Consider the following 57,671-nt stretch of genomic DNA (forward strand, 5'->3'; position numbering starts at 1 on the left):
ACCTGGCAATTGAACCGCGCTGGAGCTACCGGTAACGTATCCCGCGTAACTGAAGCCGACCTTCAGGATTTGAGTAGCTTCATGAAGACCAACTTCAACTACGACCTGGGAACCTTGGACAATTTCAACAACGACATCACCAGCCGCAAAGGTATTGCCCGTTTGGACTACAACATCAGCCAAAAGCACAAAGCCTCTTTGCGCTACTCGCACCACAACTCTGAATCTGAGCAAGTAATCAGTAGCTCAAACAGTAGTAACACTGCGGGTAACGGTAACCGTCAAAACTCTGCCTTGGCTATCTCTGGCGAGAACACTGGTTACATCATCCAGGACAATACCCGTTCGATTGCTTTTGAATTGAACTCGGTGTTGAGCAACAAAACATCGAACAACTTTGTGGCTACCTTCAACAAACAAATTGAAGACCGCAAATACCGCACCGACGTTTTCCCAACTGTTGATATCCTGAAGGACGGAACCACTTACACTACCATTGGTTTTGACCCCTTCACGCCAAACAACAAGTTGAACTACAGCACGCTTAACCTGATCAACAACTACAACATTTCGGTTAAGAAGCACTACTTCACCATTGGTTTGGGTTATGAATACTTCCAGTCTAACAACGTATTCTTCCCAGCTTCTAACGGCGTTTATGTGTACAACTCGATTGCTGACTTCAAAGCAGCAGCACTGGATTTTAAAAACAACCCAAACAATACCGTTTCACCTGTAACTGTGAACCGTTACAACTTGCGCTATTCTCTGTTACCTGATGGAGCTGAGCCACTGCAAGTGTTGAAGGTATCTACTTTCACCGGTTATGTACAGGATGAGCTGCAAGTTTCCAAGCGCTTCAAACTGACTTACGGTGTACGTGCAGACCTCTTCAAATACGACAACGGAACTGCTGAAGACTTCTACAACCCGGTTGTAGGTGGTTTGACTTTCAAGGATGAAAACAACGAAAACCTGAAAATCAATACAGGTGCATTCCCTAAAGCTGCGGTATTGCTGTCTCCACGTTTAGGTTTCAACCTGGATGTTAAAGGTGATCAAAAAACCCAAGTTCGCGGGGGTACGGGTATCTTCGTTTCCCGCATTCCTCAGGTATTGGTGTCCAACCAGTTGGGTAACAACGGGGTAAACACTGCTGTGATCAACGTAACCAATACAACTGCTTATCCATTTACGACCGATCCTAGCCGTTTTGAGCCAGGTAGCACAGATATCACCAAGTTGCCACCTTATGTTATCAACGCATCTAAGGAGGATCTGAAATACCCAAGCCTGTGGAAAAGCAACCTGGCCATTGACCAGAAATTACCACTTGGCCTGGTCTTCACCGTTGAAGGTATCTACAACCAGGTGTTGCAAGGTTTGCGCTACATCGATGCCAACCTGAAAGGCCCAGATCGTGTACTGAAAGGTGCTGACACTCGTGGTCGTTTCCCTGCATCAGGAGTTGCCAGCTCTGGTTCAGGTGCCAACAACACCGTAAACATCGCCCGCTTCATCAACCCAACCATTTCTAACGCTTTCGTTTTGGCCAATACGACAGAAGGGTATGCTTACTCTTTCACTGCAAAATTGGAAAAACCAGCGGTTAATGGTTTTGGTGGGATGATTGGTTATACCTATGCTAAGGCTACTGACCTTCAGTCGGTTGGTAGTACGGTACAAGCCAACGCGCCAACTGTAGGTGGTCAAAACTTCCTGGAAGCGTCTTACTCTGACAACGACCTGCGTCACCGTTTTGTAGGTTTTGTGAACTACCGTATCAACTATGGTGGCAAGTTTGGTGGCGCTACTGAGATCACTTTGGGTGGTGTTGCTGCAAGTGGTTCCAAAGTTAACTATACTTATGGCAACGACTTGAATGGTGATGGTCAGATCAACGACCTGATCTATGTACCTAACAATGCTACAGAGCTTACCTTCTCCAACCTTACCGTGGGTAGTGGTGCCAATGCCAAAACCTTTACTGCTGCAGAGCAACAAACTGCTTTCAATGCATTCATCGCTTCAGATGAGTACCTGAATTCTCGTCGTGGTCAGTATGCAGAGCGCAACGGCGGCTACCTGCCCTGGTTGACTCGTTTTGACCTCACCGTGATGCAAGAAGTATACATCAAAATTGGTGAGAAGAAAAACACCTTGCAGTTCCGTGCGGACATCCTCAACTTCGGCAACATGCTGAATAATGCCTGGGGTGTAGGAAACCAACTCACCTCTGGTAGCTTTGGTACTGCCAACCCACTGACTGTAGCTGCGGTTGCGGCGGATGGTACTCCATCTTTCCGTATGGCGACTCGGGTTGTGAATGGCCAAACCATCCTGCTGGATACTCCTTTTGTAAAAACCATCAACGTGAACAACGTATGGCAGGCACAATTGGGCGTACGTTACTACTTCTAAGCAATACTTGACGATCAAGTCTTAGGATAAAAAAAGGGCTGCTTCCGATGGAGGCAGCCCTGATTTTTTTAGTTCAAACCTGATGCGGTTCTTTGCTTTCGATTGGTTCTAAGATCGGTGTGGCAAAAACACCTCCGCCATCATACACCTTGCACTCCCCCCACCATAAGTTTCAATGGTTTTGATCGGGCTGTGCAAAATCTTGGTGTGTTTTTCAATTTTTGCAATTTGATCTGGCTTTAAGGACTCGTAAGCCTGAGTCGACATCACCAGAAAGGTTTGGCCGCTCGTGTTGCGCACCTGCAGCATATTGCCTGCAAAAGACATCATTTGATCCAGACTCAGGTCAATGACTTCTTTGCCTGTAGCATCAAAATAGGACAACAAATCTGATTTATCTTCGGCATCCCGAATGCTATCCAGTACAATTACCACAAAGGTTTCGCCCAGAGCCATCATCACATTGGTGTGGTAAATATCCTGTCCCTGGCCATCCACCGCATGAAAAAGGACTGGCGTATAACCGGTGATTCGGGAAAACTCCTCCAATAATTCTGGGTCGGTACGCGGACTCAGACAAGCATAAACCAGGCGATTGGGACGGTCCAAAATCATACTCCCCGTACCTTCGAGGAATTTGTCCTGGGCCTCGTGGCCTTCCATCCGCACATGGTTGGTAATGGCGAATTGCGTGGATAGGTCATTCAAAACATCTTCACGACGTTCCAACCTGCGTTTGGCCGCATACATCGGATAGGTTATGATCAGGCCATCCTGGTGAAAAGTAACCCAGTTATTGGGGAACACTGCATCAGGAGTAAGGGGATCAGCGCTGTCTTCTACTACGATAACGTTGACTCCAGCCGCCCGTAATTTGGCGACAAAAGTGTCAAATTCGGCTTTGGCTTTTTCTTGGATTTCTGCCGGGCTGAGGCTTTGGTCATTGACTTGAAAAGCATTGTTGGATGCCGTTTCCTCATTGAATCCAAAATGGGCTGGACGTACCATCAGGATGGTATCGGTGGTTTGCTGGATGCTTTGCATAGATATATTAGGTATCTGGTCAGGCTAAAACGTCTGGCAACAAAAATAGAAAAAAATGGGCTCCGAAGTTTATAAACTTGACAGCGTCACCAAGAAGTAGCTCGTTTTTTCATCGCTTCTGAGGTCTCATGCCCCAGGTAATAATCAATGCCCCGGTGAGCAACATACAAAATAGGCGTAAGACAGAGTGCCATCAAAAATTTGTAGGAGTACTGAATGGTGGCTACTGCAAACAGCTGGTTCCAGGTCCAGGGTTCTACATTGCCTACCAATTCCGGTCCCCATTTAAACGCAATACAGAGCACCACCATGCTATCAAAAAACTGGGAAACAACCGTTGACCCAGTGGCCCGCAGCCAGATGTTTTTTTCCCCAGTCCATTTTTTGATCCGATGAAAAATGAGCACATCGGTCAACTGGCCAATGGTAAAAGCGGTAAGTGAACCAATGATGATCAACATTCCCTGCCCCAGAATAACACTAAAGGCATTTTGCATATTGGGCACTCCTCGTGTGGCATTTTGCTCCAACCACCATTCAGCGGGCACCAGGTTTATTGAAGCAAAAATCATGATAAAAGCATAAGAAATAAGTCCAATCGCTAGAAAGGACAACAACTGGACACCCCGTTTGCCGTAATATTCATTGATGATGTCGGTCATGATAAACACGACCGGCCATAGCAAGACTCCAGCCGAAAATTGCAGGGCACCTTTTTGGCCAAATAAATTAAAATTGAAGGGTTCGATTCCCAGGGTGTTTTCAAGGGCGAATATTTTCACACCGATGAATTCTGCCACCAGTGCATTGGCAACAAAAAAACCACCCAAAATGATAAACAGGCGAGAGGAACGATTGGTGATTACATCCACTGCATCAAGCTTTAAATGATCATTGCACAATAAAATGCCCAATTCGCCTCTAAAGTTTACTCACTTTGTTTTAATTCAACAAATTTCACTATTGGCCGTAATAAATCACCCCAGTGGTTGGGGTTTCTTTTACTTCAATTGATTTAAGTTGAGCCAATTTAGGTTTGAGACGATCCCAAATCCATACGGCAATCACTTCCGCGGTTGGGTTCTCCAAGCCCGGAATATCATTGAGCATTTTGTGGTCCAGGATTTTTTCCAGCGGCTTCCAGGCATTTTTTACGTCGGCGAAGTCAACCACCCAACCCAAATGTGGATCTAAAGGCCCCTCCAAAAGGATCTTTACATAATAGGTATGCCCATGCATGTGTGCACACTTATGTCCGGCGGGTACATTGGGCAAAAAATGGGCTGCATCAAAGCTGAATTCCTTGTACAATTCCATGTTTGGATTTTTTGAGGCGCAAAGATAGAAAATAGCTATCAGCAGTCAGCTATCAGCAGTCAGCAAAACGGATTGCTGGTTACTCATTGCTGATAGCTCATTGCTGACTGCTGATCGCCCTAAAACACATATTTAATCTGAGCACTCAGCTGGGTTCTTCGAGGCCCGTTGATCAATTCCAGACCACTTCCGATCTCCGTTTGATTGGACCAGAAGGTTTGGGCAAAACGGGCTTCTATCGTCAGCGCAGATACCGGTCGATACCGTAAGTTCAGGTACACCCGTGAGCCCCGATTGTAATAAGGTGGAATGGAAAAGGTGTTGAGCAGGTCGTTTTCGTAGTAATAAAAACGCACATTGTAACTATCGGTATCAAACAGGGCAAAACGAGTATTGAATGACAGTGGAAAGCCAATCGGCTGAACAATTACATCCTGCAATACCGCAAATCCAAATTCTTTCGCCCCGACACCATCATCCCAATACCCCCAATCGGCGCGGGTGCGCAACTCCATGGCTTTACTCACCTGGTTGCTGATGTAGGTACGCAATTGTATCAGTCTGGTGGGGGCTAGCACATTATAGGCAGTTTCGTTGCCGAAGGCGTTTTCCTCCTTGTTTTCCTGACGCAACTCTACAAAGGCCCGCATCCGGCGGCGTTTTTCATAAGTCAGGCGCAATCGCCATTCGGTGCCACGGGAGGGTGCATCTACCTGAAAGCGCAACCAGGGGTGCCGCCACACATCGTAATAGGCATTAACCGTCCAGCCAGTGCGAGGTCGGACTTCCAAACCCATGTACATCCCTTCTTCGTTGCGCCCTCCATCGGTTTCCCCAAAAGCGGCTGCGCCCAGCGCCTGGAAATTGCGTGGGTAACGGCGGTAAACCAAGGCCGCATCCATTTTCCGATCCAGGGTCATCAGCAAGCCATTTAAAGTGGAGATGGCTCCATTGTCGCTCCAGGCGGTTTCTCCAAAAGCATTCAAATTGCCCCAACGAGCCGAATAATCAACACTGGTGTTAAATAGGGATTGCCCTTGAAAGTAAAAACGGTTGTAGGGCTGTGGATTGAGGGTCAAAGCTCGATCAAAGCGATGGTACACGCTGTTGATTCCCAGCCGGTAAGATCCACTATGGTATTGTAGCGACAAGCCACTGATGTTCTGGCGCACACTGTTTTTGTCTTCAATTTCACGGGCAGTCCGATGAAATCCTGCGTCGATGAAGGAACTGAAGCTAGCCACTTCCTCATCCAGGGTATCAACACCATTGACATTACCATCACGCAAGCGACTGGAATAAAAAGCGGTTGCCTCCAATTTGTCGCTCAGGGCATAACTAATCCCCACTCCACGCAGGTAATTGGCTTCATTGGCTGAGGCATAAGGGCGCAGGTTGCGCGCGTTGCGTTTGACCAAAGTAGACGCCGCATTTTTTCCCGTGCTGAATCCCGAAAACAAAATCAAACCTTGTCCAAAACTGGCATTAAAATCCCCCAGGGCCAATGCTTTTAGTTTTTTGCGGTAGTTGTTCAGGAAAAAATGCGCTGAATAAAAATCAAAACCCTGGCGATTGTTTTCTTTAAAAAAAGCCTCACCTCGATCCTTTTCAGCGGTGATTCCAAAACTCAAACGATTGTAATAAGTATGCCGCCAGCGGACAAACAACTGGTTGGGGTCACCCCGGTAAGACTGGTCAGACTCTGGATTGGCATAACCTGCCTGTTTTTCCAATACTCGGGACCAACGCATTTGAGCCTCATTCCGGCCATCGCCGATCATTTCCAGGATGGAAGCCTGGAAATCATCCAAATCCCCCCCAGTAGTCAGGTAAGGAATAATGCGGCGAATGAGCGCTAAATCAAAACCAGGAATGACCTGCAATTCATACAAAGCCAGAAGCGGCCCCGCGGTTTTACGGTATTGTAAAAGGTTATTGATTTGTATGTCATTCAACAAACCCAGTTCACGCAAATCAGCTTCATCACAACGATTGATGTTAAGCGGGCGTTTTTGAAATGTAGCCAAAAGATCGAACTGCCCATTCAAATCAAAATCGCCTGATTCAGCTCCACTATTTTGCAAAAAATCTTCCAGCAAGTCTGTTGGCACAGGATCTACGATTATACTGTCTGGCCGCTGGGCGATCGACAATAGCGATACCATCAATAAAAAAGGTAAAATAAGTATACTGCGCATAGTGAGTAGCAATGATGAGCTATCCTGCGAAGATAAAGTAAGCAGTTTAAGTTCAGACTATAATCCGAATGAAAAGAGATTTTTAGTCCAATCAGGGGTAAAAAGCAAATTTTTTACGCTGAATCGACTTATTTTTAATAAAAAAACAAGCCATTAAGGACACTTGGACATAAAGGCATAAATCAAATTTAAACAATTGCAAATCAAATAATTAATACTCACAATCACCCCATAATAGTGCGCTAGCCATCACATTGAAAGCAAAAAATAAATAGTATGGGCCCGGCACAGCAAGTACTTTTACATTATCAAATGAAGCCAAGGTCAACTGACCAGAACCAAACAAGCAAATAAGCGCTACTCAACAAACCCCGCCTGCCCTTAGCCAAATTACCACTTTAAAAATAATCATTGATTGAACTTTCACTTGTGTGGGCAAGTGCTACCAATTCAAACAATGAAATTTCACTTCAATCCGGCAGAAAGAAGTGGCTCATCGTTAGCAATGACTTTGAGTGTCAAGGCCGGATTTTCAACTAAAGCAATTTTTCTTTTGATTGATTGACCCAATCAGGTCGAGCACAAAAACAAAAAAGGCCTCCGAGATTTGTGGGAATCTGGAAGCCTGCGAAAGAAAACGGTAATCCATTTTCAACTAAAGCTGAGCAAAGGTAAAACATCTTGCGCATTTTCTCAAATGATTTTTGAGAGGATGAGAATGGATTATCATCATACCCACTAAGATTCGCCACAGAAGTGGTGAGCATTAATGGGTTAGCACAATCTCCAATTGTGCCAAAATGTTGGTTTGTTCTTTCTCTAACCCTCAAATATCTGAACATGAGAATTTTTTACAGTGCAGTATGTCTATTTGTGTTTGTTTCTCTCGCAAACATTTCTTTTGCTCAAGACGATGTGTTACAAGAGTCATTGGTTTCGCGCTTCAAGCAGCGCTGGAGCAAGCAGGATTCAGTTCCTGAGTCTCCACTTGTCATCAGAGGTGCAGTAGATGCTTATTTCCTAGCAGGAAAGGCACCACTACCAACCAGCTTTACAGGTGGAACGAATAACTCTTTTTCACTGGGCATGGCTAACGTGATTTTATCCAAAGAGGGTAAAGTGGGGTTTGTAGCTGACCTTGCCTTCGGTCCACGTGCTGAAGGGGCTAACGGCGGTTTTGATGCAGATGGCAAAGTAACGACTTTGACTGCGATCAAACAGCTATACGTTACTTATGCTCCATTCGAAGCATTGAAGTTTACCCTGGGTAACTTCAGTACTTTCTATGGGTATGAATTGATTGATGCTCCTTTGAATGTCAATTACAGCACGTCTTACTTGTTTTCTTATGGTCCGTTCTTCCACACAGGTGTGAAAGCCAACGTAGCCTTATCTGACAAGTTTGGAGCAATGATTGGGGTATTTGGTGACACAGATACCAAAATTGATGTGGTAAAAGGCCAACATCTTGGTGCGCAGTTATCTTATGTAAATGGTAACTTTTCCACCTACTTGAACTATTTGGGTGGCCGCTTCGCCGAAGAAACAGAAGATTCTCCCGAAATTATGAGCAACCAATTTGACATCACTGCCTCTTTCCAGGCAACTGAAAAATTCGGACTCGGTTTCAACGCAGCAATGCGTACTTTGTCTTCTGATAGTGATGGCGATGCCAGCTGGTCTGGTGCAGCATTGTATGCTAAGTATGCTTTCAGCGATTCCTTCCTTTTTGGGGTACGTGCTGAAACCATCGATGATAAAGATGGCTTCCTTTTCGGAGAAGAAGACAATAACATCTTTGCGCTGACCCTTTCAGGTAATGTTACGATTGCAAAAAACTTGCGTTTGATTCCTGAATTGCGTTTCGATTCTGCTAAAGCCACTGGCACCTTTACCTCATACAGCGATGAGGCACTGAAAGCAAATTCAGTATTCCTCTTAGCCGCAGTGTATAGCTTCTAACTCAAAACACGAGATAGAGATAGAGTGCTCAAACCTGCCTTCTGCAGTATTTGGGCACTCTGCCTTTTCACCTTAAACACAAATTTTTTAAACTAAAAGCAATCATGGCAAAAGCAAAACTAGAGTACATTTGGTTGGATGGCTATCAACCTATGCAAAGCTTGCGCAGTAAAACAAAGATTGTTGATGATTTTAGCGGAAAACTGGAAGATTGCCCAATGTGGTCTTTCGACGGTAGCTCTACTGAGCAAGCTCCAGGTAACTCCTCCGACTGTCTGCTGAAACCAGTTGCCTTGTATCCCGATCCGGCTCGCAAAAATGGCTGGTTGGTCATGACCGAAGTACTGAGCGCCGATGGCACTGCTCACCCATCCAACGGTCGTGCAATGATCGAAGATGACGACAACGACTTCTGGTTTGGTTTCGAACAAGAATATTTCCTTTGGGATCCTGCCACTGGCAAACCGCTGGGCTTCCCAGAAAATGGTTACCCAGCACCACAGGGTCCATACTATTGCTCCGTTGGTTATGGCAAGGCTTATGGCCGCGAAATCATTGAAGAGCATTTGGATATCTGCCTTGAAGCTGGCCTGAACGTTGAGGGGATCAACGCAGAGGTGGCCACTGGCCAATGGGAGTTCCAGATTTTTGCCAAAGGTGCTAAATCTGCTGGTGATCAAATTTGGGTTGCTCGTTATTTGCTCGAGCGCGTTGGTGAACAACACGGCGTTTCCATCGAGTGGCATTGCAAGCCTGTAAAAGGTGACTGGAATGGCTCTGGTATGCACGCCAACTTCTCCAATACCCTCTTGCGTACCGCAGGAAGTAAAGAAACATACGAAAAAATTCTTGAGTCTTTCCGTCCAGTTATCGCCGAACACATCGCTGTTTATGGCCCAGATAACCACCTGCGTTTGACAGGTAAGCACGAAACTCAAGCCATTGATACCTTCAGCTATGGTGTTTCCGACCGTGGTGCTTCAATCCGCATCCCTGTTGTTACCGTTGAAAAAGGCTGGAAAGGTTATTTGGAAGATCGTCGTCCAAACTCTGCTGCAGATCCATACAAAGTGGCTGCACGGATCATCAAGACGGTCAAATCTGCTTCGCTCTAGTTCCTGCATAGACATATGCCAACTAGCCCGCTTTGGTTCGCCGGAGCGGGTTTCTTTTTTTTAGCGAAGCTATAGCTCAAACTGAGCTCCGAACTACCAATTCGGGTTTAAAAATCCGCGTTTGTAATTTGAAATCCTTATCCGGCGATTCGATGTTTTCGAGCAAAATCCGGGCCGTTTCCTGCCCCATTTCATAAGATTGTTGGCTGATGGTGGTGAGGGGAGGTTCGAGTAAAGGGCCGACAGCAAGATTGGTGAATCCAATGAGTGCCAAATCCCGGGGGATTTTCAGGTTCAACTCCCGGGCAGCTTTAAGTACCCCCAAGGCAACATAATCACTCACTGCAAAAATGGCATCAGGGGGCTGGGGTAAGCTCAACAAATCCAGCGCCGTTTGATGGCTATCCTCCATCCGAAAAGTAGTGTGTACCAAGTATTCCGGACGAAGTTCCATTTGAGCATCCCGCAGAGCGGCTTTGAATCCCTGCATGCGCAAACGGGTTAATTTGAGGGTGGAGGGCCCAGCAATATGGGCAATGCGCTGCCGACCACTCTTGATCAAAAACTCACCTGCCTTATACCCACCTTCGAAATTATCGTTAATGATTTTATGGCCATATACCTGATCATTGGCCCGATCGAACATGGCCAGCGGGATGTCCAGGTCTTTGAGCATATTGAGGTGTTTAAAATCCTGGGTGGAACTGCCTATCGAGATGGCAACCCCATCAACCCTTGCCCCAATCAATTGATCGATGATTTTTACTTCCCGCTCATAGATGTTTTGTGATTGGAAGATCATTACGTTATAGCCTTGCTGGTAAGCTACATTTTCCAGCCCATTGATGATTTCTGAAAAAAACTGATTGTCAATCTCAGGCACCACCAATCCAATGGTATGGGTTCGTTTTTTCAATAAACCAATGGCGTGGGAGCTGGGTCGGTAGTTCAATTGTTCCGCCAGCTCCAGCACCTTTTGTTTGGTTTCAGGTTTTACGTCATATCGATTGTGCAATGCCCGCGATACCGTGGCAACCGAGATGTTGAGCATCCGGGCAATGTCCTTTATACTCACTTGCGGCATGGCTTGGCTTTGATTATGGTTGAGGAGTTGAGAGGTTGAGAAGTTGAGTACGTTCTGCGTCTAAGTCGCTCGCGGAAGCCTCAACTTCTCAACTTTCTCAACCTTCTCAACTTTTGTTGATTCTACAATATTACTCAAATTCAGAAAAAGGAGAGGTGTTTTATCCATCTTATCGGAAAGTTCCGTAAACGTTTACATACATTTTTGAAGCTTTTTAATGCCAATTACCAAAACAAATACCATGAATTGAACTAATTTCGAGTATTCTTCAGGGAATGGGGAGATTTTCCAAATAAACTTCGGAATTCCTAAACCGACTTCATTATGGCTGCACAAAACCACCACATCGAAACGTTGTTCAAGCAAACCTTAGAGCAAGGCGATTCGGCCAGTTTTGAGGCCCTTTTTAAAAACCAATACGCACAATTGTGCAGTTTTGCAACCCGCTACCTGCACAGCCCGGAAGCAGCCGAGGAGGCAGTATCGGAAGTATTTTACAAAATTTGGAAAAATCGCGCCCAGATCAACATCAAAACCTCCGCAAAATATTACCTCTATGCCAGTGTACGCAACATGGCCATCGACATACAGCGGCAGTCAAAAAAACAACAACACAACTCAGATGATTGTCTTTACGACCAAGCTTACCCTGGGCCAGATGCTTATGACACCCTGATCGGACGAGAGACCCAGCAAAAAATTGACTCTGCAATTTTACGTTTGCCCCCACAATGTCGTACTGTGTTCCAATTGAGTCGCCACGAGGGCCTCAAGTACCAGGAAATCGCCAACCGCTTAGGCATTTCCATCAAAACGGTAGAAACCCAAATGACCCGAGCACTGAAACAACTGCGAGTAGAAATGTTGTAGCTTACATCTTTATTAATTTCCACCAAACACAAAGCAGCACATTGAATACAAAGCCTAGTCAACGCCTAACTTTGTGCCCTTTGTGCTGCCTTTGTGTTCTTTGTGCTAAAAAAATGTCGTCGCTTTAGCCTTCCAACTTTGGGTTGACACTTAAAATTCCAAGCACGTACAACCTTTTCCCGGATATTGCGTTAATTTGCATGTTCAAATGGTTAACCATGTTTTAAGCAACAGCTATGAAAGAAATGAAATCCCTCCTGGCACGCTCCGCCTTTGGCGTTTGTAGTTATGTTGGTCAAAAAATGGGCCTGTCTCCTGACCGGGTTCGTTTGTATTTCATTTACGCCTCCTTCGTTACCTTAGGGTCACCAATCATTGTATACCTGGTGATGGCTTTTTGGTTGAATGTCAAAAAGTACATCAAGGCCGGCCGGAATATGCTTTGGTCCTAGTCCTGTTTTCGCAGATCCTTTTTCAAAATTTTACCCGTAGCACTCATTGGCAGTGCGTCCAACAACTCTACCACCCGGGGATATTTATAGGCTGCGATCCGTTCGCTGGTCCATTGTATGATTTCCTCCGGGCTGGCACTGGCTCCGTCTTTCAATACCACACAAGCCTTGATTTCTTCGCCATATTCATCGTTGGGTATCCCGATCACTGCAACCAGGGAAATAGCCGGGTGTTGAATCATCACCTCCTCCACCTCGCGTGGATACACATTGAAGCCACCCCGAATGATCATGTCTTTGGTGCGGTCAACAATGTAGAAGTATCCATCTTCGTCCTGAATCGCCACATCACCCGAGTGTAACCAACCATCTTGCAGGGATTCGGCGGTTGCCTCAGGTTTGCGGTAATACCCTTTCATCACATTGTGACCCCGGTAAAGCAATTGCCCCTTTTCCCCTACTGCCACGGTTTGGCCTTTGTCGTCAACCAGTTTGACCTCTACGCCCCAAACTGGCGTGCCAATGCTCCCCGGTTTACGTGGTCGATCGGGGTGGTTAAAGGTCACCACCGGTGAACCTTCCGACATGCCATAACCTTCAATGATCGGCACATTGAAGCGGGCTTCAAAATCCTTGAGTACCTGCACGGGCAAGGAAGCACCGCCCGACACTGCAATGCGCAATTGAGCCGCGATGCTTTGGTAATCGAATTTCTCCTCCTTGTAATTCAGCAAGCCCCAATACATGGTTGGCACTCCCGCAAAAACGGTCACTTTATTTTTGGCCATGAGTCCAAATACTGCTTCAGCATCAAACCTTGGCAGCAACACACTAGTAGCCCCACGGTACAAACCCGCGTTCATCAACACGGTCATCGCAAAGATGTGAAAGAGCGGCAGCACAATCAACAAAGTATCGGTTGGCTGAATGCCCACCAAATCTGCCGAAAGGATGGCGTTTTGCAAGAGGTTGCTATGGGTCAACTCAGCTCCTTTGGGCCGGCCTGTTGTGCCCGATGTGTAAATGATAATTGCAGTGTCCTCAGCCCCAGTGGCATGAGCCTGTCCGGCAGGGGATTGCCCAGCCATCAAACTGCCCAAAGTGGCTACACCCGGTACGGCTGGGGCATCGGTTGGCTGTGGCATGATGAGGAAAAAATGATCGCAGGTAGGTACTTCGCCAAAGGCCTGATGCCCCATTTGGCCGATCGGCAAATCAGGTGTGCCTACAAAACAAAAATAAGCTTTGGCCTCACTGTCGCTTAGGTGGTAAACAATTTCGTCTTTTTTGAGCAGTACGCTCAGCGGTACCACCACGGCACCTGCTTTCAAAATCCCGAAGTAAATGATGGGAAAATAGGGCAGGTTAAAACTGCTGAGGGCCACTTTGTCCCCAGGCTGTATGCCTTGCGCCCGCAGGCCATTGGCCACTTGATTGGCCGCGCCATTGACCTGGGCAAAGCTGAGTTGAACATCGCCAAAAATAAAGGCTGTTTTTTGTGGATAGCGCCGCGCGCTGTCTTCAAGCAGGACAGATAGGTTGAGCATGCGATCTAGAGTTTTTAATGCAGGTTGATGGGTGAATATACGAGGAAATTGGGGAATGGGATGTGGGTGGGGGCAAAGATTTATTGCTATAAAACCACAAAGGCACCAAAATACCAAGCATTGACTTCATCAATCGCTCAGCATCTTAGTGCCTTCGTGGCTAAAAAAAACTTACTTCCCCTATCTCACTATAAAGCGTCGGGTAGCAATTTTTCCATCATTCAGTATGCTCAAGAAGTAAGTGCCCGCTGGCAATTGTCCCACTGCAAAGCTTTCAAAATTGACACTCTGCCCTGGGAAGCTCACCTGGCGTTCGGCCATTTTGCGGCCCAGCGCATCGCTGATCCAAAGGGAGCCTTTAATGGCTTCTTCGGCGCGGATGCGTACACTCACTTGATCATCAACCATGGTGGGGAATACTGTCATTTCACTTAGGCCGGGAGTCAAATCGCGAGTGCCTGTTACGGTACCTCTGGTAAGTGTAACCGAAGCAATCGCACTGGCAGTAGTCAAACTACCATCCGAAGTTCTAACCCGATGGTAAACGGTGATGGACCCACCCAAGGGGATTCCAGCCGTAGTCAACAAAGTATCTACAGCACCGTAAGTCAGGGTAATGGAAAGCGCATCCGCTACATTGCGACGGAAAACAACCAGCGCAAAAAGTGGATCAGCTGCCAGTTCCCAGGTATAGGCCAGTTTGTTTTTGTCTGTACCTGCTGACCATTTGGGCTCCAACAAAGTGGATGACTTGCCTTCCAAAGTCAAAGTTCCTCCATTGGGCGGAGAAGTGATGCTGCCTGCCTGAGGGAAACGATTGATTTCGGGCAAAATTTGCCCTCTAAGCTCACCACTGCGTGAAAAATCGCTGTGGACATTGGCATACAGTCCATTGTCGTACAAAGCCGTCACTTGATCAGCAGTCAAAATATATTGGTTGTCGGCGGCGAAATAACTGCCCCCCAGGTTATCGGCATCGAGGGTTGGTTTGAGTGGGATGATCACTCCACCATTCCTACCAGCAGTATTGGTATGGATATGTGATCCAACTCCGGCAGCATAAGCAGCTGTTAAACCTGCAAAACGGCCAGTTACGGTCAGGGTGGTACCCGATAATTCAAATTTTAAGGCACCAGCACCAGCAGAGGCCACGGCTTGAACTTCATTTGCACCCAAAAGTGTGGCAGTAAAGTATGAAGTAGCCAATGGTAAAATCTGGCCCCGAATTTCGCCCCCGCGGAAAGCAGCAGTATGGATGTTGGCATAGTTCAAACGTTTGCGCAAGGAATCAATAAATCCGGCAGTCATGGTAGCACTATTGTCGGCTGCTGCAAAAAAACCGGAACGGTTATCAGCAGCAGGTGTAGCCTTTAAAGCTCTGGCAATCGAGCCATTTGAACCTGCCAGCCCACGGTGAATGTGTGCTCCACCCGCTACATCCGCTGCGAAATCAGCACTTAAACCACCAAAAGCTCCGGTGAAAGTACCGTTGGTTCCGGCGATTTCAAGGATACCCATCCCTGTGGCAGTGGTATTCACTGCAGGTTGTTCGCTAGCGCCGGAGAGCGGAGCGACCAGGTACATGGTTGCTTCAGGCAGCAATTGGCTACGCAATTCTCCGGAACGCTGGGTAGCGGTGTGGATGTTCACATACAACTGGCGATTTTTCAGTTGGGTAACCTGATCAGCAGTCAGGGTAAAGGTATTGTCTTTTGCTTCGTAGCGTCCCCCGAGGCCATTGGCATCAATGGTCGGTTTTAGGTTAAATTGAATGCCCCCAGTTGCTCCAGCGTAGCCCAGGTGTACGTGTGAACCACCAGCAACATCCGTTGCCACTGCACTACTCAAGCCTCTGAAAGTACCGGAAATCACTAATTCAGTGCCCAGCAATTCAGCTTTAACTGCTCCAAGTCCTCTGGAGACAGCTTCAGGTACTTCAAAAATGCTGGACAAATACGCACTGAAATTGACCGGCTTTTCTGGCAACAATTGGCCACGGATCTCTCCTCCACCAAATGTCGCGGAGTGAACGTTGAAATAACAGCCGCGATTAAAGAGGCGTTGTACTTCCGCACTTGGGATTTTCAAGGCATTTAAGCTGGCATTTAGGGCACCTGAGCGCAAATCGGTGGGGGTGAGGGTAACTTCGGTCAGGATGCTGCCATTTTCACCTGCCAAACCACGATGGATGTGTGCACCTCCTCTAACGTTTGCAGCCAGGTCACTCTCCAGTCCAGCGTAGGAGCCGGAAACGATCACGTTACCAGTATCCACCACTTCTACAATGACCATACCTGTAGCCAATGTATTGATCGCTGGTGATTCATTGCTACCTGAAAGGTGGGCGCGGAATACGGCCCGAGTAGTAGCATTGACGATTTGACCCCGGATTTCACCAGAACGTGCTTTGGCACTATGCACATTGGCGTACCAGCGACGGCTATTCAAGGCAGTAATTTGGTCTGCAGTCAGTGTAATGGTGTTATTGGCAGCTTCAAATACCCCTCCTTTAAGGTCTGCATTGGCAGTCGCTTTCAGGGGAATTTGAATGCCTCCGTTTTGACCTGCATACCCCAGGTGGATGTGCGCCCCCCCCGATACATCTGCTGCAAAATCTCCTTCCAGTCGGTTGAACGATCCAGTGACAACCATTTGAGTACCGCTCAACTCGACGGCGATTGCGCCACTCGCCTGGGTCATTACGACCGGGTTTTCATAACTACCAAATAGGTTAGCTCCATAATAAACATCGGATTTTTTTAACAACTGTCCCCGAATTTCACCAGAAGGGTATCTCTTCGAATGGACATTGGCGTAGAGTTGGCGGTTGTTTAAAGCCGTAAGCTGGTTCGCGGTAAGTTTGAATTTATTTTTTTGGGGCTCAAAACTTCCAGAGAAGGGATTTGCACCAGGAGTCATAACCAGAATAACCTGGATGCCTCCATTTTGGCCAGCATAACCCAAATGAATATGCGCACCTCCCGATACATTGGTGGCCACACTGTCCGTCAATCCTGAAAAGCTGCCACTAACTGTAAGGGTATCTCCGATCAAAGTTGCCAACACCTTGCCGCTGGCCAAGGTAGCCACGGGGTTCCCTTCATTACGCCCAGTCAGGTTAGCTTCATACAAGAATGTATCCACTTTTACCACAGGAGTAGTGTAAGTAACCACTAAAGATGGTGTACCCGTTCCACTTTGACGGGAGTTGAGGCGAACAGCAGTACCATTAGTGCTTTCATCTCCTTTCAAAAGCCAGCCAAAATTGCTGGCTTTTTTCGATACCCAGTCTTGTACATCTTTGACCATTTCAACACCTGTCCAAGTAGATACTGATCCTGAAGTTACGTTTGCGCTTGCACTGGTTGTAGCTGAAAAATCTCCTCCTGGTGTAGTCCAGGTTGCAGAATTGAAGGTACTGTGGGTCCAGGTAGCATCATTGGTACTGGGGGCTGCCCCGCCCCCTTCTTCGCCTGTAGCTTTGGAACTACCCTCGCCCCAGGTAGTTGTAACTCGGTGCGCTTCTATATCGGCGGCTGCCTGTTTCGATCCTGTAAGTTGTAACTTCACATCGGTAATCGTTGCATTGGAGGGTATTTCAGACAGATCAAACTGAATCAGCGCACGGCGGATTCCATTAACGGTGGCCTCCGTTTTACCTACGAATAAGTAGCTTCCGGTACCATTACTTTTACTTCCCTCACTGTACAAGGTGTTGTCCTTGCTCGCTTTGAGGGTAAGCGTTGTTTGGGCATAGGTACTGCTAAAGAGCAAACCTGTCAAGGCCAAAAGGGATAAAATTCGGGAGTAAATGTTTTTCATAATCATGATTAGGTTAAATGCATAAAATGGGAATGGGCACTGCTATGGAACAGTGACATGTGGAAAAAGTGGTAAAGTAATTTTGTGATGCCTTAACAGGCTTACATCCCCTGTACAGTATTACGCAAAGAAGGGTTGCTTAAGATTGGAAAAATCTCCTATTTGGAAAATTCGGCGGAATGAAGTGATTTTATTGCTGCTTGTACCGTAGGATCATTTTGGTTCAATACGGTGAAAAATCCTTTATCGTCGAAAAGATGTTTGGCGATGCGCGCCTTGAGAAAGCGTGCAATTTCTTTTTGGGTCGTATTCCATTCCCTGGCACTGCCACGCAAACCATTCTGGGTAGCGTAGGCCTTGAATTCATTGAGGGTCTGTTCACTGAGGTCAAATTTTTTCTGAAAGGCTTTCAATCCCATTTTGGACAATTGCTCCCGTTTGGGTTTGTCCAAATATTTGACAACAAAAGCAGGGATCATTTGCCGGGCATCCAGGAAAAAGTCGTCGATCTGAATGGTATCCAAAGGAACAAACACATCCGGAATGATGCCACCACCGCCAAAAACAACCCGGCCTTTGGTGGTGAAATATTTGGTGGAATCCTTAATGTTGATCTTGTTTGCCGAAAGCAATTCACCGTTGCTAAAGCGCTCTTCTAAATCGCGATCGTATTCTTCGGAGCCATGGTCGTAAGCCTTTTGAATGGAACGCCCTGAGGGGGTAAAATACCTAGCAATGGTCAGGCGCAATGCCGATCCATCGCTCAGTTGATATTGCTCCTGCACCAAGCCCTTGCCAAAAGAACGACGGCCAACGATGATGCCACGGTCGTTGTCTTGTATCGCACCAGCAACAATCTCGCTGGCGGATGCACTTCCTTCGTCAATCAACACGGCAATTTTATCAATGGGGTAAAAAACGCGACCGTTCGAATTAAACTCAGCACGGTGGGAAGCTCGGCCTTGGGTGTAAACCAGCAAGTTGCCTTTGTTGGGAAACAGTTGGCTCAACATGTTGGTCGCCATTTGCATGTAGCCCCCGGGGTTGCCACGTAGGTCGAGTACCAGGTCTTTCATGTGGCCTTGCTCCGACAAAATCCGCATGGATTCCAAAAACTCTTTATCGGTCTGTGCTGTAAAGCGATTGACCCGGATGTACCCCACCCGCTCGCCAATCATGTAGGCCGCGTCTATACTTTTAACGGGTATTTGGTCCCGGGTAATCCAATACTGATGCAGCTTTTTACTCCCCGGGCGCAGCACTGAGAGTTGCACTTTGCTGCCTTTTTCCCCCCGCAAAAAACTGACGATCCTTTGGTTGGACAGTTTTTCACCAACAATCACCGAGTCTCCGACCTTGATGATTTTATCCCCGGGTAAAATGCCTGCCACTTCAGAAGGCCCTCCCGACATGGGACTAACAACAACTGCGGTATCCTTCACTATCAAAAATTCTACCCCTATCCCGTTAAATTTACCGTCCAACTGTTCGTTGACTTCTTCTAATTCCGAAGCGGGAATATAGGAGGAATGTGGATCGAGTTGGGACATAAGCTTTTCAATGGCTTCGTCCACCAGTTTGTCCCGGTCTACCTTGTCCACATATTTGGCTTCGATGTAGCGGAGGAGCTCTTCGATCTTACCTTCCCGAAGGCGATAATCATGAACGGCGCCACTTTTGCTGATTTTGACCGCTGGAGCGGCTTGGGGCAGGCGCATCCCAATCACAATACCCAACGCCATTGACACTGCGATGATCAGTGGCAACCAAATCTGCACTTTATTTCTGAAATCATTTGGGCGTGTCGACATAGCCAATTCAAAACAGGTTCGAGTGAAAAAATTAAAACAAACTAAAGTAAGGACAAATTACGCACATTTATGTTGAAAACAGAACGATTATTTTTTTGTTTAGAATCTACCGCGAGTTGTTTTTCCAATAATCCATTTTAAATCAAATTTTGAAAATTTCGTGCATTAAAATTGGCTTTTTTTTGAAAACATTCAAAAAATTAAGGACATTTGTTGAATTGTTTGAAATCATTTGCACCTGCATGAAAAAAGGAATTGAAATTGATCGATTGGACAAGAAAATTTTATCGATCCTCATGCGTGATGCCAAAATAGCTTATACGGAAATAGCGAAAAAACTGTTCGTATCGGGTGGCACCATTCACGTACGTATGAAAAAGCTCGAAGATGTAGGAATTGTAAAAGGGCATAGCCTCACTGTCGATCATGGCAAATTGGGCTACGACATTTCAGCATATTTGGGTATTTATCTGGATAAAAGTTCTTTGTACGAAGATGTAGCCAAAGAATTGGAAAAAATCCCGGAGGTAGTGGAAGCACACTACACTACTGGTTTGTACAATATTTTTGCCCGGGTTTTTTGCAAAGACACCACCCATCTCAAGGAGGTATTGCACGATAAGATTCAAAACATTCCCGGTATCCAACGCACCGAGACCTTCATCTCCCTTCAGGAAAGCATCAATCGCCCCCTGGAAATTCTGAGTGAAGATGGGGAGGAAGAGGAGGATTACACGGAATAAGTGAAAAGTGAAAAGTGAAAAAAATATACCAAACGGTGAAACCCAGATGGTGTACCAGCTTTTCACTTTTCACTTTTCACTTTTTAGCCTCCCAAATAGTTCTTCAACAACTTGCTACGGTTTGCAGAGCGAAGTTTATTGATGGCCTTGTCTTTGATTTGGCGAACCCGCTCACGAGTCAAACCAAATTTTTCACCGATGTCTTCTAGGGACATGGGGTGCTCCACACCAATACCAAAGTATAGTTTGATCACATCACATTGACGATCTGTGAGGGTGCTCAATGAGCGCTCAATTTCACGGCGCAAGGACTCGTTGTAATCCAAGCCGGCGTCAGTATTAGGTGTAGTGTTGTTTTCGAGCACGTCGAGCAGGGAGTTGTCTTCCCCTTCCACAAACGGAGCGTCCATGGAGACGTGGCGTGCAGCTACACCCAATGTGGTTTCTACTTCCTCTGTAGGGATTTCAAGCATTTCAGCCAATTCCTCAGGAGAAGGCTCACGCTCGTATTCTTGCTCCAATTCAGAAAAAGCTTTATTGATCTTGTTGAGAGAACCTACCTTATTTAAAGGCAAGCGCACGATCCGTGATTGTTCAGCCAATGCTTGCAAAATAGATTGACGAATCCACCACACCGCATAGGAGATGAATTTAAACCCTCGGGTTTCGTCAAAGCGTTGGGCAGCTTTGATGAGGCCCAGGTTGCCTTCGTTGATGAGGTCACTCAAGGATAAGCCTTGGTTTTGATATTGCTTGGCAACAGATACTACGAATCGAAGATTGGCTTTCGTCAACTTTTCCAACGCTGCTTGATCGCCTTGTTTGATCCTCTTGGCTAGCTCCACTTCTTCCTCTGGCGTCAACAAATCCACTTTCCCAATTTCCTGCAGGTACTTCTCCAGAGACTGGCTTTCCCGGTTCGTGATCGACTTCGTGATCTTAAGTTGTCTCATGCACAATCTTTATTTAGTATTAAGGAACAATTCTTTTCACAGGGTAGTTGAAAGCCTAGTAGTTCAACATGGCTTCAAGTTGATTAGACGATGAAAAATCATCGGGTAACAACTAGTTCAAGGAATTACGTGTTTGGGTAAGGATGCACAATGGGATTAAGGCATTGAAAATTGAATGGGTGTGAATGCGTTTTTTAGGCCACATTGGTTCCCTCTTTTTACAATCGCCCACAAAAATATTGGAATTCCTCGTTACTGTCAAGTAACTGGGCATAAGTTTATGCATAAATCTATTTCTATTGAAAAAAGTTTGAGCATTTGGAATTTCCATTTTTTTACTTTTTATTGTGCGATCAGTAGAAGACAGTAAATAATTGCTTTCTTTTGCCGTCGAAATCATTGATTTTTATTGCCTGTATGAAAAGAACCCAACTTAAACAAGAATACATTTTCCGAGCTTCACCGCAGATTTTGTATCAATTTCTGACTACTCCTTCTTGTCTCATCCGCTGGTTTTGTGACAACGTGGAAATCGATGGTGAAGTCTATACCTTCTATTGGGGGGATTCTACCGACGAAGCGACGGTGGTGGAGGACCTGGAAGATGAAGTTTTTAGTCTGCGTTGGGAGGGTCTGCACGAAGACAATGAAAAATTAGAATTTAGAATCACCGAAGCGCCCGTCACCGGAGAAACCATCCTTACCCTCACTGATTACTGCGATGACAACGAAGTGAAAGACCAAAAGCGGTACTGGGACAAACAAATGGGCGAACTGCAAGTTGCTTCTGGCGGTGGCTAATCAATTTTCATCGGATGAACCTCATTTTTGGTATTGCCCTAGACAATCCATCCTGGCCCCTACCTGATCATTCCCAAGGTGGCACGTTGTGGTTAGGGCCAAATGGCTTATTGCAATGGTTGGAATTTTTTTATGGACTGGCAGGGCACAAAAACAACAATGAACACCTGCGTATTGAGCAATATCGTCAGGCAATTCGCCAACACCTAGAAGAAGATTCAAGCGCTTTTTTTTCCCGTTCTTTTGCTGCCGATCAATTTGCGACTGCCGCCAATCTGCTCAGTCGTAGGGATGAATTGTTGTTGGCGGGTTGGGATTTTGCCACAACTGCCTCTACTCCATCACGACTGTATAGCATTGCACAGGTTGAAAAGGCCCTAGAGAGCAGCGAACAAAATCTTCCTGCTGGCTTTGCCGACCGTTTCATCGTGCTGGAACAAAAAATCAAAAAGCGATCTGCGCCAATCCAACGCATCAATTTTGTTGAACCAGCTGCCCTACTCCCAGTGCACTGGCAACGCCTTTTTAAGGCTTTGCAACATCATGGGGTAGAACTCAATTACCCTATTCCTCAGCATCAACCCCAGTCAGATACCGACTTGGGTCGCTTTCAGGCTTTTTTAGCAGGCAAAAGCACCACTCAAGAGCTGGCCAAAGATGGCACGTTGCTGTTGTTGCGGGGTAAAAGAGACACCGATTTAGGAGGTTATCTGGCGGCCCTAATGCGTCGCAACCCCAGGTTTCGTCCCTGTTTCCTGATCCCGGATAAATCCCGTACACTGGATGAAGCCTTCATTCACGAAGGTTTGCCCAGTTTGGGCATTCAACCCGCTTCGCTGGCTCGCCCGACCTTGCAAGCCCTCAAATTGATCCCCAATTTTTTGTGGACGCCGGTTGATCCCTTTAAAATAATGGAGTTCGTTTCCCTGCCCCTTAAACCCCTGGAAACGGAACTGGCGAACCGCATTGCCCAACAAATGGCGCAAACCCCGGGAATTCTGGGAGAATCCTGGCAAGCTATGCTGGGTCAATATTTCAGTGAGCTGGAAGAAAGAGCAGCCAAAGAAACGAGCCTAGACATTCGTGAAATTCGCCAACAATACCGTTTTTGGTTTGAACGCAGGCGTTACGATATCGCTGGAGTAGTCCCTAAAAGTGAGGTGGAAGAAATTTTCCTTTACCTGCACATTTGGGCTACCCGCACCCTGGAGCAAAAAAGCAATAACCCTTCTCTGCTCACCCTGGCGGAACAGGCAAAGCAGATCGTTGATTTGTTGCAAACCCTGCCCGAAAATGAGTTGACCCGTCTGGAATTGGAGCGCATCGTGCGCACCGTATACGAACCTGCACCCATGCAAATGAGTTTGCAGGAAGTAGGGCGCTTTCCCTATGTACACCAGCCCAATGCCTTGACGGCTCCGGTCCGGGATTTGATTTGGTGGAATTTCACCCAAAACGAACCCGATTATTTCTTCTCGCGTTGGTACGATCCAGAGCGGGAATGGCTGGCTGGACTCAACATTCAACTGAGCAGCCCTTCAGATCAAAATGCCTTGTTGGGCTTTCAACGCCGTCACCCCGTTTGGATGTGCAAGCATCGATTGATTTTGGTTATTCCCGAAATTGCGGAAGGTGAGGCTATGCTTCCTCATCCCCTGTTGAGTGACCTGGAAGCTTGCTTTGGCCATTTACACCCTATCACTTGTACAGAAGACAATCAACTGCTGGCCAGGTATTTTGACCTGCCTGAAAAAGTAAACATTCCTTTCCGGCGCTTGGGCAAACCAGCAGCATTTCTGAGATTGAACCATCCAGAAAAACTGGTAGAAAGGGCTGAAGAAACATTTACCAGTTTGGAAAGTCTCCTGTACTACCCTTATCAATGGTTGTTCCGGCACCATATCCGTCTGCGTAAATCTTCCATCCTCAGCATTGTAAAAGACAATACCCTGCAAGGAAATCTGGCGCATCGTTTTTTCCAAAACCTTTTACTCATCCCCGAGTTAAGTAACTGGAGCAAATCTCAAGTAGATCAATGGATCGATCGGGAAGCGGAGCGGCTCTTGCACCGGGAAGGCGCTGTTTTGCTCATGTATGGCAAAGAAGCAGAGCGTAAACGTTTTTTAAAACGCCTTAAATTTGCTGCCTGGAGCCTGGTAAATTTGTTGCAAAACAATGAGTGGAAGGTTGCGGCTACGGAATTACCACTCGAAGGAGAATTTGCCAGCATTCGTTTAAATGCCCGTGCCGACCTGGTTTTGGCGCGTAATTTGGAGCAAACTGTACTGGATTTAAAGTGGCGTGGTGGCTTACGGCGTGAATTGATGATCAAAAACGAAGAAGATTTGCAACTTGCCTTGTATGCCCATTTGTTACCACTGAGTACAGAACAGGTTCATACAGCTTATTTCATCATGGAGAATGGGCGGCTGATTGCCCGGGACCGCTCTGCTTTCAAAGACATCACCCCCGTCAGCCCCGATGCAAATCCAATTGAGGTGCGAAATCGTATTCTGCAAAAGATGGAGACTACTTTGCAATGGCGTTTGGCACAAATCCGACGTGGGGAAGTAGAAATTCGCTGCGCAGCCACCATTGCCCATTTGGAGCAGCATTATGCCGAGGACGATTTATTGGCCTTTTTGGAGTTAAAAAGGGAAGATGCGCCTTTTGATGACTACCGAACCCTGATCAATCTGGTTAAATAAGTTTTGTACTTCTTCAGACAAAAAATTCGTTTCTCCAGAATGGTGGTTTTGGCTATTCCCGTGTTTATACCTATAATTGATGCACCAAATTTAAGCCCCCATCATAATCTTAAAAACAAGTGAGCATGTGTTTGATGTACTTACAACGATCTACAATCAAAGTCCTGTTTTGCATTGCCTTGTTTTTTTCCGCTGCACAGCATGATCTCCAAGCGCAAAACTATAATGCAGCCAATGTAGCGACCGCATTGTATGAAGACTTAGTCAATAAGCCTGATCATCAATTCCATATCCTGGTCAGCCTAAAAAGCCAGGTAGACCTTTCCCGTTGGCAACAGGGAGAGTTGCGCAGTTCTAGCTCCCGTGATCAGCAGGTTGCGGCCCTCATCAATACCTTGCAAAGCAATGCAGCAGCTACGCAACCCCGCTTGGTAGACTGGATGCAGGCAGCAAAAGGAGTAGAAAAGAACTCGGTCAAAACCTACTGGATCGCCAACATCATCGAACTAAAAGCAAGTGCAGCCTTCATTGCAGAATTGAGCAAACACCCAGAAGTAGACTGGATTGAGCCTTTCCCGGAAATGGCCATCGAAAGTTATCGTTCTGCACCAGCTCCACCACCGCTGAGCCCGGGAGGCGTTGAACCGGGTTTGAACGCCATCAATGCCCGCGCATTGTGGCGTTTGGGTTATACCGGTTATGGGCGCAAAATACTGATTGTGGACTCTGGTCAAGAGTACAACCACCCGGCCCTGCGTACCCAGTTTGCCTACAATTATGGCGCTCAAAGCGCCACTTACCGCAGTTCTATCCTAGGTGATCTATGTGGAGAGCACGGTACAGCTGTTGCAGCGGTGGCGGTAGGTTTGGATCGTTTGACGCGTGATACTGTGGGGGCGGCCTTCAATGCCTTATGGATGGGTGGGCCTGCGGCTTTTCGAAATCCAACGACCAATGAAATTTGCCCGCTAGAGGGAATCTCCACCAGTACTATTGAAGTACTACAGTGGGCGCTCAACCCAGATGGTAATACCCTTACTTCCAGCGACATCCCTGATGTGGTCAACAATTCCTGGGGAAACAGCAATAATGCCGATGAATGCCGGAGTGCATTTCGCACCGTGGTGCAATCCTTGGATGCAGCCGGGATCGCAGTCGTTTTTGCTGCAGGCAATAAAGGGCCTGACCCTTCTACGGTCAATTTACCTGGAGGCTTAAACCTCGATCTGGTTGTGCCCATGTCGATTGGGTCTATTAACGGCAATACGACCAATTACCCTATTTCTGATTTTTCTTCCCGGGGGCCTACTGTATGTGGTCGCGATGGCAGTTTTTTGATCAAGCCTGAAGTCGTTGCCCCAGGAGAACGTGTACGAACCGCCACTTTAGAAGGCGGTTATTCTACTGTTGATGGGACTTCTTTTTCTGCGCCGTATGTTTCAGGAGGGATTTTGTTGCTCAAAGAAGCCTTTCCTACCTTAAGTGGAAAACAGCTTGGACTGGCTTTGTACAATTCGGCCAAAGACTTGGGCCCTGCTGGTGAAGACAATGATTACGGCCGTGGCCTTATCGATCTTGGGGCTGCCTACAACTGGTTGATCAGTCAAGGATTTCAGCCAACTCCACCTATCCGAGCAAGCAACGATGTAATCCATGTGCAGGCCAATCCACGCATATACGGTTGTGACCGGCAGGCATACATCGAAGTAAGCTTTGAAAACAGTGGAGCGGATACCTTGCGGAGTATGGACATCATCATTCGCCGAGATGGCCAGAGTAGTGCATTAATCCAGCACAAGTGGACTGGAAAAGTGGCTCCAGGAAAACTGGCTACCTACCTGGTTCCTCCTTTCAATGCTCCACTCGGCCGCTATATCGTTGAAGTAGACCTACGCAATCCCAATGGTTTTGCCGATGCCCGGGCGTTGAATAACCAGATCAAAACCTACATCAATGTAACCGGTTTGCCACAGTTGCCCAACGCTGAGGCTTCTACTGCCAATATCTGTGCAGGTAATGAAGTTTCACTGAGCAGTGATTATACTGGAGAAGGTTCCGTACGTTGGTTCAATCAAAGCAGTGGCGGTACGGCACTGGCCACTGGCAATACCTTTAAAACCGGGGCGCTCAACAAAGATACTGTACTCTTTGCTGAACTGACTTTCAATAAATCCACTGGCCGTTTGGATCAAACCGGCGGAGATGTTGTTTACAACGATTCCGTTGGAGGCCTGGTTTTTGACGCCTATTACGATTTTATCCTTAAATCGGTTACCATTTATCCAAACCGTACGGGTTTGCGTTTTTTCACTTTGCGCAATTCTACCGGAGGTGTACAAACCATCAGCTATCGGGTGAGTAAAGCAGGCGAACAAAAAGTTCCCCTTAATTTCAAAGTCACCCCGGGAACCGATCAGGTGCTGGAATTGACTCGCGGAGGTGAGCTGTCGATTGTCAAAGCAACAGCCTCCTACCCTATTGCCATTACCGATGTGATGGCCATCAAGTACGCGAATAATGTGGCTGATCCAGAGGATTATCCCTATTTTTTCAACTGGGAAATAGAATATGGTTACCCTTGTGGCCGGACGCCAGTGTTTATCGATGTAACGGCAAAACCTCAAGCGCAGTTTGCATTGCCCTCTAGTGCTCCGAAGACCAATACTGCCTTGAATTTTCAAAATCAATCTACGGGTGCGACCCAATTCTTGTGGAATTTCGGAAATGGCCTGTCTAGCACCGAAGCCAATCCCAGCACCTCTTACACCGCCGCAGGCTCTTATCAAGTCTCGCTCAGCGTCACCAACGCACTGGGATGTACCGATACCAGGGTGCAAACCATCCAGGTAGGTACAACTTCCACGACTGAACAGGATGCCTTGGCCTACCGATTCAACGTTTTCCCCAATCCTGCCCAGGATGAGGTCAACGTTTCCTTCAATCTTGATCAAAGTAGACTGGTTCGGGTAAGCGTGGTTAACAGCATTGGGCAAGTGTTGCGTTCCCAAAATCTGGGCCAACGCCAGTCGGGTCAGGAACGTATTACCCTCAATCAGTTGCCGGCTGGGATTTATTGGCTGATGTTTGATGTGGAGGGAACCAGAATTGCTAAACCGCTTTTAAAAAAATAAGGACTTAATGATGAGTGATGAATGATAAATGATGAATTTTGCCAAAGCGGCATTGGCACTGCATTATTCATCATTTATCACTCATCACTATATGGATTCCTGCGAAATAGTCGTTGTTGGTGCTGGTTATGCGGGCTTAACTGCGGCCCGACACCTGATTGCAGCAGGCAAAGAGGTCATTGTACTGGAGGCCCGAGACCGGGTCGGTGGTCGGGTTTATACCCAACAAATAAGCGAGGACTTCTATGTTGACCTGGGCGGCCAGTGGATTGGACCGACTCAGGACAAAATATACGCCCTTTGCCAGGAGTTGGGCATTGACACTTTTGGCACTTACAATCAGGGTAAAAACATCATATCGCTGCGCAAAAAGGTCAAAACCTACCGGGGTTTAATTCCTAAAATAGACCTCCCCTCCCTGCTCAATATTGATTTCACTTTAAAAAAGCTGGAAAAATTAGCCAAACAAGTGGATCTGGAAACACCATGGCTGGCTGATCAAGCCGAAAAGTGGGACAGTCAAACACTGGCTACTTTTTTGGATCGGGAAGTCAAATTCAGCAATGCCCGGGCAGTTATTGATGCGGGAATGGAAACGGTTTATGCCACTTCCAGCGCAGAAATTTCCCTGCTCAATGCCCTTTTTTACATTCACTCTGGTGGCAGTTTGAACGCCTTGCTCAGCATCGATCAGGGTGCACAACAAGACCGCATCCAAGGTGGAGCGCAATTGCCTGCTGAGCGATTAGCCGATCAATTCCGGGATCGAATCCGCTTCAATGCTCCCGTGCGACAAATTGCGCAGGATGAGTCGGGTGTGCTGATACAATATGATGGTGGCCAAATCAGGGCCAAAAAAATAATCGTGGCCATCCCCCCTACCCTGACGGCAAAAATCGATTACCGCCCCAGCCTCCCTCCTACCCGCGTGCAACTCACCCAACGGATGCCGATGGGCACTGTGATCAAGTGTTACGCCATATATGATCGCCCCTGGTGGCGAGAGCTTGGGTATAGTGGGCAAATCGTGGCCGACCCCAATTTGCCTTTTCAAACAACTTTTGACAACTCCCCCGCTGATGGCAGCAAAGGGGTTTTGATGGCTTTTTGTCTGGCCAATCGGGCTCGGCCATTATTGAATTTAAGCATGGAAGAAAGGGGAAAAATTATCCTGGCAGGGTTGGTGCATTGTTTTGGGCCCGCTGCCGCCAAGGTTGAGCAATACCTGGATCACAGTTGGGCGGCCGAGGAATGGAGCGGCGGCTGTTACGTGGGCCTGCGTAGCCCGGGTGCCTGGGTGGGTTATGGAAATGCGCTGGCGGAGCCTTGTGGGCATATTCATTGGGCGGGGACGGAGACGGCGACGGTGTGGAATGGGTATATTGAGGGGGCGATTCGGTCGGGGGAGGATGCGGCGCTTGCGATTCTTTCCCACGAATAAATTCGTGGGCTGGGGTTGTATGTGTAGCCTCCCACGGATAAATCCGTGGGTTGGCGGTATCTCTTGGGCTGGTGGAAGGCCAACCCCACATTTTCAAACCTTCACACCCACACCCTTTCTTGTGGGTTGGCAGGAGGACTCTAGATCATGCCTGAATTTTTTACCTTTGCTACCCTAACCAAAATCACCCATACTTTTGCACACTCCCATCATCCACGTCATCATCCCCGTTTTTAACGAAGAAAAATCCATTGGTTTGGTCCTCTCCGAAATCCCGAAGGATTGGGTACAGGAGGTCATTGTGTGCAACAATGGGAGTACGGACAATACCGCTCAGGTGGCGCAGGCAGCCGGAGCCACCGTGGTGCATCAGCCCAATAAAGGTTATGGCAATGCCTGTTTGAAGGGTATGGAATACATTCAACAGAAGCCGCTCGCGGAACACCCCGACATTCTCGTTTTTTTGGATGGTGATTATTCAGATTATCCGGAAGAGTTGCCTTTAGTCGTAGGCCCGATTCTGAACGAAGGAATTGACATGGTGATCGGCTCCCGCTTGTCATCCGGCAAAGCTGAAAAGGGTTCGCTCACCCCGCAACAAGTATTTGGCAACTGGCTGGCCACTTTCCTCATCCGGTATTTGTACAATTATCATTTTACCGATTTGGGGCCATTCAGGGCCATTCGTTGGAAAAGTTTGTTGGCCTTGAACATGGTCGATCGCAATTATGGCTGGACTGTGGAGATGCAAATCAAGGCAGCGAAGCAAAAATTGCGCTGTACGGAAGTTGCCGTGCGTTACCGCAAGCGAGTTGGAGTGTCTAAAGTATCAGGAACCATCAAAGGAACCGTCTTGGCCGGGTACAAGATACTTTATACCATTTTCAAACATCTTTGAGCCCCAACAGCAAAAAAACGAAATTAGATTCTGTGTTTTGGACAAATCCAATCATAAGGTTTTCAGGCATTGTGCGACAATTGATGCCCCACAAACGTTTGCATAAATTATAAAAAAAAATATTTCTAAAAAAGGCGTTACTTTGCCTCCCTAAATCGTTCTAAACTAGTGAAAAACGATATAAATTGCATCGTTTTTCAACACATGCTAAGAAACCTGTTAAAAGAGAAAAACGCACATAACCAATATGATGTCCGCACTTGCCTTCTTTTTTTTGGGGGTGTACACCTTGTCCCTGACCTACGTGACCGCTTACTGCTTGTCACAATTCAATCTTCTCTACTACTACAAGCGCTTTGACTGGCGCCGTAAAAAAGAGGAGTTTAAAGCAAGATTTGCGGCGACGGCTCAGGCCGAAGCTGTAGTCGCTGCTGCCGCTGTCGTTGGGGGAAAAAGCATCACTTCCGCACAAAACCTGGGCGTAGCAAACGCTGATTACAGCCTGATGAGTACTGAAGAGTACGAAAAAACCTACCCTTTTGTCACCATCCAATTGCCACTTTACAACGAACAATACGTAGTAGAGCGCTTGATTGACAACATGGTACAAATGGATTATCCACGTGATCGTTTCGAAATTCACGTATTGGATGACTCTACCGATGAAACCCAGGAGCTGGTTCGTGCCAGAGTAGCCTACCATCAGGCTCAGGGGGTCAACATCGAACAAATTCGCCGGAAAGAGCGCAAAGGTTACAAAGCTGGTGCTTTGAAGGATGGTATGGAATTCGCTAAAGGTGAATTCATGGCCATTTTTGACGCCGACTTCCTGCCTCGTCCCGACTTCCTGAAAAAGACTGTTCCACACTTCCAGGATCCTAAAGTAGGCGTGGTACAAACCCGCTGGGAGCACATCAACGAAGATTATTCGCTGATCACCCGCCTGCAGGCGCTGCAACTCAACGTACACTTTACGGTTGAGCAAGTAGGTCGTATGGAAGGCAAACACTTCTTGCAGTTCAACGGTACTGCCGGTTTGTGGCGCCGCAAAACCATCGAAGATGCTGGTGGCTGGGAAGCTGATACACTGACTGAAGACCTCGACCTGAGCATTCGTTCTCAGTTGAAGGGCTACAAAATCAAGTTCCTGGAAGATGTGTCTGTACCTTCCGAATTGCCAGCCGACATGAACGCCCTCAAGGCGCAACAGTTCCGCTGGATGAAAGGGGGTGCTGAAACTGCTCGTAAAATGTTGCCAATCGTTTGGAATTCCAACATGAGCCTGATGCAAAAATTGAATTCTACCTTGCACTTGTTGGCAAGTACGGTTTTCGTGTTTGTATTCGTGATGGCCATGTCCAGTGTTCCACTCTTGTACCTGGTGAACGTTTTGGCGAAACGCCACGGCTTTGACAAAGACTTCTTTACAGTATACCTGCTGGGTATGTTGAGCATCACTTTGATGTACTACATCGCCAACGTACAATCCAAGGCGCGGCATTTGCCAGTGGTGAAAGCGGTTTTCCGTTTCATTACGCACTTCCCGCTGTTCCTGGCTATGTCGATGGGTCTGTCCTTGCACAACACCATTGCCGTAATCGAAGGCTGGAGAGGTAAAAAATCTCCTTTCGTACGTACACCGAAGTTCAACATCAAAGACGGCAAAGACCAGTTCTCCAACAACAAGTACTTGAAGAAAAACCTGACCTGGGGCACATACTTGGAAGGCTTCATGGCCCTGTACTTCGGTACTGCGGTACTGTGGTCGGCTTACTGGGGTGAAACCATCTTCATCGTTTACCACGTGATGATGACGATCGGTTTTGGTTCGGTTTACCTGTATTCCTGGAAACACGCTCGGGCGTAATTGACGCAAGGGTTTAGAAATAAAAAAGGCCAGGTGGAGGAATCCATCTGGCCTTTTTTGGTTTGATAGTCTTGAGGCGAGTTTCTTATCAAGCAAACCGGTGATCTTAAACATGACCGACCAGCGGCAGAGCCGCAAAACGTCTGTAGCCCAAGGAACGAAGATGGATTTCAAGGTACGTAGTACCGCAACTATTGCCTTGTGTTCCGGTGCTCTGCACCTTAAAACCTTGCACGGCCTAGATTGCTATCGACGTTTGGGCGGCTCTGCCGCTGGTCGTCATGTGCCATAGCTTACAAATTACCGATTATGAGGATTTATTTTGCCCCCTCACATCGGCACCTTCGCCAGATCAAAAGCATGAAAATGTACCTCCCGCACAAAGTCCATGTTGCCAAACAATTTTTTCCCGCCCGGCAGTGCTTTCATTCGACCTAGTCGGCGATTTCCCCGCTCTATTTCGGCTGGGGTGGGTGCACGACGCTCCCCAATCGTGCCGTAAATTTTGGTCATCGGAGGAGTTTTGAATTGACCAAACAACATACTTTTCAGCCAGTACCACCTTCCACTATTCGCGGCCATGATGCAGACTTTGGGGTTGGTCGCAGCATTGCGCGGGATCGTTTGGGTGAAAATTTCAAAGTAAAACCCCGAAAAATCATCCCGATTGAGGAAGAAGGAGCCGATGGGTGTAACGTTGGGTTGCCCTTCAGCGTCTGCGGTGGCAATGGAAACGTGGAGGTTGGTGGCGAAACCGTGCCGGAAGTTTTGACGGATGGTAGGCCAATTTTCAAGGGTAATGGAGGATGGCATATGCAGGTGTTTTCGGATGAAACAAAGTATATGGCTATTGGTTTTGGGAAAGGCCATAACTAGCAGTTAAATAATTGGATGCTTGGATTGACTTTGTGCGTTAGAATGCTTTACATTTGTTGACAACTTATGTTTGGTATGGCTAGAGACAAATTCCATAGTAATGCACGGGAGGCTTTAGTAAAAGAGGGTTGGAACATCACCGATGATCCCTTACGGATACCAATCGATGGAAGTTATTTGGAGATTGATCTTGCCGCAGAAAAAGTTTTTGCAGCAGAACGAGAAGGGCAAAAAATTGCAGTGGAAGTGAAGAGCTTTTTAAATAAATCCTTCATGGCTGACTTTCACGAAGCGATGGGGCAATACCTGGATTATCGAAGTGCATTGGAAGATGTGGAGCCCGACAGAGAGGTCTACCTGGCAGTTCCTGAAAGTGCTTTTGGACACTACATGTTTCAGGGGAGATTTATTCAAAAGCGGTTGAAAGAGGAAAATGCGTGTTTGATCATTTTTAACTCACTTCAGAACACAATCATCAAATGGATAAAGTATTAAAATATCGTCAAATTCTTCAGGACGTGCTAACTGCATACGCGACGAATAATGGATCTAGAAAACCACAGTCACCTGATGATGTACAAGTTCGAGTATTGGTAGATACCCAAAATGATCATTACCAAGTATTAAATGCAGGATGGCGCAATGGAAAGCAGCTTTTTTCGGTTATTTTTCACTTCGACATAATTGACGGTAAAATTTGGCTGCAACGCAACATCTCGGATTACGACATCATTGAGGATATCGAAGCTAAAGGGGTACCAAAATCAGATATTGTGTTGGCGTTTCATTCGCCAGAGATGAGGCCGTATACGGATTATGCGGCGGCGTAAGGTGTTTTGGGCGATTCTTATTACTACTTCTCGCCGTAATTTTTTTGCTCATGCACTCGCCTTAGAAAGGTGTAACCTCGCTCTGGATTTGGCCAAACGAACGATGTGTTCATAAATGAGGTAATGGTCTAGCTCTTCTTGTTCAGCATCAGCAAGTCCTTCTTCCTGCTTTTTTTCCAAAAGCTCTTCTACCCGATCTTGTAAAGCTTCGGGAGCATGAAAAGCCAACACTTTAACTGGATCTAACATAGCCATAAATTCCGCGAGGCTATCGTAAGCACTGGTTGACTTGGTCATAACTAACTTTTGAGGTAAAAATAGGGCTTTTATCACTAGGATTCAAGGGCAAAAGTTGTTGTTATTCAAAATTGGCAATGGCATCACGCTGAAAGGATTAACAATCGAATGAAGTTCAAAGGGGGCGACAGATTAATAAAAAATTGTACGCCCTATCTCACTGATTTTTCAGTTGCTTACAGGTTTTCACTTCCCTAAAATTTCGGCGCTACGCGCCCTACTTGCCAAAGCGCCAGCTAAAGGGCAAGAGGGTAAAAGGGATGAAGGGTTAGTGCCGGGCCAAACGGAAACCAAAACCGTTGTTGCGGGCGTCCGGAAGGTAGCCATCCCGATACGACACCATCAGGCTCCTGTCATCGCCGTCGTTCCAGGCTCCACCGCGAACCACACGAGTAACGTCCTTTCCTTGTCTGTCCCAGGGACTCCCGTCCGTAGGAGCGCCCCCATAATTACTGTGCCAAGCATCCTGACACCACTCCGATACATTACCGCTCATATCGTAAATACCAAGTTCGTTGGCTTTCTTGCCACCGACCGGGTGCGTTTTTCTCCCCGAATTTTTAGCATACCAAGCCACCTCATCAATGTCATTGCTGCCTGCATAGAAATACCATTTGCTTTGCTGGCCACCACAGGCCGCATATTCCCATTCCGCCTCGCTAGGCAGGCGGTAGTTTTTGCCGGGGTATTTTTTGTTGAGTTTTTCCAAAAATTCCTGCACATCGTCCCAACTGACGCTTTCCACCGGGCAGTCCTCACAGCCTTGGAAATGGGAAGGGTTATTCCCCATAATTTCCTGCCAAAGTTTTTGGGTCACGGGGTATTTTCCGATTTCAAAATCAGTAAGCGTTACGCTGTGGATGTTTTTTTCATCGTCGTATTCATAATCATAACTAACCATTTGGAAGGTGCCTCCGCGCACGAGCACCATTTCGGGCTGGGTTTTTTCATTTTCATCTATGCTTTTACTAAGCGCGGTAACGAGGGCTCTAAATTTCTCCTTGCGCTCTGGATCGGTTGGTTCTATAGCTCGTTTTTTACCTCCTAATTCATTTTGTAGCAGGCCTCTATGTTTTTCTTCAATTTTTCGCGCTGTTTCGGCAGCATGTAATTTTTCCAACTGCTGCTCTGCTTCTTCCCTATGAAGTTGGTACTGCGGTTCTTCAAGATACACTTCGAGCGCATTCATTTTTCCCCGCTCGGTTTCTACTTTTTCGATGGCTGCCAGAGCTGTTTTCCAGGCAATCTCGTCCTGTTTTTTTAGGCGCTCGTTTTTTTGTTTTTGCTTTTCGGCCTCTGTTTTTTGCCGGGTTTCGCGCTCCAACTCTTCTTGTCGGGCTTTTTCAGCGGCAGCTATTTTTTGCTGCATTTCGTCTGCTGCTGCTTTGATGCCCAACGCAACCGCATAGTAGGCCTCGTCAAGAGAGTGCAAATCGTGCGAAAGGATGGGTTTGGCATTGGGAGGCAAAGCCTGAAATTTCCCCAGTTCAAAATATTCCTCCCAAGGGCATCTGCGAACGATAATCGGGATGAGCTTGGCCTTCTCCTCACGGTGGCGCTGGAGGGCAGCTTGTAGTTCCGTCTTTTCGATGTATTCGGAATTGAGAAAATCCACACTGATGAAAAGCAGGATGAGTTGGGCGCTTTCCAGTTTTAGTTTGATGGATTTGTCCCAGTCTTGTCCGGCGAGGATTTCCCCGTCGTCCCAAATTTGTAAAACCTCCTTTTTTTCAAAAATTCTGAGCTGCCCGCGAATGGCGTTGACGGTCGAGCGGTCTTCGTGGGCGTAAATGATGAAGGTCTTCAGCGGGGTAGGTTCCATCCGTGATGTAGCTATTGAGTCTAAGCAAATGTAGCGAAATTTTTTTTAATTCAAATTTTGTGGCGGGGAAGGAAATGGATAGGTATGAAAATTGTCCTAGAAGCAAGTACACAGGTGGAAGGAGTACTGTGGAGGCATTTGTGAAGCGAAGAAAATTATAATCGAACCAACCAAAGCGACAATAATAGCAGCGCTGATGACGCGGATTTACGCGGATTTGCTTTCGCCTGTAGCAACGAGCGTTAAGAATTAATAATGATAATTTTTTACCCTCGATTTAATTCAACCAAAGCGGCATGATGGCAAAACGGATGCCACGGATGACGCGGATTAGAACGGATCTTGACTCGCCTTCGGCTCGTCCTTTTCCGCCGCAGGCGGAAAAAATCCGTTTTTATCTGTGGTATCCGTGGCATCCGTTTTGCCATCATGTCGCTTTTAGCAAAAAGAGGCGAAGCCTCAACAGCGCGAAGCGCATTAATATCGTCTTGGTTAAATTAAAGCAGCAAAGCTGCAAAAATGCCGGATATTACTTTTTACTGCTCATAACTAGCGCCGAAGGCGCGATTGAACAGTATCCTTAAAAACTCACCAACTCAATATCAAAAATAATCACCGTATTGGCAGGCACACCACCCGCGCTACCATTGGCACCATATCCCAATTTAGATGGAAAGAGGAATGTTCCCTTACCACCTTTTTTCAATAGTGGCACCCCGATTTTCCAACCTTCGATCAAGTTAGTCAGCGGGAACTGCGCCACTGCGTCCGTTTTGGTTTGGTCAAATACCTTCTTGTCGGTGAAATACCCTTTGTACTTGACAGTAACTACCGAACTGGCGGTTGGATTGTCGCCAGTGCCCGGCTCAGAGATGATGTAGTACATGCCCGAGGAATGTTTTTCAGCGGTCAGACTATTATCCGCCAGGTACTTGCGGATGACTTCATCATCGTTTTCGGCCTGGGTACCAAAGCCCACCAACTCCACATCGAAGATCACGATTGAGTTAGCAGGGATACCTTGGGGAGGGTTTCCTCCGTAAGCCAAATCCGAAGGAATGATAAAGGTTGCTTTGCCCCCTTTTTTCATTTTGAGAATCCCCACCTGAAAACCAGGAATCAGTCCGCGTAAGGCGACAGTAATTGGTTTTCCTGCGTCAGATTTGTCAAATTCAGTGCCATCAATCAGGTAACCTCGATAGTTGAAGGTCACCAAATCCGCGGAGTCGGCGCGGATTGCTTTTCCCGTTCCCTCCAGGGTATTGATGTAATACACCCCGGAAGGGTCTTTTTGAGCATTGAGGCCTTTATCGCTCACGTATTTTTCAATAATGGCCTGCTGCTCTTCAAATCGTTCTTCTTCTTTGGAGGTCAGATTGAAACATGCGTTGAGCATGATCAAACTCAAGAGCAACATAAAGCTTGTGATTCTTTGTCTCATCGTGCATTGTTTTAGTTGAAAAACCCGTTCAAAGGCTTTTTGTACTCAACTGCTGAATATTTTCGACCGAAAAATAAGGCAATTATTCCTTTATTTTGGTCGCATAACTGTTAAACACCTAAATAAGCATTTATGAAAAAACTGTTTTTTGCCTTGTTCCTGGCTTCAATGGCTTTGGCTTGTACACCTAAAAAAAGCGATTCCACTGAAAAAATGCCCAATTCCAAGGATTTTGCGTATTTGCATTTTACCGGAACCATTGGTACCGCACCCATCCGAATGAATTTGTTGCAAGACCTCGATTACGATGAAAATCCCTGGTTCAATGGTTATTACCACTACGAGGATGCCCAAGAACCCATAGGCATTTATTCCTCGATGGATTCAACTGGGCAAGGGCTGCTCATTTTGACCGAATTTTCGGTCGCCGACGAACCCTTTGGAAGCTTCACTGGCAAACTCGAAAAAGGCGTTTATACGGGAGATTATACCGGTGCCGACGGCAAAAAATCACCCTTTAAACTCACTCTTGGTTTCCCGGAAGGCACCCAAGAGTTCGCCGCGATGCGCCTCGAAAAAACCGAAGCAGCCGATAAAGACCGCAAAGATTCGCCCAAAGGCCATTTCAGCTATGAGTTTTTTATCCCTAAAGAAAACTGGTTGAAAGACGCATTTTTGCAAGAATTGGTTGGCGATTCCCTGGCACAAGTCTACAAAACACCACAGAAAGCTTTTGAGGCCGAACAGCAACAGTTTTTTAAAGACTACCATGAAGAAATCGCCGGATTACTGGAAGCAGAGGAAGACAATATGTACATGAATTACGACAATGACAAAACGATGGAAGTCCTTTTTAATCAGGACAATCTGCTCAGCATTGCCGTAATGGACTACAGCTATGCAGGAGGCGCCCATGGCAACTACGGCTCGGCTTGTTCAAGTTTTGATATGGCTAAAAAGAAAAAAATCAGCCTGGAAGACCTGTTCAAACCTGGATATGAAGCGACGCTCACCAAAGCGCTCACCGAGGCTGCCAAGAAAAAATTCAAAACCAAGGATTTGAATGAAATTCTGTTTGTAGAGAAGGTAGAGCCCAACGGTAATTTCTTCCTAACCGGGAAGGGTATTTGTTTCAATTATGTACCGTATGAAATTGGGTCGTATGCGGCGGGAGAATTGAAGATTTTTGTGCCGTTTGGAGAATTAAAATCGGTAATGCGGTAGGGGCAACCCTTTGTGGTTGCCCCAATCGTGGGTATACACATTGGGGCAACCACAAAGGGTTGCCCCAATCGTGGGCATATTAAACATGGGGGCAACCATAAAGGGTTGCCCCTACGGTTAATACCCTGGATTCTGCACAATATTCCCGCCCGCCAAATCAATTTCCGTTTGTGGAATCGGGAACAGCTCGTGTTTACCTTTCACAAATTTTTTGCCAACAGCTTTCATTCTGGCTTCTGCTTGCCCGGTACGTACCAAGTCAAACCAGCGTTGTTGCTCCATGGCCAGTTCCACCCGGCGTTCTTGCCAGATTTTTTGGCGCAGGCCATCCTTATCCGTAATCGTGATATCTGGTAGAATGTTTCTGCGAGTGCCTCGGGCCCGAATGCGTACCGCATTGAGGTGCACCAGCGCTTGTTGAGGCTTGTTGTTTTCGTTCAGCGCCTCAGCTGCAATGAGCAAAACGTCGGCATAGCGCAAGATGCGGATGTTGCTTGGTCCATTGTCTTGCAGCAGGGCGTGGGCAGGCGTCCAGGCTTTTTGGTTGTAACGTTCGTTTTCGATTTGTGGATTGTCTTCTACCAGAGCCGATCCATCGGGTAAGGCTTCACCAACCAAAAGGGCGGTAGCATCGCGGCGAGGGTCGCCAAATTCAAAGGCTTTCATCAGGTCATCCGAGGGCAAATTGAAGCCCCAGCCCAAATTGGGTGTGCCGCGTACCCCTTGCACCATGTTCCAGGGCGTTGCGCCCGCATAGGATGCTTCCAGTGCCGTAGCTTGTACCTCAAAAACCGACTCGCTGGAGTTTTCACCCTCGGGCAGAAAAATCTTGGTGTAATCCGCCAGCAGTTTATATTCATTGGAATTGATGACTTCCAAGGCGTACTTTTCTGCGTTGGGATAGTCCTTGGTGGTCAAATATACTTTTGCCAACAAACCACGGGCCGCGCCTTTGGTCACCCGCCCCAAGTCTTCAGGAGCATAGGCCGATTTTTCCGGCAAACTGGCAATCGCCTCGGTGAGGTCGCTGACAATCAATTTGTAAATTTCAGCGCTTGCTGCACGCGTTTGGGTGTAGAACTCATTCTGGGTCAGCGGCCGGGTGATCAATGGCAAATCACCAAACCAGCGTACTAGATTGAAGTAAAAATGCGCACGGAGGAATTTGGCCTCCCCGATCAATCTTTTGCGCAAGGTTTCGTCCATCACCGGCACTTTGGGGATTCCGTCAATGGCCACATTCGCGCGGAAAATGCCCTGGTAATGGCCACGCCAGGAGCCACGGATGTCTTCAGGGAACCCAGGGTCCCAACTAAAATCATCAAATGCGGTGAGGCGCTGTGCGTCAGCAGGGAAACTCCCCTTGACTGCGTCGTCGGTAACAATATCCGTCATGGCTAGCCAAGGGAAGGAGGTCAGGTTCCAATCCCGCATGGAATTGTACACCGCGTTGACCGACCAGGTGGCGTGCTGAGCAGTTTGGAAGTAATTGTTGGCGTTGATCACGCCTTGTGGTTTTACCTCCAGAAAGTCTCCGTTTTGGCAGGCTGGTGCCAGTAGCAAAACCAGCAGCGCACTTGCCGTTATTCGAAATAAATACTGTTTGCGCATGAGTCTTGAGTTGAAGGGTTGAGGAGTTGAGAAGTTGAGAAGTTGAGGCTTCCGCGAGCGACTTAGACATTGACATCGTCAGAATCGCTCGCGGAAGCCTCAACTCCTAAACCCCTCAACTTCTCAACTTTTAAAAAGAAATATTGATTCCAGCCAACCAGGTACGCGACAATGGATACACTCCACCATCGATGCCTACTTGTAATACGTTCTCACTAGATATTTCGGGTGTAAAACCAGAGTATTTTGTTTGGGTAAAAATGTTGTTCCCACTGACGTACACCCGCAGGCTGTTCACCTTGATGCGTTCTAGCAAGGTTTTGGGCAAGTTGTAGCCCAAAACAGCACTGCGCAAGCGGAAGAAGGAACCATCTTCCAAAAAGCGCTCCGATACCTGATAATTATAACCACCATTGGTGATGCGTGGTTCAAAATTGGAAGTACCTGGCCCAGTCCAACGCTCCAGGAAGGAAGCCTCGTAGTTGGGGATCCCAAAGCCACGCGCAGCCCGCTTGCTGTTGTAAATTTTATTGCCACTTACCCCATTGAAATCTACGGAGAAATCAAATCCATACACGTCGAATCCAAAATTGAAACCGTAGATCAATTTAGGAATGGGGCTACCCAACCAGGTGCGGTCTTGTGAATCTACAATGCCATCGCCATTGGTGTCTTCAAAGCGCAGGTCGCCGGGAGCTACCGCTTCACGCGCCGGGTTTTGTGCAATTTCTTCAGCGCTTTGGTACACACCCACTACTTTGTAGCCATAAAAGGAACCAATGGATTGACCAACAATGGTGCGGGTCGCGAAGGCAAACAAGGCTTCATTACCAGTTCCCAGAGAAAGCACTTCGTTTTTCAGGGTAGAAGCTAAGGCGCCAAAGCGATAATTGAGTTTTCCCACCGAATTGCGGTAATTCAGGGTAAAATCAAAACCTGAGTTGCGCACATCCGCTGCGTTTACAAAGGGATTTGAGGCCGAACCAACGTAATCAGGGATGGGTACTGGCACCAAAATTTTATTGGTGTTGCGCTGGTAATATTCCACTTCGAGGGTCAGGCGGTTGTCCAAAAAGCCCAATTCTGCCCCAATGTCGGTACTATTGGTTTCTTCCCATTGCAAAAATGGGTTAGCCAAGGAGATGAGGGAAGCGCCAAAGTTCAGGCTTTCGGTACCACCAAATACCGCGCTAAGGTTATTGGTTACGGTTGGGATGGCGGCATCGGAAGGGAATTTATCATTGCCCAAACGCCCCCAGCTGGCGCGCAGCTTCAAGTTGTCGAGGATTTTTTGGCCTTTCATAAACGGCTCTTCAATTACCCGCCAGGCTACGGCGAAAGCGGGGAAATTGCCATAACGGCGCTCGGAACCAAATTTGGATGAGCCGTCACGACGGAAAGTAGCCGTAAAAAGGTAACGTTCTTTCAGGTTGTAATTGGCCCGGAACAAGACCGATTGGTAGCGCTCGGGGTTGTTGCCAATGTTGTAGTTGGTGGCAGTTTCTACATCACCTGCATCCAGGTAAAAGAACTCCTCGGTATCGCCAATCAACCGTTGACGGGAGCCACCGATGCGTTCCCCACTGCGGGCTTGCATGGTGTAACCCGCCAGGACGCTAAAGCGATGTACGCCAATTTCGCGCGAATAGTTCAGCGTGTTTTCCCACTGCCAGTCGTTGTACCGCGAAAACTCAGCATTGATGCGACTTTGAGGGTTGCGTTGTTTATCGTCTACTTCAAATTGTGGCTCGTAACCTTTGCCCCGGTTGTTGATGCTGTTGAACCCAAAGCTGCTGCGCGCAGTCAGGTTTTTGATCGGGTAAATTTCAAGGTAAGCATTACCGTTGAGCTGCTGGCCGTAGCCACGGTTGTAGCTGTTGTATTCCAACTGCGCGGCAGGATTACTCACATTGGAGTTGGTGGAAGTACTGCCGTATTTACCCGCTTCGTTGATGGCAACTACCGTCGGGTCGGCAGCGTAAGCGTTAAAAACGATGCCGCCGGGTTCGCGGTTGTTGGCACTGGAAACAAAGGCCAGGTTGTGTCCCAGTTTTACCCCTTTGATGAGGTTGTATTCGTTGTTGACCCGCAAGGAATAGCGGTTGAAATAGGAACTACGGATGATCCCGTTTTGTAGGAAGGCGTCGCCGCTAATGCTGTAAGTCATGGCTTCGGAGCCACCGCGGATGCTGAGGTTGTAATTTTGGATGGAGGCGTCGCGAAAGATGATGTCCTGCCAATCGGTGCCTGCGCCAAAAGATTCAGGATTGGGGTAAGGCACTGCTCCGCCGGCATTTCGGTAAAATTCATTCACCAAACTGGCGTATTCGGATCCGGTGGCCAGGTCCAATCTTTTTCCTACCTGTTGAATCCCGTTGTAAGCGCTGAAGTTGAATTGGGCTTTTTGGCCACGAATCCCTTTTTTGGTGGTAATGAGCACAACCCCATTGGAACCACGGGTACCATAAATGGCGGCAGCGGAAGCATCTTTGAGAACTTCCATACTTTCGATGTCGCTGGAATTGAGGAAGTCAATGTTGTCGAGGATGAGACCGTCGACGACGTAGATGGGGTTGGCATTGTTCAAGGTTCCTGTACCCCGAATACGGATGACCGGACCTTCGCCGGGCCGGCCGGAAGCTGAGCTGACGTTGACCCCGGCAATTTTGCCCTGCAGGGCCTGGGTCACGTTGGAAGCTGCTACTTTTTGTAATTCGCTTGATTTGATAGAGCCTACCGAACCAGTCAGGTCACTTTTGCGCTGAGTGCCATAGCCTACCACTACTACCTCGTTGATCATCAAGGTGGCTTCACCCATGATGACATCTATACTCGTGCGGCCTTTGACTGAGATTTCCTGGGTTTGGAACCCAGTGTAAGTAAAAACCAGGACGGCTTGGGCATCGGGAACTTCCAGACTGTAATTTCCCTCAAGATCGGTAACCCCGCCAAGGGTCGTATTTTTAACCTGAATATTGACGCCGATCAGCGCCTCTTTTTTTTCATCCGTTACCTTCCCGGTGATGGTAACCTGGGCTTGCAGTTGCGAAAAAAAACTAGTCGCGCCCAATAGGAGCAGAGTGTATAAAGATCGCATGTCGGTCTTATTTGGGGCTGAATTTAGTCGAAAAGTTGAAATGATGAAGAGTTGAAGAGAAGTTGAAAAGCTTGATAGACCAATTGGAATTAATTCCCCTAAAATGGTCTATCAACCCATTCAATTTTTTTACTTCTCTTCAACATTTCAACACTTCAACTTTTCAACTTATCTCAGCTATTGCTTAATAAACTTCGTCTTGGCCTTCATCAAGCCATGCTTATCGTAAGCAGCCAGAATGTACATGCCGCGTTCAAGTTCGGTAGTATTCAGGTTCACGTAGTTCTGACCACTGGAACGAATGGAGTAAACCTTTTGTCCCAATGCGTTGAATACGTCATAACCGTACAAATCCTGGCCATTCTCGATGATCAACTCGTTGCTTACCGGGTTAGGATAAACTTTGAGGTTGCTCAGGGCTAGATCACGCACACCAACGGTACCGGAACAAGCCTTATCGCCAATCGCGATATCGTCAAAATAGTAGCGTTTTTCAGCTGTAGGAACGGTACCGAAGTCCATGATCATTGCTAGAGTGGAGTACAGGGCTCCGTCTGGAATGTTCAGCGTAGTGAAATCCCAGGTCAGTTCCTGCCATTCGTTTGGCGTGGTGTATTTCACTTTGGTATCACCAGTGTTGGGTGCTCCATTGCTACTGCGCTCCAATTTGAAAACCACATCGGCTTCGTGATCCATCAAGACCTTCATGGTGATCTTCTTGTTCTTGCCCATCGAAATTTGTGCAGGAATCGCATCGTTGAAATAGCCAGCGAAGATTTCACCTCCAGGGCGCTCAATGAATTCAGCTACCTTGTTGCTGGTGTTGATACCACTCTTCTTTGGATTGTCTACAACGATGTTTACCTTTTGTCCATCGAGAGAACCATTGGCAAAATACTGCCAGCGACCCAGATCATCCAGACTGGTTTCAAAGTTGGAGATACAAGAAGTGTAAGGTGCTCTGCGTAGCTCGATGTCATCGATGTAGTACACGTCATCAGCTGTTGGCAATTGGCCTGCATTGAAGAAAATAACCAGTTTGGTATTTCCTTTGCCTGCGGCAGCGCTAAAGTCGATGGAGTATTGTATCCACTTGCGGGTGTCAGCAGCTTTTACTTCTGAGAACACCTCTACTTGCTGTCCGCCTTCCAATTTGAAGAGGATTGGAACTGCTTTAGGCGACCAGATTTTAACTTGCACCTGGTTCAATACAGAAAGATCAAGGGCTTGTGGGAATTCGTAAACGATGGCTGACCATTCATCCCGAGGATCGCTGTACTCCCCTACTTTGTCACTCGCAGAAGAGTTGATGCCACTTGGATCAGGGTTATTGACTACTTTTAAGAAGTCGCCGCCCGTGGTAGACACTTTGGTAAAATTGCGCTGACATTCAAAGTCGTCGATCTGCCCAGCAACGGCAACTACGCCTTCACAAAGGTTTACGGTAGAAACGGTTTGGGTCAGGTTGTCGTAATACCAGGTAGCCGTAGAAGTTAGGTCAGGATCAAATACAATCTCTACCCGCTCGAAGTCGGCAATGTTCTTGAAATTGCTGAAGTTGAAGTTCAATTCTACCCACTTGCCAGTTTCTGCAATGGGGCGATTGATTTCTTTTTGTCCTTCGGAGGTAGATACCAAACGTAAGGTCAGGCTTTTTGCACCAGCTGGTGCCCATACCTGTAAATTGACTTGAGGGAAAGCGCTCAGTGTGAATCCTTGTGGCAACAAGGCCTTTAGACCGCCCAACTTGGAACTTCCTTTGGTGTAAGAACCCACGGTTGCTGAGGTATTGCCCGTTTTATCAGGGTTGGCAATTTCACCGTTGTATTTGCCGAACACTGCAGCAGCACCCAAAGATTCCCAGCCCAGTTTGGCACCACCTTCAAAATCTTCCAAAGCGCTGCTCTTTTCAGGAGCCACGAGGCTGATGTCATCTACGTAGTAAATATCATTTGCTCCTGGCAGTTTACCCGCGTTGAAGAAGATGACAATTTTGGTGTGGTTGGCGTTTTCTTGGTCACTGAAATCAGCGGTGTATTCTACCCACTTATTCAGTTGAGAAACAGCCACAGGGATTTCTTTTGCACCTGAGGTTCCACCTTCCAACTTGAGCAGGAGGTTACCTGCAACAGGTGCCCATACCTTCAGTTTCAGTTGGTTGCGGTCTTTGAGTGGAATGCTACCACCCCAATCGATCACCAATGCATGGTATTCGCCACCAGTATCTTTGTAGCGACCTACTTTAGCACTCAGGTTAGCCCCAAATTTATCGGGGTTGTCCACTGCGGTAATGTCATCAAAACCAGGTTGGCCGTAAGCTGCATTGCGCTGACACTCGAAATCGTCCAGTACATCCGGGTTCTTGTCTACACCTGCACAATCACCCGCAGTTACTGCGATCAGGTTGTCAAACAGGTAAGTATCCGAACTGGCGTCCACTCCGGGGTCAAAGAAAAGGATGATCTTATTGAAGGTTTTGACACCCGCAGACTTGCTAAAGTTGAAGGTGTATTCAACCCATTGGTCTTTGACCGCTATGTTTTTTACTTCTTCTACCGCAACACCAGGGCCTTCCAATTTGAGTAAGAAAGAGCTAGCCACGGCTGCTTTGACCTGAATTTTAAACACGTTGTAAATGGACAAGTCCAGAGGCTGTGCCAATTCAGTCAGGAAAAGGCTATAACCAGCACCTGCTTTTTTGGTATAAGCACCAACTTTGGTACTGCCATTGATTTTCAGGGTATCTCCACCTGGAGGATTAGGTACCACTACGAAGGAGCCTTCGATGGGGTTCCAATTCAATTTGGCGCCACCTTCAAAGTCTTCATAAACAAAAGAAGTAGGAGCAGGGTCAAGGGAAATGTCGTCAATGTAGTAAACGTCATTTGCTCCAGGCAGTACTCCCGCATTGAAGAAGAAGACCAATTTGGTGTGATTGGCTGCAGCCTGGCTACTGAAATTGACGGTGTATTCTACCCACTTGTTGATTTCAGTTACCGCTACTGGCGTTTCTTTGGCGGGTGAAGTGCCACCTTCCAATTTAACCAGCAAGTTACCAGCTACGGGTGCCCATACTTTGATTTTGACAATGTTGCGGTCTTTCAATGGAATTGCGCCACCCCAGTCCAGAACCATTGCGTGGTATTCGCCACCAGTATCTTTGTAACGGCCTACTTTAGTGCTGGTGTTGATCCCGGTTTTATCAGGGTTGTCCACTGCACTGATATCGGCAAACCCAGGGCTGGCATAAGCGATGTTGCGCTGGCACTCAAAATCGTCCAGAATTTTGGCGCTGGGCGCGGTTCCTGCACAAGGTCCTGCTGGACCTGCAGTCAGGTTGTCAAACAGGTAAGTGTCTGAGCTTGCATCCACCCCTGGATCAAAAAACAGGATGATTTTTTTCAGGTTTGGTGTGGCTGCCGCCTTGCTAAAATCGAAGGTATACTCAATCCATTCGCCGCTTACGGCAATGTTTTTGTTTCCTTCGATGGCACCGCTGGCACCTTCCAGTTTCAAGATAAATGCCGATGCAACGGCTGCTTTAACCTGGATTTTGAATTGGTTGTTGGTGCTGAGGTCCAGCGCAGTGGGCAACTCAGCCAGGAAAAGGCTATACGCGGAGCCCGCTTTTTTAGTGTACGAACCAACCTTAGCGCTGCTGTTGAGGCCCAAAGTATTGCCTCCAGCGGGGTTGTCTACAGTTGAATAAGCCCCCTCGATGGCATTCCAGGGCAACTTGGCGCCGCCCTCGAAGTCTTCGAGTACTACTTGAGTCATACCCAGCAAGGGTAGCAAAAGCATGGTGAAAAAGAGCAGATGTTTTTTCATGTTGTTAGATTTTGGGTTCATGTGTTGAACCTATTGCGAAATGACCAGTGGATAAGTGCTTGTATACGTAGGTGAACTGATTTGCAAGAAGTAAGTTCCTTTGGCTAGTGCTGGCAAGGTAAATTGCTGACGCTGTAGTCCGGTATTGAGTCGTGTAGGTCCTAACAAACGGTGTACAACCCGGCCTGCGGTATCGCACAATTCAATCTTGACCGTTTCACTTGAAGGTTGAACAAAGGAAAGGTCGAGATTTCTTTTGACCGGATTAGGGTATACTTTGAGTTGCAGGTCGGTAGCGGGAATGGCCTCAACTTTGGTTACGTCGGCAGTAAATCCGATTTTTTTGATGGCAGTTTGAATCTCAGGATTGGCCATAAAATGCTTCCACAATAAACCACTGCGGTGGTTTTCAATCATGTTGATGATCGGCCCTTGGTCGATGGCCAAGTAACTATCGGCAGTCCAATTGAGTTGTGGATTGAAGGCATCATAAAAACCCATGGGGCCAAATAAATCGGCACCATATTCTCGGTAAAAGTGTTTGAGTGCCCCCAAAGATTCTACGGGAGTATAGGGAAAAGAACCAAGTGCGGCAGTTGGGGCGATGGTGCCGTTGTCCTGCGGGCCACTATTGGGTTCGTGGGCCAGGTAGCCTTGCACGGGGTCATCGCTGGCGGTTAAACCCCAGCAGTTTTCCCCATAACCTTTGAATTTTTTTGGATTGGCGATGCAGTAAGCCCGGTTGATCAGGGTGTGGTTGCGGTTTTGGGTAAAATAGTTGGTGTACTTATCCTTGATGTTGCGTGGGTCAAAACCCATGAACGAATAATGGGCAAAAAACAGGGGCCCGCCCAATGCAGGCCCCAGAGGTAATAGAACACTGTAATACTGATTCTTATTGACGTAGTTGCTGTTGCCAGCCCAGCCTTTTTCATACAAACCTTCGGGTACGCCATGAGTAGGCGATGCAATACCCAAGATATAAACAATCATGCCTTCGTTCCAGCCACGCACCGGAAAATTCATGGCGAATTGGTAGTTGGGCGACCAATGCCAGTAAATAAAGTTCTGAAAATACTGGCGGTACCAATCCCACTCAATGGCTTCCCACAATCCGGTGATTTTGCTGCGGAGAAGTTGCTCTTCACTCGTGTTTTCTTTGAAATATTCCCGTGCAGCCAACAAACCTTCAAAGAGGAAGGATGTTTCTACCAAATCGCCGCCATCATCGCGCGTGCTGAAGGGGATGGTTTTACCACTCACTCCATTCATCCAATGGGGAAATGCGCCCTTAAAACGATCCGCTTTTTCCAGGAAACTGAGCATCTTTAACAAACGGTCTCGCCCTTGCTCCCTGGTGATGAATCCTCTTTCGATCCCTACCATTAGGGCCATCACGCCAAAACCCGTTCCTCCGATGGTAACAATGTCTCCTGAAGTATTCCGTTCGCGACTGAGGCCTGATTGAGGATGGGCAAAATCCCAGAAATAACGGAAGGTATACTCCTGCACCATATCCAGCAATTGCTCATCACTCTTGGGGGCACTACTGGCACTGGCTACAGCGCTGGGTTTGCTTTCCTGGCCGCTCCCGCTGGCAGTGGTGATGCGATAACTCGCCTTTACATTGAGTCCAAGGGGACGTACAAAATCCAGATAAATGCTGTCGGACTTACCCACTTGCCCAATGAGATTGAAGGTTTGGCCTTCATCCAGGGAGCGGTAAATCCTGAAAGCAGTCCCCCCTGAATTCCCAGTATTTTTCCAACGCAGTTCTATATGGCTATCGTATCCTTTGGCCCGAAACTGTTCAGGAACCAACAAATTTGCAGTTGCGGAAGCCCGATAAGTCCGTACCTCATCAATCAAAAGGGTATGTTCCTGGGCATCAGCAGCATTTTGTCCAAAAATGATTGCCTTGATTTGTTTAAAATTGATCCCGGTCTGGTTGGGATCAGTAGTCATGACGCTGAGGGGGATTTTGATCTGGGTCCAAATTTTGGCATCCAGCGCTGGAGCATAATTGCCAATGTTGTATTTGCGCGATTTGGTGGAACCGGGAGCGCCTTCCAGAAAAATATTGGGCCAATCTGCCTTGTTGAGGCCATTGGGGGCATAAACCCAGAAAGCCAGAGTATCGGTATTGCTGATGTCTTGAAAGGGAAAGCCCGGGGCGATCACCAAAGCTGACCAATCCCCACCACTGCGGGAATTCCAGCGCAGGCGCAAGCTGTTGCGGCCTTGAAAAGCAGTGCCATCGGTGGGGAGCTTATCTCCACTGCTACCTGTCTGTTCTAAAAAACTGGTCCCAGACTTAAAAGCCAGACCTGTGTCGTAATAGCCAGGGTTGTTGCTGTCACTAAAAAAGTAAACTTCCTGGCCATAGGTTGGAGCACATGCCTGTAAAGAGAGGAATAGAAAGCTAAAAAAATGTAGGTAGCGTTGCTTCATACTTGCGATCAAATAGATGTAAGTGCAATCTTATCTCATTTATACAAGAATAGCTAGTTTTTAACCTCACCATTACTACGCCACTGCGAAAAATCATCGGACTAGTGATTTTTTTATTATTGAAAATCAATAACTTGTTTCAAAAATTATAATAACTGGAAAATGCAGGATTGTCAGTTGTTGAGCAGATGACAATTTGAGCTTTTAGTCCCGAAAACAATGCTACAAACTCATCAAAAATTCCACCAGGTTGTCATCCCCTTCCAATTCAAGTTTTCGTCGGAGTCGGTAACGTTTGTTTTCGATGCCCCGAATGGAAAGGTGCAAGAGGGGCGCAATTTCTTTTGAACTCAAATTCATGCGCAGGTAAGCCGCCAGACGCAAGTCACCGGGGGTAATGGAAGGAAACATGGATTTGAGCTTTTTAAAAAACTCGTCGTGTACTTGGTTGAAATTGTCTTCAAAAACCTGCCAATCTTGTTCGTTTCCCAAGTGCTCATCCACCAGGCGCAGCATTTTTTGGTAGTGCTTGGCGGCTGGGCGATCCCCACTTTCCGCTTTAAACCGAATCAGTTCTTCCTTGATTTGGAGCAGGGCTTCATTTTTGCGGATCAGGTGAAAAGTAGAGCTGGCCAATTCTTTGGACTTGTTGAGCACATCATTTTGCAACTGGATGTTGCGGTTTTGGATGCGTTGCTGGTGAAGTTCCCGCTCTTTTTCGAGGAGTAGCTTACGGCGCTGGATGTGCAGCCGCCTCTGATGCACCCGATTCAATAATCCATAAAGCCCGGCCAGGCCCAAAAAATACAAAAGGTACATCCAGGAGGTTTGGTACCAGTGTGGGGCGATGACAAAACTGCAACTCGCGGTTTGTTCGTTGAGGTCATGCTGAACTTCCAGTGTGTAACGGCCTGGTGACAAACTGCTGAACTCTCTTTCTGAAAACCGACTCCAGCCTGACCACTGCTTTTGTTCTTCCTTTAGCCGATAACGAAACAGCGTGGTCCGGGTATACTCATCTAGCGAAAATACAAAACGCAAAGTACGGGTACCCGCTGGAAAATAAACCACCCCACCCTTCCGGTATATTTGATGCCTGTTTTTGGGGTTTAAGGATTCGATTTTTTTGATGCGTAGGGTTGATTCAACATTTTTTTCCAAAGCATCCACCCGATTGAGCAGGGCATAACCATTGTCAATACAAAACAGATAGGTGCCTTTTTGCAATTCCACAATCGGATTGTAGTGGGTAGCCAGGATAGTGTTGATGACGCTTTTGAGCTGTTTGTTTTTTTTGATCCGCACTTGTTGGGGCATAATTTCAAATAATTCTGCAGTAGTGGATCGGAAAAATTTTGATTGAGTTTCACCTCTTAGTGGTGCGGGTAGGCATTTTTTAGTTTTGGGTTGATAGATAAACTGCTGCCCCCTGGACCAAATCCACACTTCTTTCCCCTTTAAAAAAACATCCAGATTGGAGTTGGCAGGCAAGCCGTCTGCGGTATTGATCGTATCAATCGCCGTGATTTTTTGATAGCTGGAATCGAGGGTCAAGTGATAAATGCTTTCGTAGGGATTGACAGCCCAACACTCATTGGGGCTTTGAAACACCAGTTTTTGGAGTGGTTCTTTTAAACCTTCCACTTGATGACTGAAATGCCACTTCCCAGCAACATCCTGACGAAAAACGGCGAGGCCTGTGTAGGTACCCTGAAGTAAATATTGTGGCCGTTGAGGTAGCTGAACAAACCACCACCCGCCCGTCACATTGGAAATACGCCGAAATTGTTGGCCTTCGATAACAAAAGTGCCCTCATTGTGCCCACAAAGCAACTGGTCATTAAACACCTTCAATTGCCAGACTTGCCCTTGTGAGCCGGGCAACAATTGATACCTTTCATTCTTGAGCAATGGCCAGCTTCGGAAAAAAACACCCTGATTGCTGCCTATAAAGAGCCGATTCTGGTGGATTGCTGCTGCATAAATGGACCCAATTTCACCTTCCCGGTCAGTGTAATACAACATCGGGTCATGGAGGGCGACCAAGTCCAAACCCTTGTCAAGGCCCAACCACAAGTTCTGTTTTTTGTCCTCAAACAGGCTCAGGATGGTATTGTTTTGTAAACCATTATTCTGGTTGATGTGGTACTGGATTTGCCCTCCTTTGACAATAAAAACACCATTCAAAATGGTGCCCAAAGCCAAACGGCCATCATGCAGTCGAATCGCTTTGTTCAATTGATAGCGTTTTAACTCCACATTTACTGGATGCTCCCAAGGGACGAATGTATTGCCCTTTTGGCGGAACATACCCTCATTACTCGTCCCTACCAACAGACCAGCCGGATCAGCGATAAGGGCCGTAATGGTCTGATTGGCAAAAAAATCACTGCCGCTTAACTCGCTTACTTTTTGTTTTGCCCCCAATTCATAAATCGGGGCCCGGATGGCTGGAATCAACAAACGACCATTGCACTCCTTGATGAACATGAAGGGAAAATAGGCGGGAACCCGGGTTACTTTTTTGCCATCGTATTGGTACATGACCCCAAAGGATTGAAAATAAACCACGTTTTTATACACCAAAATGTGCCAAAATTCTTCCTTACGAATGGCCTCGCGGCGCACTTTTTTGCTGAGGGAAGTATAGTATAGTTCACCTAGTTGGTTGCGTTGCCAAAAGCCAAATTCTCCATAACTGCCGCAGTAGATTTTTCCGCTCTGATCGCTTGCCACAGCTCGCGCAGTTTGACCGTTGGGTAAGGGATGAAGCTCCCAGTTGGCCCCATCGAACTCCAGTAAACCATCTTTATTACCCGCATAGATGATGCCGTGTTGGTCCTGGGTGATGGACCAGATTTGATTGGATGCTTGATAGGTTTTTGCTGGAAAGTTAAGAATTAGGGGGACATCGGCGGCGAAAGCATATGTGCTACAAAAAATCAAAAAAAGGCAGATGGTCGTTTTCATGTGAGATGGGTCGCGGAGTCCGGTGGTAAAATTACAGCGTTTTTAAACCAAAGTGATTGACGAATGGTATGAAATCACGATCTGCGTGCAAAAGGGAGAAGTCATACTCTAAACATGCTGTAGCAATAATAACATCAATGGTTTTTCTGACAGTTACACCTTTTTTTCTCAAAAACCGATAGTTTTCAGCACTTTTTATCGCAATGGGTTTACCGCCAAAATTAAAAAACGATAACGTTTCTAGTAGGGATTTGGCCATGTTGAAGTCTGCATCAACAGAGAATCCCTGCAAAACCTCAGTGAGAATTAAATCGCCAATTCCAAGTTGTACACGTCCCAGCAACTGATCAAGTAACTCAGTTTCGCGGGTGATACTACCGTTGAAGTAATCAATCCAAACTGAAGAATCAACTATAGTCATTGATTTAGGCGCATTTGTTCTAAATCACCTTCCCACTTCAATTTTCCCCTGAAGTTGCGGATTTTAAGTTGTTGTTGAATTTGGATAAATACCTTCAATGCTTCTTCAACAACGGCCTTTTTGGTTTCTAGGCCACTCAGACTCATGGCTTGAGTCATTAAGGCATCGTCAATAACAATATTTGTTCTCATGTATACACCTGATTTTAGACAAATATACACACAGTGGCTTTCTAAAGCAACGATGAGTCAAATAAAAATGCCCAGTTGATAAGCAAATCAACTGGGCAGAAAGAGTAATGTATGAAACGGCTAACTAGAAATTGTAACGAAGGCCCAGCTGCAAACGCCAAGGGGTACCTCCTACAAGATCTACACCCGTATTGGCGTTTAGGGAATATTTGTATTGCTGCAAGGTTTTGTCAAAACCGGAAATATTCAGCAAACGTGATTCACGGGCCAGGTTGGTGTTGCGGCCCTTGTTTTTGTCCAACAGGTTCATGAAGTTGAACAAGTCCGCACTGAATTCCAGTGACTGTTTGCCAAAAGTGTTGAATTTTTTGCTCAAACGCAGGTCGATTGTAGAGAAGAACGGATTGCTACCACCATTGCGTGGAGCAATTTTACCTACATTTTCCCGATAGTATTCTTTAGCTGCATCAGCAACCAGAGGGTTGTCCAACCACGCCTTAATGGAGGCAGCCAAAGCCGGATCAGTTTTAGGATCATTGGGATCAAACAAGAAGGCTAAGTCGTTTTGCTCATTAAAATCGCCATTCAAACTGGTACCAGCCCGGTAAGCGTGAAAAGCAAAGGGGTAACCACCCTGGCCGTTGAATGTTGCACCCAATTGGAACCCAGCAATCTCTGGAGTAGCCCCACTCACCAAAACTTTGTGGCGGAATTGTGAGTCGGAATAACCATAATTCAGTGCCCGTGGATCATCTTTAACCGGCAAGAAGGTTGAAGTATTGGCTACACAACAGTTGTACGAAGAGTTGTCTTTGGTATTGTTGTTGGTATAACTGGCCGCTACATAGCCACCCTTGTTGCCCAAGCGCAATTCAGCGTCCACAATCAACGCGGTTTGATCCAAAATGCCATCAGGATTCAGTTCCAAGACCCGACCCAGGTTTGGGTCTTTGCGGCTATCCTGCCATTTCAGAATACCATTGGTACCAATTTTATCAGCAGGTACAAATACCCCCCGGTTGGCTTCGTTGGCAAGACGGAAGTAGGGCTCGTCTACCAGGTTGGTTTCCTGGTAAACGTAGTTATCGGTAGTGTGTGAAGCAAGTAAGTTGATACCCACCCGCAACTTGTCGTTGAACAACAAACGGTTGTAGCTCAAATTGGCTTTCCAGGTAAAAGGAATTTCAAAATCAGGCCCGATCGCATTGATGGTAGATACATATGGCTGACCAGGTGTTACGCCTGGAGCAGTACTTGGATCTTCACGGTAACCTTTAAAATCGGGGAAAGGAACAGTCGTAGACACGTCAATAGAAGCCACTTTGTTGCCATCAAAAAGCATGTTGTTGGCAAGGTTGTAGTACATGGCCATGTTGGAAAAGCCACCAGCACCAAGCTTGATGATGTCTTTGTTTTTACCACCCACGTTCCAGGTCAATTGAACCCGAGGCTGGAAGTTGTCAAAATCAACAGGAGCAGTATTGGTGAAAACTTTCAGGCTTTCGGCCAAATCAGCATTAGGCGTTGGCGTAGTCAAAAATGCTGTTCCGTCCCAACGAACACCCACTACAGCATCCAGGTGTTTGGCCAATTCGAAATCCACTTGTGCAAAAGCAGACACGTCCAATACATTGTACCGTACCCATGGCTCACCTTCGCCAAGGTATACCTCACGTACGTAACGAGAAGGTTTTTGCAACTCGAAATCTTGTAACGAATTGAAGAAAAAGCGACCATTCAACTCGGAGGTGAATACATCTTCGAGGAAGGTCATGAAGTTATCGGTTCCGAGGGTAAGGTTGTATTTGCCCTTGGTGAGATAAGCGGTGTTGACCAGGTGAATCTGGTTGTAAATGGTCTTTTCAGGTGTAAAGCGCTGTCCACCAATTTGTACGGTACGGGTAGAAACTGCGTTGGGGTTGCTGGCCGTTGGAATGGGTGAACGAACGTTGACAATAGCGCGAGGAATGTTCAAAGCGGGTAATTCATCGCTGGGCACTTGGGCGGTGTACTCCGATTGGAACTGTACTTTCAGTTCGTTCAAAAAGCTTGGACTGAAATTGGAGCGCAAAGACAGCAACCCGGTATAAGAACGAGCCTCTTGTTGGTTCCACACTTCACGAAGGTTGATATTGGAGTTATCATTGGAGTTCAAAGGGTTGTTCCAGGTCGTAATGTTGTTGCGGAAAGTCAGTTTGTGCTTGTCGTTGAGGGTATAGTCAAAACGAGCAAAGATGACGTTGGAAGTGGTTTTGCGCTCAAAAACACCCACCTGTGGGCCAGAACCTACTCCATAAACGCGGCGGGCGATGTCGATGAACTTGTTCAAAGTATCTTTCCGAATCCCCAAACGAAGTTCATCATCAGCCGATTGGATGTCGGCATTGTTCACAGGTTCTTTTTGATCCTGACGGTCAAAAGCAACAAAAAAATGCAGTTTGTCCTTGATGATTGGCCCGCCCAAACTCAAGCCCCATTGATTGGTTGTAAAATCGATGTTCCGTTTTACACCACGAATGTCGTACTGACTAGAAAATTCATCGGCTCGATTGTAGAAAAACAAGGTTCCTTTCAACTCGTTGGTTCCGTTTTTTGTAACAGCATTAACAGCACCACCGCCTTGACGGCCTTGTGAAACGTCGTAATCGTTGGTGGATACCTGGAATTCGCGGATAGCTTCCTGCGAAATCTGCTGTGGGCCACCACCACTTGAACCTGCCCAAAGTGGACTACGGAAGTTGCCCCCGTCAATGGTGATGTTGGTTGAACCGGACCGGTGTCCACCCAAGTTGGCCGCACCATTTCCTTGCAGCGGCGAAAGTGCCACCAAGCCACTAAAGTTCCGGCCTTCCAAAGGCAAGGCTTTGATTTGGTTGGAAGAAACCGCAGTCCCCGCACCAAAGCTATTGACATCATCGATCAACTTATTCGCTGTGATTTCTACCGTATTTAGTTCCGTAGTTTGCTCGTGCATTTTCACATTGACTTGTACAATGTCACCCTGGTTGAGCGTGTAACCTTTGAGTTGTTGGTCGGCATAACCCGTATAAGAGATGCTGATGGTGTAAGGACCACCTAAGGGCAATTGCAACAGTTGAAATCGGCCATCTAATTGAGTAGTGGTGCCAGTGTAAAAGCCAGTAGATTCGTTGCGAACCTGAACGGTAGCCCCGATTAAAACCTCTCCTTTTGCATCGGAGATCAACCCTTTGAAGGAGGCGTTGGTGGCCTGACTCCACAAAAGGCATGGCAAAGCCAGGAACAGTGCAAGCACTGTCCAAAGACAAGTATAAAAACGATTCATGTTTGGGTATTGAGTGAATGTAATAATTCTGTAGGCGAAAGTAGAGGAGCTAGATTAAGTGAGATTAAGGTCTAGTTTAAAGAAATAACAACAAATGGACAGGGATATTAAATTTCTTGTTGGTGGCTGGGAATCCGTGCTTTTTGTTCCGTTCCTAAATATTTAACAGTTCTATAATGTTCGGATTGATACATCCGAACTTCTGTAGGTCTATTGCCCCCTACTTTTGAGCCAAGAAAAAACACCATTTATGAAGAATCTATTGCTAATGCTCTTGCTGCTTGGGATTAACCAAATTGGGTTGACCCAAGAAAGCAACAACAGTCCGACCTTGCCCCGAACGGGCATCAAAACGGCTTTGTTGGGAAGCCTCATTTACCCTGGCCTGAAGGTCGGCGTAGAAAGGCCTTACAAAATTATCCAGGTCGACAAAGAAAAAAAGTGGGGCATTAAGACCATCTTGAAAGAGAGGTACCTCACCGCTAATTTAGGCTATTACTACCATCCCAATTTTCACGACAACCTTTATTTACTCCTCGAAAGGCAAAAACGTCGCCAACATATGAACGGCTGGTTTACTGAAACCGCACCGGGTATTGGCTTTAGCCGCACCTTTTTAGGAGACGAAGCCTATGCGGTAAGTGACGAGGGGCAAGTAGATAAACTGAGCCTGGCTGGCCACAATTATGCCTTAGTTTCCCTCTCGGTGGGTTTGGGATACAATTTCGAAATAAAACTTGGCCAACCCCTCAAGATTTATACCAAAGCAAGCCTATTGGGAATGTTTCCAAGTAACAGTGACCTCTACCTACGACCCACTATAGAGTTGGGTGTGGCATTTTCCACCTCTTCCTTTTTGCCTGCTACACCTAAATTGCTTAACAAACACAAGACCAAACGCTCATGAAACGTATATTCTTTTTCATTTTCGGCCTTACCCTTTTGTTGGGTTGCCAAAAGGAAGAAATCACCATCAGCACCCGGGCTGCGGACCATTTTTTCCTAAAAACAAACGGCGCTTCCATGCCTGTACGGGTATACGGCAATACCGCCAGCAAAACCTACATGATTATGGTACATGGTGGCCCTGGCGGAGATGCTATTGAGTACCGGATAATCAATA

At 47.0% G+C, this 57,671-nt stretch carries 40 protein-coding genes (2 of these 40 running past the window's edge); 18 read left to right on the forward strand and 22 right to left on the reverse strand.

Going from position 1 to position 57,671, the window contains the following annotated elements:
• A protein-coding gene (locus tag ACO08K_RS31490; protein WP_421800478.1) for a carboxypeptidase regulatory-like domain-containing protein crosses the window boundary here: on the forward strand, positions 1 to 2,421 show its 3' portion. Its footprint begins 933 nt before the window's first position; the window shows 2,421 of its 3,354 coding nt (coding positions 934–3,354); its start codon lies off the left edge, out of view; it ends in the stop codon at positions 2,419 to 2,421.
• 108 nt (positions 2,422 to 2,529) lie between these two features.
• On the opposite strand, the gene ctlX is transcribed toward ACO08K_RS31490, so the two are convergent.
• From ctlX to ACO08K_RS31515, 5 genes are all read right to left on the reverse strand, one after another.
• A complete protein-coding gene (ctlX, locus tag ACO08K_RS31495) occupies positions 2,530 to 3,465 on the reverse strand; it encodes a citrulline utilization hydrolase CtlX (protein WP_421800479.1) in 936 nt (311 codons plus the stop codon).
• 86 nt (positions 3,466 to 3,551) lie between these two features.
• Positions 3,552 to 4,337: a queuosine precursor transporter gene (locus tag ACO08K_RS31500; protein ID WP_421800480.1), complete on the reverse strand. Its 786-nt coding sequence runs from the start codon at positions 4,335 to 4,337 to the stop codon at positions 3,552 to 3,554.
• An 88-nt stretch (positions 4,338 to 4,425) separates the two neighbouring features.
• Positions 4,426 to 4,782 carry a 6-carboxytetrahydropterin synthase QueD gene (gene queD / locus ACO08K_RS31505; RefSeq protein WP_421800481.1) on the reverse strand — a complete coding sequence of 119 codons (357 nt, stop codon included), beginning with the start codon at positions 4,780 to 4,782 and terminating at the stop codon, positions 4,426 to 4,428.
• Between the two features lie 119 nt (positions 4,783 to 4,901).
• Entirely contained in the window at positions 4,902 to 6,980 is a 2,079-nt protein-coding gene (locus ACO08K_RS31510) for a ComEA family DNA-binding protein (RefSeq protein ID WP_421800482.1), read from the reverse strand.
• Between the two features lie 536 nt (positions 6,981 to 7,516).
• Positions 7,517 to 7,822: a hypothetical protein gene (locus ACO08K_RS31515; protein WP_421800483.1), complete on the reverse strand. Its 306-nt coding sequence runs from the start codon at positions 7,820 to 7,822 to the stop codon at positions 7,517 to 7,519.
• Here ACO08K_RS31515 and ACO08K_RS31520 point away from each other — a divergent pair.
• Positions 7,821 to 8,942 carry an outer membrane beta-barrel protein gene (locus ACO08K_RS31520; RefSeq protein WP_421800484.1) on the forward strand — a complete coding sequence of 374 codons (1,122 nt, stop codon included), beginning with the start codon at positions 7,821 to 7,823 and terminating at the stop codon, positions 8,940 to 8,942. The genes ACO08K_RS31515 and ACO08K_RS31520 overlap by 2 nt on opposite strands.
• 104 nt (positions 8,943 to 9,046) lie before the next feature.
• Positions 9,047 to 10,057: a glutamine synthetase beta-grasp domain-containing protein gene (locus ACO08K_RS31525; RefSeq protein ID WP_421800485.1), complete on the forward strand. Its 1,011-nt coding sequence runs from the start codon at positions 9,047 to 9,049 to the stop codon at positions 10,055 to 10,057.
• A 76-nt stretch (positions 10,058 to 10,133) separates the two neighbouring features.
• On the opposite strand, the gene ACO08K_RS31530 is transcribed toward ACO08K_RS31525, so the two are convergent.
• Positions 10,134 to 11,141 carry a LacI family DNA-binding transcriptional regulator gene (locus ACO08K_RS31530; protein WP_421800486.1) on the reverse strand — a complete coding sequence of 336 codons (1,008 nt, stop codon included), beginning with the start codon at positions 11,139 to 11,141 and terminating at the stop codon, positions 10,134 to 10,136.
• Positions 11,142 to 11,465: 324 nt separating this feature from the next.
• Between ACO08K_RS31530 and ACO08K_RS31535 the strand changes: the two genes are divergently transcribed.
• Both ACO08K_RS31535 and ACO08K_RS31540 read left to right on the forward strand, forming a co-directional pair.
• Positions 11,466 to 12,011 carry an RNA polymerase sigma-70 factor gene (locus tag ACO08K_RS31535; RefSeq protein WP_421800487.1) on the forward strand — a complete coding sequence of 182 codons (546 nt, stop codon included), beginning with the start codon at positions 11,466 to 11,468 and terminating at the stop codon, positions 12,009 to 12,011.
• A 236-nt stretch (positions 12,012 to 12,247) separates the two neighbouring features.
• Positions 12,248 to 12,463 carry a PspC domain-containing protein gene (locus tag ACO08K_RS31540; RefSeq protein WP_421800488.1) on the forward strand — a complete coding sequence of 72 codons (216 nt, stop codon included), beginning with the start codon at positions 12,248 to 12,250 and terminating at the stop codon, positions 12,461 to 12,463.
• On the opposite strand, the gene ACO08K_RS31545 is transcribed toward ACO08K_RS31540, so the two are convergent.
• The 3 genes from ACO08K_RS31545 to ACO08K_RS31555 all read right to left on the reverse strand — a co-directional run bounded on the left by ACO08K_RS31545 (position 12,460) and on the right by ACO08K_RS31555 (position 19,598).
• Positions 12,460 to 14,010 (reverse strand): long-chain-fatty-acid--CoA ligase, encoded by a 1,551-nt coding sequence (locus ACO08K_RS31545; protein WP_421800489.1) that lies wholly within the window; start codon positions 14,008 to 14,010, stop codon positions 12,460 to 12,462. The two genes, ACO08K_RS31540 and ACO08K_RS31545, sit on opposite strands and share 4 nt — an antisense overlap.
• 180 nt (positions 14,011 to 14,190) lie before the next feature.
• Positions 14,191 to 17,832: a CHRD domain-containing protein gene (locus tag ACO08K_RS31550; protein ID WP_421800490.1), complete on the reverse strand. Its 3,642-nt coding sequence runs from the start codon at positions 17,830 to 17,832 to the stop codon at positions 14,191 to 14,193.
• A 158-nt stretch (positions 17,833 to 17,990) separates the two neighbouring features.
• The gene (locus ACO08K_RS31555) at positions 17,991 to 19,598 is read right to left on the reverse strand and encodes a S41 family peptidase (protein WP_421800491.1); all 1,608 of its coding nucleotides are present in this window, start codon (positions 19,596 to 19,598) and stop codon (positions 17,991 to 17,993) included.
• Positions 19,599 to 19,885: 287 nt separating this feature from the next.
• Between ACO08K_RS31555 and ACO08K_RS31560 the strand changes: the two genes are divergently transcribed.
• Positions 19,886 to 20,386, forward strand: coding sequence for an Lrp/AsnC ligand binding domain-containing protein (locus tag ACO08K_RS31560; protein WP_421800492.1), 501 nt, complete (start codon positions 19,886 to 19,888; stop codon positions 20,384 to 20,386).
• A gap of 83 nt (positions 20,387 to 20,469) precedes the next feature.
• Here ACO08K_RS31560 and ACO08K_RS31565 read toward each other — a convergent pair whose 3' ends face one another.
• Positions 20,470 to 21,339: a sigma-70 family RNA polymerase sigma factor gene (locus ACO08K_RS31565; RefSeq protein WP_421800493.1), complete on the reverse strand. Its 870-nt coding sequence runs from the start codon at positions 21,337 to 21,339 to the stop codon at positions 20,470 to 20,472.
• A 417-nt stretch (positions 21,340 to 21,756) separates the two neighbouring features.
• On the opposite strand from ACO08K_RS31565, the gene ACO08K_RS31570 reads away from it, so the two are divergent.
• The 6 genes from ACO08K_RS31570 to ACO08K_RS31595 all read left to right on the forward strand — a co-directional run bounded on the left by ACO08K_RS31570 (position 21,757) and on the right by ACO08K_RS31595 (position 32,185).
• Positions 21,757 to 22,140, forward strand: a complete 384-nt coding sequence (locus ACO08K_RS31570) for an START-like domain-containing protein (protein ID WP_320029051.1) — start codon at positions 21,757 to 21,759, stop codon at positions 22,138 to 22,140.
• Positions 22,141 to 22,154: 14 nt separating this feature from the next.
• The gene (locus tag ACO08K_RS31575) at positions 22,155 to 24,848 is read left to right on the forward strand and encodes a PD-(D/E)XK nuclease family protein (RefSeq protein WP_421800494.1); all 2,694 of its coding nucleotides are present in this window, start codon (positions 22,155 to 22,157) and stop codon (positions 24,846 to 24,848) included.
• Positions 24,849 to 24,973: 125 nt separating this feature from the next.
• Positions 24,974 to 27,979: a S8 family serine peptidase gene (locus tag ACO08K_RS31580; RefSeq protein ID WP_421800495.1), complete on the forward strand. Its 3,006-nt coding sequence runs from the start codon at positions 24,974 to 24,976 to the stop codon at positions 27,977 to 27,979.
• Between the two features lie 91 nt (positions 27,980 to 28,070).
• The gene (locus ACO08K_RS31585; RefSeq protein WP_421800496.1) at positions 28,071 to 29,420 is read left to right on the forward strand and encodes a flavin monoamine oxidase family protein; all 1,350 of its coding nucleotides are present in this window, start codon (positions 28,071 to 28,073) and stop codon (positions 29,418 to 29,420) included.
• A 196-nt stretch (positions 29,421 to 29,616) separates the two neighbouring features.
• Positions 29,617 to 30,318: a glycosyltransferase family 2 protein gene (locus ACO08K_RS31590; RefSeq protein WP_421800497.1), complete on the forward strand. Its 702-nt coding sequence runs from the start codon at positions 29,617 to 29,619 to the stop codon at positions 30,316 to 30,318.
• A 247-nt stretch (positions 30,319 to 30,565) separates the two neighbouring features.
• On the forward strand, positions 30,566 to 32,185 hold the full coding sequence (locus tag ACO08K_RS31595; RefSeq protein WP_421800498.1) for a cellulose synthase family protein: 1,620 nt from the start codon (positions 30,566 to 30,568) through the stop codon (positions 32,183 to 32,185).
• A gap of 330 nt (positions 32,186 to 32,515) precedes the next feature.
• Here the strand turns inward: ACO08K_RS31595 and ACO08K_RS31600 are convergent, their stop codons facing one another.
• The gene (locus tag ACO08K_RS31600) at positions 32,516 to 32,998 is read right to left on the reverse strand and encodes a pyridoxamine 5'-phosphate oxidase family protein (RefSeq protein ID WP_421800499.1); all 483 of its coding nucleotides are present in this window, start codon (positions 32,996 to 32,998) and stop codon (positions 32,516 to 32,518) included.
• A gap of 138 nt (positions 32,999 to 33,136) precedes the next feature.
• On the opposite strand from ACO08K_RS31600, the gene ACO08K_RS31605 reads away from it, so the two are divergent.
• Both ACO08K_RS31605 and ACO08K_RS31610 read left to right on the forward strand, forming a co-directional pair.
• Entirely contained in the window at positions 33,137 to 33,556 is a 420-nt protein-coding gene (locus tag ACO08K_RS31605) for an element excision factor XisH family protein (RefSeq protein ID WP_421800500.1), read from the forward strand.
• Complete coding sequence (locus ACO08K_RS31610; RefSeq protein ID WP_421800501.1) at positions 33,541 to 33,891, forward strand: XisI protein; 351 nt, start codon at positions 33,541 to 33,543, stop codon at positions 33,889 to 33,891. Before ACO08K_RS31605 ends, ACO08K_RS31610 begins: the two co-directional genes overlap by 16 nt.
• A gap of 48 nt (positions 33,892 to 33,939) precedes the next feature.
• Here the strand turns inward: ACO08K_RS31610 and ACO08K_RS31615 are convergent, their stop codons facing one another.
• A complete protein-coding gene (locus ACO08K_RS31615; protein WP_421800502.1) occupies positions 33,940 to 34,188 on the reverse strand; it encodes a hypothetical protein in 249 nt (82 codons plus the stop codon).
• 268 nt (positions 34,189 to 34,456) lie between these two features.
• Complete coding sequence (locus ACO08K_RS31620) at positions 34,457 to 36,010, reverse strand: SUMF1/EgtB/PvdO family nonheme iron enzyme (RefSeq protein WP_421800503.1); 1,554 nt, start codon at positions 36,008 to 36,010, stop codon at positions 34,457 to 34,459.
• Positions 36,011 to 36,306: 296 nt separating this feature from the next.
• On the opposite strand from ACO08K_RS31620, the gene ACO08K_RS31625 reads away from it, so the two are divergent.
• A complete protein-coding gene (locus ACO08K_RS31625; protein ID WP_421800504.1) occupies positions 36,307 to 36,594 on the forward strand; it encodes a hypothetical protein in 288 nt (95 codons plus the stop codon).
• Here ACO08K_RS31625 and ACO08K_RS31630 read toward each other — a convergent pair.
• Positions 36,591 to 37,451, reverse strand: a complete 861-nt coding sequence (locus ACO08K_RS31630; RefSeq protein WP_421800505.1) for an FKBP-type peptidyl-prolyl cis-trans isomerase — start codon at positions 37,449 to 37,451, stop codon at positions 36,591 to 36,593. The two genes, ACO08K_RS31625 and ACO08K_RS31630, sit on opposite strands and share 4 nt — an antisense overlap.
• A 132-nt stretch (positions 37,452 to 37,583) precedes the next feature.
• Here ACO08K_RS31630 and ACO08K_RS31635 point away from each other — a divergent pair, with 132 nt between their 5' ends.
• A complete protein-coding gene (locus tag ACO08K_RS31635) occupies positions 37,584 to 38,675 on the forward strand; it encodes a DUF3298 domain-containing protein (RefSeq protein ID WP_421800506.1) in 1,092 nt (363 codons plus the stop codon).
• A 117-nt stretch (positions 38,676 to 38,792) separates the two neighbouring features.
• On the opposite strand, the gene ACO08K_RS31640 is transcribed toward ACO08K_RS31635, so the two are convergent.
• The 8 genes from ACO08K_RS31640 to ACO08K_RS31675 all read right to left on the reverse strand — a co-directional run bounded on the left by ACO08K_RS31640 (position 38,793) and on the right by ACO08K_RS31675 (position 56,548).
• Positions 38,793 to 40,286, reverse strand: coding sequence for a RagB/SusD family nutrient uptake outer membrane protein (locus ACO08K_RS31640; RefSeq protein ID WP_421800507.1), 1,494 nt, complete (start codon positions 40,284 to 40,286; stop codon positions 38,793 to 38,795).
• Positions 40,287 to 40,416: 130 nt separating this feature from the next.
• Positions 40,417 to 43,383, reverse strand: a complete 2,967-nt coding sequence (locus ACO08K_RS31645; RefSeq protein WP_421800508.1) for a SusC/RagA family TonB-linked outer membrane protein — start codon at positions 43,381 to 43,383, stop codon at positions 40,417 to 40,419.
• Between the two features lie 177 nt (positions 43,384 to 43,560).
• Positions 43,561 to 47,211: a T9SS type A sorting domain-containing protein gene (locus ACO08K_RS31650; RefSeq protein ID WP_421800509.1), complete on the reverse strand. Its 3,651-nt coding sequence runs from the start codon at positions 47,209 to 47,211 to the stop codon at positions 43,561 to 43,563.
• Positions 47,212 to 47,241: 30 nt separating this feature from the next.
• On the reverse strand, positions 47,242 to 49,662 hold the full coding sequence (locus ACO08K_RS31655) for a glucoamylase family protein (RefSeq protein ID WP_421800510.1): 2,421 nt from the start codon (positions 49,660 to 49,662) through the stop codon (positions 47,242 to 47,244).
• A 222-nt stretch (positions 49,663 to 49,884) separates the two neighbouring features.
• On the reverse strand, positions 49,885 to 52,632 hold the full coding sequence (locus tag ACO08K_RS31660) for a two-component regulator propeller domain-containing protein (RefSeq protein WP_421800511.1): 2,748 nt from the start codon (positions 52,630 to 52,632) through the stop codon (positions 49,885 to 49,887).
• Between the two features lie 31 nt (positions 52,633 to 52,663).
• Entirely contained in the window at positions 52,664 to 53,053 is a 390-nt protein-coding gene (gene vapC, locus ACO08K_RS31665; RefSeq protein ID WP_421800512.1) for a type II toxin-antitoxin system VapC family toxin, read from the reverse strand.
• Entirely contained in the window at positions 53,050 to 53,244 is a 195-nt protein-coding gene (locus ACO08K_RS31670; RefSeq protein WP_421800513.1) for a type II toxin-antitoxin system VapB family antitoxin, read from the reverse strand. Before ACO08K_RS31670 ends, vapC begins: the two co-directional genes overlap by 4 nt.
• Positions 53,245 to 53,368: 124 nt before the next feature.
• The gene (locus tag ACO08K_RS31675) at positions 53,369 to 56,548 is read right to left on the reverse strand and encodes a carboxypeptidase regulatory-like domain-containing protein (RefSeq protein ID WP_421800514.1); all 3,180 of its coding nucleotides are present in this window, start codon (positions 56,546 to 56,548) and stop codon (positions 53,369 to 53,371) included.
• Positions 56,549 to 56,798: 250 nt separating this feature from the next.
• On the opposite strand from ACO08K_RS31675, the gene ACO08K_RS31680 reads away from it, so the two are divergent.
• Positions 56,799 to 57,455 carry a hypothetical protein gene (locus ACO08K_RS31680; protein WP_421800515.1) on the forward strand — a complete coding sequence of 219 codons (657 nt, stop codon included), beginning with the start codon at positions 56,799 to 56,801 and terminating at the stop codon, positions 57,453 to 57,455.
• A protein-coding gene (locus tag ACO08K_RS31685; RefSeq protein ID WP_421800516.1) for an alpha/beta fold hydrolase crosses the window boundary here: on the forward strand, positions 57,452 to 57,671 show its 5' portion. The gene runs 842 nt beyond the window's last position; only the first 220 of its 1,062 coding nucleotides appear in the window; it begins with the start codon at positions 57,452 to 57,454; its stop codon lies off the right edge, out of view. Before ACO08K_RS31680 ends, ACO08K_RS31685 begins: the two co-directional genes overlap by 4 nt.

This window comes from Haliscomenobacter sp. (genome assembly GCF_965225875.1).
In the GTDB taxonomy this organism is placed as follows: domain Bacteria; phylum Bacteroidota; class Bacteroidia; order Chitinophagales; family Saprospiraceae; genus Haliscomenobacter.

Coding starts and splice junctions, on each gene's coding strand:
- ctlX (WP_421800479.1), bottom strand. CDS start 3,465: ATGCAAAGCATCCAGCAAACCACCGATACCATCCTGATGGTACGTCCA.
- queD (WP_421800481.1), bottom strand. CDS start 4,782: ATGGAATTGTACAAGGAATTCAGCTTTGATGCAGCCCATTTTTTGCCC.
- ACO08K_RS31510 (WP_421800482.1), bottom strand. CDS start 6,980: ATGCGCAGTATACTTATTTTACCTTTTTTATTGATGGTATCGCTATTG.
- ACO08K_RS31520 (WP_421800484.1), top strand. CDS start 7,821: ATGAGAATTTTTTACAGTGCAGTATGTCTATTTGTGTTTGTTTCTCTC.
- ACO08K_RS31515 (WP_421800483.1), bottom strand. CDS start 7,822: ATGTTCAGATATTTGAGGGTTAGAGAAAGAACAAACCAACATTTTGGC.
- ACO08K_RS31525 (WP_421800485.1), top strand. CDS start 9,047: ATGGCAAAAGCAAAACTAGAGTACATTTGGTTGGATGGCTATCAACCT.
- ACO08K_RS31530 (WP_421800486.1), bottom strand. CDS start 11,141: ATGCCGCAAGTGAGTATAAAGGACATTGCCCGGATGCTCAACATCTCG.
- ACO08K_RS31535 (WP_421800487.1), top strand. CDS start 11,466: ATGGCTGCACAAAACCACCACATCGAAACGTTGTTCAAGCAAACCTTA.
- ACO08K_RS31540 (WP_421800488.1), top strand. CDS start 12,248: ATGAAAGAAATGAAATCCCTCCTGGCACGCTCCGCCTTTGGCGTTTGT.
- ACO08K_RS31545 (WP_421800489.1), bottom strand. CDS start 14,010: ATGCTCAACCTATCTGTCCTGCTTGAAGACAGCGCGCGGCGCTATCCA.
- ACO08K_RS31550 (WP_421800490.1), bottom strand. CDS start 17,832: ATGAAAAACATTTACTCCCGAATTTTATCCCTTTTGGCCTTGACAGGT.
- ACO08K_RS31560 (WP_421800492.1), top strand. CDS start 19,886: ATGAAAAAAGGAATTGAAATTGATCGATTGGACAAGAAAATTTTATCG.
- ACO08K_RS31565 (WP_421800493.1), bottom strand. CDS start 21,339: ATGAGACAACTTAAGATCACGAAGTCGATCACGAACCGGGAAAGCCAG.
- ACO08K_RS31570 (WP_320029051.1), top strand. CDS start 21,757: ATGAAAAGAACCCAACTTAAACAAGAATACATTTTCCGAGCTTCACCG.
- ACO08K_RS31575 (WP_421800494.1), top strand. CDS start 22,155: ATGAACCTCATTTTTGGTATTGCCCTAGACAATCCATCCTGGCCCCTA.
- ACO08K_RS31580 (WP_421800495.1), top strand. CDS start 24,974: ATGTGTTTGATGTACTTACAACGATCTACAATCAAAGTCCTGTTTTGC.
- ACO08K_RS31585 (WP_421800496.1), top strand. CDS start 28,071: ATGGATTCCTGCGAAATAGTCGTTGTTGGTGCTGGTTATGCGGGCTTA.
- ACO08K_RS31595 (WP_421800498.1), top strand. CDS start 30,566: ATGATGTCCGCACTTGCCTTCTTTTTTTTGGGGGTGTACACCTTGTCC.
- ACO08K_RS31600 (WP_421800499.1), bottom strand. CDS start 32,998: ATGCCATCCTCCATTACCCTTGAAAATTGGCCTACCATCCGTCAAAAC.
- ACO08K_RS31605 (WP_421800500.1), top strand. CDS start 33,137: ATGGCTAGAGACAAATTCCATAGTAATGCACGGGAGGCTTTAGTAAAA.
- ACO08K_RS31610 (WP_421800501.1), top strand. CDS start 33,541: ATGGATAAAGTATTAAAATATCGTCAAATTCTTCAGGACGTGCTAACT.
- ACO08K_RS31615 (WP_421800502.1), bottom strand. CDS start 34,188: ATGACCAAGTCAACCAGTGCTTACGATAGCCTCGCGGAATTTATGGCT.
- ACO08K_RS31620 (WP_421800503.1), bottom strand. CDS start 36,010: ATGGAACCTACCCCGCTGAAGACCTTCATCATTTACGCCCACGAAGAC.
- ACO08K_RS31625 (WP_421800504.1), top strand. CDS start 36,307: ATGATGGCAAAACGGATGCCACGGATGACGCGGATTAGAACGGATCTT.
- ACO08K_RS31630 (WP_421800505.1), bottom strand. CDS start 37,451: ATGAGACAAAGAATCACAAGCTTTATGTTGCTCTTGAGTTTGATCATG.
- ACO08K_RS31635 (WP_421800506.1), top strand. CDS start 37,584: ATGAAAAAACTGTTTTTTGCCTTGTTCCTGGCTTCAATGGCTTTGGCT.
- ACO08K_RS31640 (WP_421800507.1), bottom strand. CDS start 40,286: ATGCGCAAACAGTATTTATTTCGAATAACGGCAAGTGCGCTGCTGGTT.
- ACO08K_RS31645 (WP_421800508.1), bottom strand. CDS start 43,383: ATGCGATCTTTATACACTCTGCTCCTATTGGGCGCGACTAGTTTTTTT.
- ACO08K_RS31650 (WP_421800509.1), bottom strand. CDS start 47,211: ATGAAAAAACATCTGCTCTTTTTCACCATGCTTTTGCTACCCTTGCTG.
- ACO08K_RS31655 (WP_421800510.1), bottom strand. CDS start 49,662: ATGAAGCAACGCTACCTACATTTTTTTAGCTTTCTATTCCTCTCTTTA.
- ACO08K_RS31660 (WP_421800511.1), bottom strand. CDS start 52,632: ATGAAAACGACCATCTGCCTTTTTTTGATTTTTTGTAGCACATATGCT.
- vapC (WP_421800512.1), bottom strand. CDS start 53,053: ATGACTATAGTTGATTCTTCAGTTTGGATTGATTACTTCAACGGTAGT.
- ACO08K_RS31670 (WP_421800513.1), bottom strand. CDS start 53,244: ATGAGAACAAATATTGTTATTGACGATGCCTTAATGACTCAAGCCATG.
- ACO08K_RS31675 (WP_421800514.1), bottom strand. CDS start 56,548: ATGAATCGTTTTTATACTTGTCTTTGGACAGTGCTTGCACTGTTCCTG.
- ACO08K_RS31680 (WP_421800515.1), top strand. CDS start 56,799: ATGAAGAATCTATTGCTAATGCTCTTGCTGCTTGGGATTAACCAAATT.